The organism is Thermotoga sp., from assembly GCF_021162145.1.
Classification (GTDB): Bacteria; Thermotogota; Thermotogae; order Thermotogales; family Thermotogaceae; genus Thermotoga.
The window spans coordinates 1-40458 of record NZ_JAGGZH010000044.1; the positions used below are offsets into that span (position 1 = coordinate 1).

The 40458-nt window shown below is 46.3% G+C and carries 41 protein-coding genes, 1 tRNA gene and 1 pseudogene; 21 read left to right on the plus strand and 22 right to left on the minus strand.

Translation table 11 applies throughout. The annotated features are described in order from the left end of the window. Positions 1–95 precede the first annotated feature (95 nt). Entirely contained in the window at positions 96–1259 is a 1164-nt protein-coding gene (locus J7K79_RS03525) for an HD domain-containing phosphohydrolase (protein WP_296905234.1), read from the plus strand. Further along, positions 1213–2412, plus strand: coding sequence for an NADP-dependent isocitrate dehydrogenase (locus J7K79_RS03530; protein ID WP_296905236.1), 1200 nt, complete (start codon positions 1213–1215; stop codon positions 2410–2412). Before J7K79_RS03525 ends, J7K79_RS03530 begins: the two co-directional genes overlap by 47 nt. A 21-nt stretch (positions 2413–2433) precedes the next feature. Here J7K79_RS03530 and J7K79_RS03535 read toward each other — a convergent pair whose 3' ends face one another. From J7K79_RS03535 to J7K79_RS03555, 5 genes are read right to left on the minus strand one after another with little or no spacing between them, the layout of a single operon-like run. Next, positions 2434–3441, minus strand: a complete 1008-nt coding sequence (locus J7K79_RS03535) for an ABC transporter permease (protein WP_296905238.1) — start codon at positions 3439–3441, stop codon at positions 2434–2436. Between the two features lie 42 nt (positions 3442–3483). Continuing rightward, a complete protein-coding gene (locus J7K79_RS03540; RefSeq protein ID WP_296905241.1) occupies positions 3484–4989 on the minus strand; it encodes an ABC transporter substrate-binding protein in 1506 nt (501 codons plus the stop codon). A gap of 15 nt (positions 4990–5004) precedes the next feature. Next, the gene (locus J7K79_RS03545) at positions 5005–5982 is read right to left on the minus strand and encodes an ABC transporter ATP-binding protein (protein ID WP_296905242.1); all 978 of its coding nucleotides are present in this window, start codon (positions 5980–5982) and stop codon (positions 5005–5007) included. Beyond that, complete coding sequence (locus tag J7K79_RS03550; protein ID WP_296905245.1) at positions 5969–6940, minus strand: ABC transporter ATP-binding protein; 972 nt, start codon at positions 6938–6940, stop codon at positions 5969–5971. Before J7K79_RS03550 ends, J7K79_RS03545 begins: the two co-directional genes overlap by 14 nt. Next, a complete protein-coding gene (locus J7K79_RS03555; protein ID WP_366932583.1) occupies positions 6937–7842 on the minus strand; it encodes an ABC transporter permease in 906 nt (301 codons plus the stop codon). Before J7K79_RS03555 ends, J7K79_RS03550 begins: the two co-directional genes overlap by 4 nt. A 250-nt stretch (positions 7843–8092) precedes the next feature. Between J7K79_RS03555 and J7K79_RS03560 the strand changes: the two genes are divergently transcribed. From J7K79_RS03560 to J7K79_RS03575, 4 genes are all read left to right on the plus strand, one after another. Continuing rightward, positions 8093–8476, plus strand: a complete 384-nt coding sequence (locus tag J7K79_RS03560; RefSeq protein WP_296905249.1) for a PspC domain-containing protein — start codon at positions 8093–8095, stop codon at positions 8474–8476. After that, entirely contained in the window at positions 8473–9270 is a 798-nt protein-coding gene (locus tag J7K79_RS03565) for a hypothetical protein (RefSeq protein ID WP_296905250.1), read from the plus strand. The genes J7K79_RS03560 and J7K79_RS03565 overlap by 4 nt, the downstream gene beginning before the upstream one ends. 201 nt (positions 9271–9471) lie before the next feature. Then, the gene (locus J7K79_RS03570; RefSeq protein WP_296905252.1) at positions 9472–9615 is read left to right on the plus strand and encodes a hypothetical protein; all 144 of its coding nucleotides are present in this window, start codon (positions 9472–9474) and stop codon (positions 9613–9615) included. 12 nt (positions 9616–9627) lie between these two features. Continuing rightward, the gene (locus tag J7K79_RS03575) at positions 9628–10350 is read left to right on the plus strand and encodes a hypothetical protein (RefSeq protein WP_296905254.1); all 723 of its coding nucleotides are present in this window, start codon (positions 9628–9630) and stop codon (positions 10348–10350) included. On the opposite strand, the gene J7K79_RS03580 is transcribed toward J7K79_RS03575, so the two are convergent. Genes J7K79_RS03580 through mgtE form a run of 3 tightly spaced genes read right to left on the minus strand, consistent with a single transcriptional unit; the run spans position 10264 to position 13494 of the window. Then, the gene (locus J7K79_RS03580) at positions 10264–11214 is read right to left on the minus strand and encodes an alpha/beta hydrolase (protein ID WP_296905256.1); all 951 of its coding nucleotides are present in this window, start codon (positions 11212–11214) and stop codon (positions 10264–10266) included. The genes J7K79_RS03575 and J7K79_RS03580 overlap by 87 nt on opposite strands. 6 nt (positions 11215–11220) lie before the next feature. Beyond that, on the minus strand, positions 11221–12141 hold the full coding sequence (locus J7K79_RS03585; RefSeq protein WP_296905259.1) for an alpha/beta hydrolase: 921 nt from the start codon (positions 12139–12141) through the stop codon (positions 11221–11223). A gap of 12 nt (positions 12142–12153) precedes the next feature. Further along, positions 12154–13494: a magnesium transporter gene (gene mgtE / locus J7K79_RS03590; protein ID WP_296905261.1), complete on the minus strand. Its 1341-nt coding sequence runs from the start codon at positions 13492–13494 to the stop codon at positions 12154–12156. A gap of 198 nt (positions 13495–13692) precedes the next feature. Between mgtE and J7K79_RS03595 the strand changes: the two genes are divergently transcribed. The 8 genes and pseudogenes from J7K79_RS03595 (at position 13693) to malP (ending at position 21669) form a co-directional block, all read left to right on the plus strand. Next, the gene (locus tag J7K79_RS03595) at positions 13693–14373 is read left to right on the plus strand and encodes a metal-dependent hydrolase (protein ID WP_296905263.1); all 681 of its coding nucleotides are present in this window, start codon (positions 13693–13695) and stop codon (positions 14371–14373) included. Positions 14374–14385: 12 nt separating this feature from the next. Beyond that, complete coding sequence (locus tag J7K79_RS03600; RefSeq protein WP_296905265.1) at positions 14386–15840, plus strand: GGDEF domain-containing protein; 1455 nt, start codon at positions 14386–14388, stop codon at positions 15838–15840. Beyond that, the gene (locus J7K79_RS03605; protein ID WP_296905267.1) at positions 15837–16166 is read left to right on the plus strand and encodes a 2-oxoacid:acceptor oxidoreductase family protein; all 330 of its coding nucleotides are present in this window, start codon (positions 15837–15839) and stop codon (positions 16164–16166) included. The genes J7K79_RS03600 and J7K79_RS03605 overlap by 4 nt, the downstream gene beginning before the upstream one ends. 339 nt (positions 16167–16505) lie before the next feature. After that, entirely contained in the window at positions 16506–16835 is a 330-nt protein-coding gene (locus tag J7K79_RS03610) for a hypothetical protein (protein ID WP_366932581.1), read from the plus strand. Between the two features lie 259 nt (positions 16836–17094). After that, a pseudogene (locus tag J7K79_RS09455) lies at positions 17095–17243 on the plus strand (2-oxoacid ferredoxin oxidoreductase); the annotation flags it as partial. Between the two features lie 132 nt (positions 17244–17375). Then, positions 17376–18500, plus strand: a complete 1125-nt coding sequence (gene hemW / locus J7K79_RS03615) for a radical SAM family heme chaperone HemW (protein WP_296905271.1) — start codon at positions 17376–17378, stop codon at positions 18498–18500. Continuing rightward, on the plus strand, positions 18497–19063 hold the full coding sequence (locus tag J7K79_RS03620; protein WP_296905272.1) for a hypothetical protein: 567 nt from the start codon (positions 18497–18499) through the stop codon (positions 19061–19063). Before hemW ends, J7K79_RS03620 begins: the two co-directional genes overlap by 4 nt. Positions 19064–19197: 134 nt before the next feature. Beyond that, positions 19198–21669, plus strand: coding sequence for a maltodextrin phosphorylase (malP, locus tag J7K79_RS03625; RefSeq protein WP_296905274.1), 2472 nt, complete (start codon positions 19198–19200; stop codon positions 21667–21669). Here malP and J7K79_RS03630 read toward each other — a convergent pair. From J7K79_RS03630 to J7K79_RS03645, 4 genes are all read right to left on the minus strand, one after another. Then, the gene (locus J7K79_RS03630) at positions 21620–21784 is read right to left on the minus strand and encodes a hypothetical protein (protein WP_366932582.1); all 165 of its coding nucleotides are present in this window, start codon (positions 21782–21784) and stop codon (positions 21620–21622) included. The two genes, malP and J7K79_RS03630, sit on opposite strands and share 50 nt — an antisense overlap. Before the next feature lie 70 nt (positions 21785–21854). Further along, positions 21855–22292, minus strand: a complete 438-nt coding sequence (locus J7K79_RS03635) for an SDR family NAD(P)-dependent oxidoreductase (RefSeq protein WP_296905276.1) — start codon at positions 22290–22292, stop codon at positions 21855–21857. Further along, positions 22270–24078, minus strand: a complete 1809-nt coding sequence (locus J7K79_RS03640) for an HD domain-containing phosphohydrolase (protein ID WP_296905278.1) — start codon at positions 24076–24078, stop codon at positions 22270–22272. The genes J7K79_RS03635 and J7K79_RS03640 overlap by 23 nt, the downstream gene beginning before the upstream one ends. Positions 24079–24140: 62 nt before the next feature. Then, the gene (locus J7K79_RS03645) at positions 24141–24749 is read right to left on the minus strand and encodes a Crp/Fnr family transcriptional regulator (protein WP_296905280.1); all 609 of its coding nucleotides are present in this window, start codon (positions 24747–24749) and stop codon (positions 24141–24143) included. Positions 24750–24839: 90 nt separating this feature from the next. Here J7K79_RS03645 and hcp point away from each other — a divergent pair, with 90 nt between their 5' ends. Beyond that, on the plus strand, positions 24840–26135 hold the full coding sequence (gene hcp / locus J7K79_RS03650) for a hydroxylamine reductase (protein WP_296905283.1): 1296 nt from the start codon (positions 24840–24842) through the stop codon (positions 26133–26135). A 75-nt stretch (positions 26136–26210) separates the two neighbouring features. Here the strand turns inward: hcp and J7K79_RS03655 are convergent, their stop codons facing one another. From J7K79_RS03655 to smc, 8 genes are all read right to left on the minus strand, one after another. Next, positions 26211–26351, minus strand: coding sequence for a 4Fe-4S dicluster domain-containing protein (locus tag J7K79_RS03655; RefSeq protein WP_296905285.1), 141 nt, complete (start codon positions 26349–26351; stop codon positions 26211–26213). 3 nt (positions 26352–26354) lie between these two features. Further along, entirely contained in the window at positions 26355–26624 is a 270-nt protein-coding gene (locus J7K79_RS03660; protein ID WP_296905287.1) for an ArsR family transcriptional regulator, read from the minus strand. Between the two features lie 79 nt (positions 26625–26703). Continuing rightward, complete coding sequence (locus J7K79_RS03665; RefSeq protein ID WP_296905289.1) at positions 26704–27381, minus strand: YjjG family noncanonical pyrimidine nucleotidase; 678 nt, start codon at positions 27379–27381, stop codon at positions 26704–26706. Then, on the minus strand, positions 27378–28217 hold the full coding sequence (locus J7K79_RS03670; protein ID WP_296905291.1) for an N-acetyltransferase: 840 nt from the start codon (positions 28215–28217) through the stop codon (positions 27378–27380). Before J7K79_RS03670 ends, J7K79_RS03665 begins: the two co-directional genes overlap by 4 nt. Continuing rightward, complete coding sequence (fliS, locus tag J7K79_RS03675) at positions 28214–28627, minus strand: flagellar export chaperone FliS (RefSeq protein WP_296905293.1); 414 nt, start codon at positions 28625–28627, stop codon at positions 28214–28216. The genes J7K79_RS03670 and fliS overlap by 4 nt, the downstream gene beginning before the upstream one ends. Positions 28628–28643: 16 nt before the next feature. Beyond that, positions 28644–29243 carry a hypothetical protein gene (locus J7K79_RS03680; RefSeq protein WP_296905295.1) on the minus strand — a complete coding sequence of 200 codons (600 nt, stop codon included), beginning with the start codon at positions 29241–29243 and terminating at the stop codon, positions 28644–28646. Next, a complete protein-coding gene (locus J7K79_RS03685) occupies positions 29240–29779 on the minus strand; it encodes an NUDIX hydrolase (RefSeq protein ID WP_296905297.1) in 540 nt (179 codons plus the stop codon). The genes J7K79_RS03680 and J7K79_RS03685 overlap by 4 nt, the downstream gene beginning before the upstream one ends. Before the next feature lie 2 nt (positions 29780–29781). Beyond that, the gene (gene smc / locus J7K79_RS03690) at positions 29782–33294 is read right to left on the minus strand and encodes a chromosome segregation protein SMC (protein WP_296905300.1); all 3513 of its coding nucleotides are present in this window, start codon (positions 33292–33294) and stop codon (positions 29782–29784) included. Positions 33295–33365: 71 nt separating this feature from the next. Here smc and J7K79_RS03695 point away from each other — a divergent pair, with 71 nt between their 5' ends. From J7K79_RS03695 to J7K79_RS03705, 3 genes are read left to right on the plus strand one after another with little or no spacing between them, the layout of a single operon-like run. Continuing rightward, a complete protein-coding gene (locus J7K79_RS03695) occupies positions 33366–34505 on the plus strand; it encodes an aldo/keto reductase (RefSeq protein ID WP_296905302.1) in 1140 nt (379 codons plus the stop codon). Beyond that, the gene (locus J7K79_RS03700; protein WP_296905304.1) at positions 34502–36463 is read left to right on the plus strand and encodes a diguanylate cyclase; all 1962 of its coding nucleotides are present in this window, start codon (positions 34502–34504) and stop codon (positions 36461–36463) included. Before J7K79_RS03695 ends, J7K79_RS03700 begins: the two co-directional genes overlap by 4 nt. After that, positions 36453–36947: a methylglyoxal synthase gene (locus J7K79_RS03705; protein WP_296905306.1), complete on the plus strand. Its 495-nt coding sequence runs from the start codon at positions 36453–36455 to the stop codon at positions 36945–36947. Before J7K79_RS03700 ends, J7K79_RS03705 begins: the two co-directional genes overlap by 11 nt. On the opposite strand, the gene J7K79_RS03710 is transcribed toward J7K79_RS03705, so the two are convergent. Both J7K79_RS03710 and J7K79_RS03715 read right to left on the minus strand, forming a co-directional pair. After that, a complete protein-coding gene (locus tag J7K79_RS03710; RefSeq protein ID WP_296905308.1) occupies positions 36944–37144 on the minus strand; it encodes an FmdB family zinc ribbon protein in 201 nt (66 codons plus the stop codon). The genes J7K79_RS03705 and J7K79_RS03710 overlap by 4 nt on opposite strands. 4 nt (positions 37145–37148) lie before the next feature. Further along, positions 37149–38114 (minus strand): AI-2E family transporter, encoded by a 966-nt coding sequence (locus J7K79_RS03715; protein WP_296905310.1) that lies wholly within the window; start codon positions 38112–38114, stop codon positions 37149–37151. Between the two features lie 42 nt (positions 38115–38156). Between J7K79_RS03715 and J7K79_RS03720 the strand changes: the two genes are divergently transcribed. From J7K79_RS03720 to cas6, 3 genes are all read left to right on the plus strand, one after another. Beyond that, on the plus strand, positions 38157–39167 hold the full coding sequence (locus tag J7K79_RS03720) for an acyltransferase family protein (protein WP_296905312.1): 1011 nt from the start codon (positions 38157–38159) through the stop codon (positions 39165–39167). A gap of 48 nt (positions 39168–39215) precedes the next feature. Further along, positions 39216–39291, plus strand: a tRNA-Asn gene (locus J7K79_RS03725). A gap of 731 nt (positions 39292–40022) precedes the next feature. Continuing rightward, on the plus strand, positions 40023–40458 hold a 436-nt coding region (gene cas6 / locus J7K79_RS03730), incomplete at its 3' end, for a CRISPR-associated endoribonuclease Cas6 (protein WP_296905313.1).

The window sequence follows — 40458 nt, forward strand, 5'->3', positions numbered from 1 at the left end:
CTCGAAGAGCTCTCTGCCTCTGCCCAGAATCTCGCTGAACTTGCACAGGATCTCCAGAGGAGGATCGAGTTCTTCAGAATATGAGAGGTGGTGTGATGCGGTTGCTTTTTTATACAGAAGATAGCAGTGTGGCATGGCTGGAAGATATGCTATCAAAGATCGGCGTAGAAATCGTGCAGTGCAACGAAAGAAACATAAACAAGAGATTGAACGAAGTGGAGGGAATCTTTCTTGAGCTGAACGGACTAACGGACAGGCTGACAAAGGAGATAAAAGAGATGAGATCGAATACAAACAGATTCATTCTTGTGGCAATTCCATACAACGAAGAGTGGTTGGAGATACTGGCAGATCTCGGTGTTGACGATGTGATATTCAAACCCATCAATCCCTGTGAACTCATCGGTGTGATAGAGCACATGATCCTCGTAAGAAGATTTCATGAAGCAAAAATGTGTAGAATGATGAAGCAGATCAGCATTGTGAGACTTCAACAAAGAGAAATAGCAAGGTACATGAAAGAGGAAGAAAATCTTGTTTGTGAATTGGAGACACTCAGAAAAGAAAAAGAAGTACTCGCTCAGGAGCTACTCGCTGTGGTGTCGAAGGTTATAGAACTCAAAGATTACGAAATCCACACACACACTCAGAGGGTTGGAAGAATAAGTGCTCTGATAGCGGAAAAAATGGGATCGTCCCAAGTGTTTGTGGAATTGCTGGAGAAGGCGGCTCCGCTCCACGATATGGGGAAAGTGTTCGTACCGGAAGCAATTCTGCTGAAAAGAGGAAAACTCACAGATGAGGAATTCGAGATCATGAAACTGCACACGATATTTGGATACGAATTACTTAAAGGTTCGAGATCCCCTGTTCTATCACTTGCTGCTGAAGTATCCCTCTACCACCATGAAAGATGGAACGGGAAAGGATACCCACACGGGCTGAAGGGTGATGAAATACCTCTTTCTGCCCAGATAGTCGCAGTGGCGGACAGTCTCGATGCTATGGTCTCCCACAGACCTTACAAAGCTAAAAAAAGCTTCGATGAAGCTGCCGAAGAGATAAGAAATCTTTCAGGAATATCCTATTCTCCTGATGTTGTCGAGGCTTTCACAGGGGTGATAGACGAGATAAGAGAACTTTATGACTGGGAACTAAAAAGGGATGGTATCATTAGTAATAGCAACCATCACAGAAAGGGAGGTACGAGGCGTGGAGAAAATAAAGGTCATGAATCCCATCGTCGAACTCGATGGTGATGAGATGGCGCGTGTGATGTGGAAGATGATCAAGGAAGAGATCATCCTTCCCTATCTTGACATTCCTCTGGTCTACTTTGATCTTGGGATAAAAAAGCGAGACGAGACGGACGATCAGATAACGATCGAGGCAGCAAAAGCGATAAAACGGTACCGTGTCGGTGTAAAGTGCGCAACAATCACGCCTGATGCAGAGAGGGTGAAGGAGTACAACCTGAAAAAAGCCTGGAAGAGTCCAAACGCCACAATCAGAGCCTATCTCGATGGCACTGTCTTCAGAAAGCCTATCATGGTGAAGAACGTGCCACCCCTCGTGAAGCGTTGGAAAAAGCCTATCATCATCGGAAGGCACGCCTACGGAGATATATACAATGCAGTGGAGGCAAGGGTAAAAGGTCCAGCAGAAGTTGAACTCGTGGTGAGGAGCAGAGAAAATAAAGCCCTGCTGGTCCACAGGTTTGAAGGAAACGGTGTTGTGATGGCAATGCACAACCTTGAAAGATCCATCAGGAGTTTTGCACAGTCGTGTATCAACTATGCGATCTCAGAGAAAGTAGACATCTGGTTTGCAACGAAAGACACGATCTCAAAGGTGTACCATGCGTATTTCAAGGATATCTTTCAGGAAGAGGTGGACAAAAGGAAGGAAGACCTTGAAAAGGCCGGAGTGAACTACAGGTACCTGCTCATCGACGATGCAGCTGCCCAGATTCTGAGAAGCGAGGGAGGAATGCTCTGGGCCTGTATGAATTATGAAGGGGACATCATGTCCGATATGATCGCCGCTGGTTTTGGGAGCCTCGGTCTTATGACATCGGTCCTCGTCTCGCCCGATGGTGTTTACGAGTTCGAAGCCGCTCATGGCACGGTGAGAAGACACTACTACAGATACCTGAAAGGTGAGAAAACTTCGACGAATCCAACCGCCTCTATTTTTGCCTGGACCGGGGCGATCAAAAAAAGAGGAGAATTCGACAACACACCTGAGGTATGTGAGTTTGCCGACAAGCTGGAGAAAGCAGTTATAAAAACCATAGAGTCGGGTGTAATCACGAAGGACCTTCAGCCCTTCACAGACCCACCGATCGACAGGTATGTGACGCTCGAGGAGTTCATAAAAGAGGTGAAAAGAAACCTAGAAGAGCTTCTGTGAGCGGGATTCCCCCGCTCTTTTTCAATACCTCACTCTCGGGTCTATCAGGGCGTTGATCACATCCACAAGGATGCTTATCATCACGACGATCAGTGCAAAGAAGACCACCGTTCCCTGAATGGCAGGGAAATCCCTGTACCTGATCTTCATCACAAGATAGCTTCCGAGTCCTGGCCATGAGAAAGTGGTCTCAGTGAGGACCGCCCCTCCCAGAAGGAGAGCAAACTGAAGTCCCATCATAGTGAATATGGGAACCAGAGCGTTCTTGAGAGCGTACCTGAACAGGACCACCTTTTCCTTCAATCCGCGGGCACGAGCAGCTTTCACAAAGTCTTGGCCGAGCGTCAGAATGGTGTTGTTTCTCACCATACGAACGAAGATGCTGGAGATCACGAGACCGAGCGTGAGTCCTGGAAGAAAGAGATGTTCGAAGACGTCTTTCAATGCATCCCAATTTCCCGTCAGAAGAGCATCTATTGAATAGATACCTGTTATCACTTTCAGATCTACGGTGGGGGAAATCCTTCCTCCCACGGGAAGCAATCTCAGAACAACTCCGAAGATGTACTGCATCATCAAACCGAACCAGAACACTGGAACGGCGTACATCACCATTGAGAACATCCTGGCACCTATATCGACACCACTGTCCCTCTTATACGCGGCAAAGCTTCCCCAGAAAATACCTACAAGAACGGCTATAACGAAGGAGAAGAGCGTGAGCTCCAGTGTTGCCGGAAATCTCTCTTTGATTTCATCCCAGATGGGTCTTCCGGTCAAGGTGGATTTTCCAAGGTCACCTTTGAGAAGCCCTCCGATATAATCAAAGAACTGAACAACGATGGGTTTGTCCAGGCCAAGTTCGTGCCTTTTTTGTTCTATCACTTCCTTTGGAGCCTTTCCCCCGAGAATGGCGATCACAGGATCACCCGGTACGATTCTGAGGATCAGGAATATGAGGGCAAGCAAAATGAGAACCATCGGAACGGCAAGAATCACCCTTGTTATCACATAGTTCTTGAGAGACATCGTGGCACCTCCAAAAGCCGCCCCGGAAGGGGCGGCAAGGGTTCACTCCTCCCAGTAGAGTATGTAGTATCTAAATATCTGCGTGGGTTCAAGCAGAATTCCCTTCACCTGCTTTTTCGCTGCACAGGTTGCAACACCCTGCCAGAGGGGTATGTAGGGGACGTCTCTGGCGAGGATTTCCTGCACCTTGTAGTAGATCTCAGCTCTCTTCTCCTGATCGGTGAGTTTTCTAGCTTCTATCATGAGGTTTTCCACTTCTGAGTTCGAATAGAAGCTTCCCAGAGACTTCGCACCACTTTCGCTCAGGAAGGGCCACACGTAATCGTCTGGATCGAGGTAGTCTGGATACCATCCAAGCAGGAACAATCCCATGGTGCCGTTCAGGAAGTATTCCACGTAGGTGGACCACTCGGCGTACTTTAGATTCACCTTTATGACCCCTGTTTCCTCGAGGGATTCCTTCAGCACCTGAGCAACGTCCGCTTCCGTCGTTCCGTAATGCGTGGGTGTGTACCAGAGGTCAATCGTGAGCGGATTGTTTTTGTCGTAACCAGCTTCTTTGAGGAGTGCTCTGGCTTTCTCCAGATCCCTTTCAGGCAAGACATTTTTGTGTCCCCATATACCCTCCGGGATCATCGAGTACAGTGGTTTTGCGAGTTCCGCGAACACATCTTCAACGATGACAGATCTGTCGACTGCATAAGCGAGTGCTTGCCTTACCTTCACGTTGTCGAACGGAGGCTGCGTCACGTTTATCACGAGATATCTGATTTGTGGGCTGTTCCCTTTGTAGACAACAATATCCTCTCTTCCTTCAAGATCGATGATATCCCTCGGATCGAGATGCCTGTAAGCGACATCGATCTCTCCTGTTTCGAGTGCCAGTCTGAGGGTGGAGGCGCTCTCGTAGAAGTTGATCACGATGGTCTTCGTCTTGGGTTTTTCACCGAAGTAGTTCGGATTGGCCTCAAGAACAATCCTTACGTCTCTGATCCACTCTTTAACCCTGTAAGGGCCGGAGGCTGAGGGCACTCCTTCGTAGAAAGAATCGGCAGGATAAACTTTCGGGTTCACCGGATAGGCCACGGTGTAACCGAGAACGGAGACGAACGCAGAGAATGGGTACTTCAGTGTCACGCGGAACGTGTAATCGTCAACCACCTCTGTTTTCTCAATTATGTCCGAAAGCAGAAACGCAGGATCCCCGTTGAGCTTCATAACTCTGTCAAAAGAGTACTTGAACACGTGTGCGTCGATCGGTGTTCCATCCTCGAACTGTGCGTCCTTCCTCAGATAGAATGTGTAGACGGTTCCCGTTTCATCGACATCCCATCTTTCTGCGAGCATCGGTTTCAGGTTGCTGGTTCCTATCTCATAGTCAACCAGCCCAACCATGACGTTTTGGAGTATGTTCGAGGAAAAGTAATCGTAACAGTTGGCAGGATCGAGAGTTCTGATCTTGTCCGTGGTACCCACCACGATGATGTCTTTCGCCGCAAACGAGAGTGTCACCGCCAAGACCAGAAACAACCAGACAAGCTTCCTCATACCCACTACCTCCCTTCAGATGTAGAGATGACACGCCACCCTGTGATTTCTCTCCAGTACCTTGAGTTGAGGTTCTTTCTTCAAACATACATCCATTCTGTAGGGACACCTGGGATGGAATCTGCATCCAGATGGCACGTCTATTGGATTTGGGGTCTCTCCTTCGGGTATGAACTTCCTCTTTTTTTCGAGAGTGGGTTCAGGGACAGCGGAGATGAGAGCCTGGGTGTACGGATGCTTTGGATTCACATAGATGTCCTCGAAGCTACCTATCTCCACTATCTTTCCAAGGTACATAACAGCTATCTCGTCGCACACGTACTTTGTTGTGGCAAGGTCATGCGTAATGAAAAGCATGGTGAGGTTGAATTCTTTTCGGAGGTCCTGGAGTAGTTTGAGAAGCTGCGATCTTACAGACACATCGAGCATGGCCACTGCTTCATCGGCGACCACGAAGCGGGGCTTCAGGATCAGGGCGCGCGCTATGACCACCCTCTGTCTCTGCCCTCCCGAGAGTTCCTTCGGATACCTCCTGTAGAACTCTTCCGCAGGTTCCAAATTCACTCTCCGAAGCATCTCGAGAACCATTTCTTTCCTCGATGATCTGTCACCGATCCCGTGTATCTCAAGGGCGTGTTCTATAGCTTTTCCCACCTTCATGTACGGATTCAAAGAGGCCATCGGATCCTGGAAGATGATCTGCATATCCTTCCTCAGCTTTCTCATCTCTTCTTTTGAAAGCTTCGTGATGTCCTTTCCATCGAACAGAATCGTGCCGGCCGTCGGTTCTTCCAGCCTCAGAATTACCCTACCGGTTGTGGTCTTTCCGGAACCGGACTCCCCTACCAATCCCAGACTTTTTCCTTTCTCGATCTGGAAACTCACACCATCGACTGCTTTCACAAACTTCTTTGGTTTTCTCAGTATCACGTCGATCGGTCCCCGCCTCACGGGAAAGTACTTCTTCAGTTTTTTCACCTCAACGAGCACCATTCTGATCTCCTCCGTAGAGCCAGCATTTCACCCGCGTTCCTTCGATTTCGAGCTCGGGTGGAACCTTTTCACGGCAGATCTCCATTGCTTTTTCACATCTTGGTGCAAACCTGCAACCCTTCGGTGGATCCGACAGATCGGGGGGAGAACCGGGTATGTACTTTAACTCCCTGTCACTCACGTTAGTGTTTGGTATGGATTTCAGAAGACCGACGGTGTAAGGGTGAAGGGGATTGGTGAAGATTCTCTCCTTCGAGGCGAGTTCCACCAGATGGCCCGCGTACATCACACCAACTCTATCTGCGGCCTCTGCAACCAGACCCATGTCGTGGGTTATCAATATCATAGACATGTTGTGCTCCTTGGAGAGTTTCTCAAGTAGTTCCATTATCTGCGCCTGAACTATCACGTCCAGAGACGTGGTAGGCTCGTCTGCGATCAACACGTCGGGATTCAAAACGATGGAGAGAGCGATCATCACCCTCTGTCTCATTCCACCGCTGAACTGGAAAGGATAATCCCCTAGCCTGTTTCTGTTTATACCGACGTCCTCCAGGGCCTTTGCCGCAAGCTCCCTGGCATCTTCCCTGCTGAGCTCAGGTCTATGTGTGAGGATCATTTCCACGAAGTGATCTTCTATCTTGAGGATCGGATTGAGTGACGTCATCGGATCCTGGAATATCATGGAAACCTTTGGACCTCTGATTTGCCTCATCTCCTCATCCGAGAGTGAAGAAACATCTGTTCCATCTACCTTTATACTTCCTTCCACGATGGTTCCCTTTGGAAGAAGTTTCATGATGGCAAAGCCGAGGGTCGATTTTCCACAGCCGGACTCACCAACAAGACCCAGCGTCTCCCCCTTTTCCAGATCAAAAGAGACGCCTTCAACAGCCCTCACAAAACCTTTTTCTGTCCGATACCTTACACTCACGTTCTTCAGCTCGAGTACTTTCATTTGCTTCTCTCCCCGACATTTGGGTTTATGATCTCGCTCATGCCCTCACTGAACATGGAAAAACCAAGAACGGAGGTGATGATGGCAAGTCCCGGGAACAGAACACCCCACCAGGCCCTGCTCAGAATAAACCGCTGTCCGTTGCTGAGATCGAATCCCCAATCCGGAGTTGGAGGTGCTATTCCGAGTCCTAGGAAACTCAATCCAGCTTCTGTCATGATCGCGTCCGCAAGATTCATGGAGAGAACCACCACAACCGAAGGAAGTATGTTAGGAAGTACGTATCTTACAAGAATTTCCCAGTCTTTTGCACCAAGTGCCCTCGCCGCCTCCACATAAAGTTCGTTCTTCACACTCGCAACCTGATTTCTAACCACTCTGAAATAGGTAGGCGCGTAGACAACAGCGATCGATATCGCTATGTTCATTATCCCCGGCCCCAGTACCGCTGCAACCGCTATGGCGAGAATCAACCCCGGAAAGGAGTAGATGGCATCCATCACCAGGGTCAAAACGCGATCGAAGACACCTCCAACATAACCGGAAAGGAGTCCTAGAGGAATGCCTATGGCGGATGCTATGAGAACGGCGAGGAAAGCCACCGTGAGAGCGATTCTCGAACCGTATATCACCCTGCTGAAAATATCTCGACCCAAGTTGTCTGTTCCGAATATGTGTTTCTCTGAAGGAGGTTGTAGAGATCTTCCTACTCGAACGGTAGGATCGTAAGGCGCAATGAGCGGTGCAAAGATCGCAAGAAAGATATAAAACAGAAGAATGATCATTCCGGTGAAAGCCAGTATGCCTGTTCTTCGTTTGAACAATTTGAAGACTGGTTTAAAGATTCTTTCGGAGACCACAGCCCTCGACCTCGCTTTTCTTTTTTCATAATAATACCACATACAGGAATAACATTCAATCAAATCGAACGGAGATCTTTTCAGAAGTTGGCCGATCTGAACTCCGAACGGTCTGTTCAGCGCAGAGATGAACTTCTCTTCTGGAACCCCAAATATCACGGTTTTGAAGGAACTTTCAACTCTCGTGAAACACTTCAGATTCCAACACTTTTTTAGGCGCTCATCCAATCCCAACCCGCGCCTCACTGTCTCATCTTCCCCTGTGTTAGAATTCCCCAAAGGGGGGATGTACATGAAACAGCTCAAAAGGTCAAAAAAGAACAGGATCATAGCGGGTGTTTGTGGTGGAATCGCCGAGTACTTCGGGATTGATCCGACGCTTGTGAGGCTCATCTGGGTGCTCATCACACTTGCCTGGGGTGCTGGCCTTCTACTCTACATCGTCGCGTGGCTTATCATGCCTGAGGAGGGAGAAGAGAGAGAGGAAGAATCTAAACAGTTTCAAAACACGGAAGGGTTGAAGATCCTTCTTGGTGGTTTACTCATTTTTCTGGGAATTGTCCTCCTTGTTTCAGCCTTTCTTCCGTTTCTCTTCAACGTATCCTGGAAGGTGGTACTGGCCGTTCTGCTCGTGATATTCGGCGTTCTTCTACTTTTGAGGAGGAATGAAAAATGAGGGTGATATTTGGTATCTTTCTTGTCTTCATCGGTGTGTTACTTCTCATGTCCATTTTTCTTGATGCTTTCACCTTTTCGTTTTTTGCAAGAATACTTCACAACCTTAGTTTGTTCTGGCCTCTGATTTTGATAACTCTTGGGGTGTACTTTCTCTACCTTGGTTTGAAGAAGAAATGGGTGTACTTTCTGAGTGTCGGGGTGTTCGTTGTCTTTCTGGTGCTGCTTCTTGCATGGCCTTATGAATCGGCTTCGACGCTCGAGAAGTCTCAGGTTTTCACAGGTGTGAAGAGAATCCTGTTCAAAAAAGGTGGCTTCACCGTGCATCTTTCCGAAGGTGAAGAGTTCAGGATATCCACGTCCGACGGGATAGAAGTATTAAAAATCGGTTCAGATCTGATCGTGAGGGGCTCTCTCTGGAGAAAATTGAGTCCGAAGATGGTGGAAATCGAGATACCAAAAGGCACGTTCGAGCTTTCTTTCGAAAACGGTGCTTTCACGATGAAGGGTGAGTTCAGAGAAAACAGGTTCACACGCATCGAAGCAAGGGACTGTGTTCTGAACGCAAAATTCAGTTTTCAGAAAGCAAATGTCCCTCTTTACTTCGAGGCGGAAGACAGTGTTCTGGAAGCCCTGTTCAAAGTGCCAGGTGGAACCTCCTATTTTGTTGAGAAGAAAGATGGTCTTCTTTCAAAAACCATCGAGGGGAATCTTTTCGAGACGGATGTCAACCCCAAGCTCTTCTTCAACTTCAAAGATGGAATCTTCCACATTCACCTTGAAGGAAGCTTGTAGCACGAAAGTGCTTGCCTTCGACACGTCGAGATAGAGGACCTCGGGATGAAGATATCCTCAAAGAAAAGGGCCGGGGTTTCGAATACCTGGACACCTCCAAAGGAGCAAGGCTCGAAAAACTCAGATGCTTGCCAGAGTTAGGGATTTGTCTTCGACGAGGCTGTAGGGCTTCAGTTCCACACAGAGGTGGGAGTCAGAACCATGAGATGCTGGATAGAGGCTTACAGGGACGGGCTCGAGGAGAAAAAGCTAGATCCCAGAAGTCTTCTTGAAATGGCAGAAAAAGAAAAACCTATTTCGGAAGGCATTCTGAAGTCTCCTGTAGAAAGGATGGGGGAAGGTTGAGGAGGTGTTTTCATGGCATCTCCTCGTATCTACATCTTGGATTTCGATGGAGTGTACGAGGAGCAGAGCACTTTGAAAAGTCTGGCCAGTTACGTTTTCTCTGGAAATATGACCGGCGTCAGGTACATGATCTTGCCGGAGAAGGTGATCGAGGTGGAGAAGATACTCCCTGAAAGACCGGGCATCACCTTTCTTGGCGATGGGGAGTTCCATCATCTCACCTATCTTTTGCTCAGACGAATAAGGAGGCCATTTGTTCTCATCGTTTTCGATCGACATCTCGATGCAAAAAGTAGTGAGGTGCTTAGCTGTGACAGCTGGCTTAAAAAGGCTTTGAAGCTGAAAAATTTGATCAGAGCAGTTGTGGTAGGAGCCCAAAAACAGGAAAAGATACACAGAATCTTCTTTTCAGATCCCGATCCAGAAAAGATATTGAAACTTTCGGGAAGGTACCGGATTTACCTGAGTGTCGACAAGGACGTGCTGAACGTGGGTGCAACGAAATGGGACTCGGGAAAGATTTGCCTGAACGAGCTTCTCAACGTGATTCGAAGCATACCAAAAAGAAAGATCCTGGGAGTTGACATCTGTGGAGAGCCTGAGCCTACCAATGTGTGGCGTGTGAAGATGAGTGAGAGGGTGAATCTTTCAATTCTCCATGCTTTGCTTTTTGACGAGCTTCATCACGTACCGGGCAATAAGTATCTGAAAGGGAAGCCAGCTCACATGACTTGAGGGAATTTTTATCCTCTTAGGCTTTCCCAGATGTTCCCAGAGAATGTCCCGTGTGCTTTTCGGGAGGGCTCTGTCGAACATAGCTTCCATCATGACTATCCTGGAGGTGTCCACGAACTTCGCGTAGGCAAGGGGATCGATCTTCAAAAGAGGATGAATATCGGAAGAAAGCATTTCCTGAACGGATGAAAATTCATCCAGTTTCTTCACATCCCTCTGGTAAATGCTATGGAATTCCTCTTCACTCGCCATTCTGTGTTTTGTTTCTTTTCCGCTCTTCAGTTCTCGTCTCACAAAAGACAGAGTGGGAGATTTCCAGAACAGAGTGGCAAAGTCTCCTCCTGCCATCATGATCACCGTCTTTTTAAAATCACTGCTCAGAGCGTTGAGCAGAACAGCGATCATTCCCCCAAGGCAGTATCCAAAGAGACAGTTTCTCCCGTGCCACATTTTTCTTGCCTTCAAAAATTCCATGAGACTCAGCAGGTCCACAACCGCATGCTCCCAGAATCTGGTCATCTTGTCTAGGTCGGAGGAAAAGTAGTCTTTCCCACTCACAGAGCTACTGGCGACGCGTGTGAAATTCCCTGGAAGGACCGGAAGTATCGCCTCTATTCCTCTTTTGGAAAGATAGTGTGCCATCCAGATGAGATACAGTACGTTTTGACTTCCAAGCCCCTGAAGTATCATCACCGAACCTTGTTTTCTTCTTTTCGGGGAAAAAATGTACACCTCTACGGGATCCGTGCCCTTCGTTGCTCTGGAATAGGTTGAATCGAACTTCAGGATGGAAACGCGTATTTTCTTTCCCCTGTGAACGTATCCCACGGAATACTCGGAGGGCATTTTCACATCGTCGAACACTCCTACTCACCTCTTCAGGAAGGAAACAGTTTCGTAGATAAACCTCACAGTTAGAGGATCCTTCAGGACGAATTCGAAACCGTGTCTTCCCTTTGGATGAAGTTTCAGCTTCGCCACAGCGCCGTTCTCTCTGAGCTTTTTGTACATTTTAACAGAAGAAATGTAGGGAACGACATCGTCCTTCATACCATGAACCAGCATGGTGGGAGGTGCTTCCGGAGTTACCCAGCGCACAGGTGAATAGAACTCATAGTCTTCTCGCTTTCTTAAGGGAGAACCCTTTAGCGTGGTTGCAACAGAAAACCTTGCAAAAAGAGAGGTTGTTTCCATGCTCCACAGGTCGAGTAGATCGCCCGGGGCGTACCATACAACCACATGACCATCGAAATCCCTCTTTCCTTCCTTCGAAGCTCTCATGGCGTGGTACAGAACCAGATGTCCACCAGCGGAAAGTCCCATAAGGTTAAGGGTTTTCATCTTCAACTTCTCTCTGTTGTTGTTCAGGAAGATGATGGCACTTTTTAAATCTTCCAGAATATCCTCAACGAAGTGAAGATAACCGTACCTGTAATCAAAGGTTGCCACAGCAAAGCCGCTGGCGTTCAAAAACCTGTACCACGAAACGTTGTTGGGCTGCCTTCTGTAACCGGAGATCCATCCACCTCCGTGTGCAAAGAGAACGAACGGATACTTTTCCCTCTTCATAGACGGATAGTAGATGTCCATTTTCAGGCCTTCTCTGTACTCGTAAGTGAAGATCCTGCCGGTGACGTTCCTTTTCAGTTTCACTGGCAATCTTCCAAGAACGGCGTTCCTCACCAGAGGCAGTGAGAGGAGGAAAAAGAAAAATAGCCCGAGGAGGGCGTTGGAAAAGAACACTACGAAAGAAACTACTAACAAACCGATTTTGATCAAAAATTTGACCATTCTCTTCCCTCTTCACGTTAAGAAACTGTGAACCACGTAGAAGTATATCATGATCCCGGTCACGTCGACGATCGTGGTGAGAAGAGGTCCTGCCATGAAGGCCGGGTCTATCCTGAAAACCCGGGCAATGAACGGCAGGAGAGCTCCCATCACGTTCGCATACAGTATCAGCACAAGAAGGGCTGTTGCAACAGCGAAGTTCAAAGTGGGATCGGTGGAGATTAGGAAAGCTCTCAGGTACAATACACCTGCGAGAATCAGACCCAGAGTGGAACCAATCATCGATTCCCTCAACAGAACTTTCCACCAGTCTTTCATAGCTATTTCATTCAGAGTAAAACTCCTTATCATGAGCGCCGACACCTGGGTACCCGTGTTTCCAGCAGAATCAATCATAGTGGGAATGAAGGCCGCTATCACCGGTATCGAAGCGAGAAACTCTTTGTAACTCGAGATAACGCTAGCGTTTACACTCTCAAGGAGAAGCAACACAACGAGCCATGGGGACCTTTTGAGGATCAACTTCCATGTAGGAGTGTGGAAATAAGACGTGTAGGTGGCGCTCATAGAGGCCATCTTCTGGATATCTTCTGTTGCCTCTTCTTCGATGACGTCCACGATGTCGTCGAAGGTGATCACGCCTATCAGCCTCTCTTCGCTGTCGACCACCGGTAGTATGATCAGGTCGTACTTCTTCATGATCTCTGCTGCGATTTCCTGGTCGTCGGTGGCATGGACAAACACGGGATCTTTCTTCATGATCTCAGATACCTTCTGACCTGGTTCGGCGACAATCAGGTCTCTGAGTTCAACGGTTCCCTTAAGCTTCCTTGTCCTGTCTATCACCATGAGGGAGTAGATGTTCTCTTTTTTCTTTCCCTCTTTTCTCACCTTGTCCAGTGCTTCCTGAACTGTTATGTCTTCGAAGAGCTCCACATATTCGGTGGTAGCAAGTCTTGCCGCGGAGTCCTCCGGATAGTTGAGAATGTAGAGTAACTCTTCACGCTCCTGAGGCGAGAGATAAGAGAGAAGCTTTTTCACCACGTTCGCTGGCATCTCTTCGAGTAACTCCACTCTGTCGTCTGGGTCCATGGACTCGAAAATCTCTTTCAAACGCTCCTCTCTGAAGAGCTTTATGAGTTCCATCTGATCATCAGGTTCAAGCTCACTGAAAACTTCGGCCGCCTTGTCTTTGGGAAGGAGCCTGAAGACTATCACCTTCAAGTCAGGTGGGAGTTTTTCGATCATCTCCTCCACATCGGCGGGATCCTGTTGTTCTAGGACTCTCTTCAACGTTTTGAAGTCACCCTTTTCGATCAGTTCCCGAAGATCGATCTCTACTCTGACCTTCATCTTCACACCTCCCTGCCTTTATTACTACGGGGGAAGACTGGTACCTTCCACTCGATGCTCACCTCCCAGAAAGGATTTGCGCAAAACAATTCTAACATCATAGAAGAAAAAACTCCAGTTAATAAAAGGAAAAACTTTCTTGTTTTCCCTCAATCGTTAATTTCAAAAAAGAGTATAATTTGAGAAGGGGGTGGTAGAATGAAGATTACATTTCTCGGGCACGCAACTGTACTGATAGAAGGAGAAAAGAACATCATCATCGATCCCTTCATAACGGGAAATCCAGTGTGTCCTGTAAAGCTGAAAGACCTTCCGAAGATAGACTACATTCTAGTGACCCACGGGCATGGTGACCATCTCGGAGACGCTTTGGAGATAGCGAAGGAAAGCGACGCCACGGTGATCTCCAACTACGAGATCTGCCAGTATCTCGGCAAGAAAGGTGCGAAGACTCATGCCATGCACATTGGAGGGAGTTATCTATTCGACTTTGGGAAGGTGAAAATGACACCCGCTCTTCACGGATCTGGAATACTGGATGGAGAAAGTATGATCTACGGAGGAAATCCCGGTGGCTTTCTCGTCACGACGGAAGGAAAGAAGGTGTACCACGCAGGGGACACCGGTCTGACGAAAGATATGGAACTCCTGAGGGAGGAAAACGTGGACGTTGCGTTCCTTCCCATCGGTGGAAACTTTGTCATGGACGTAGAGGATGCCGTCAGGGCAGTTTCGATGATAAAACCCAGGAAGGTAGTACCCATACACTACGGGACCTGGGAAATCATATTCGCCGACGTGAAGCTTTTCAAGAAAAAAGCGGAAGAAGAAGGTGTCAAGTGCGTGATACTGGAGCCCGGTGAGTCGTTGGAGCTGTGAGGAGATGAAACGGTGCACGTGTTGTTCTTCTTTTCTATGGCGGCGCTCGGGTTTGCCGCTTTTCTTTTCTTTTTCATAACAAAGCGAACGAAAAACTATTCACAGCTCGAAAAGAGATTCAACACTATCGTGGAAAGCCTGTCCAGACTCGATCCGAACATGTTAGAAGAAGATTTTTTTCAAACGATCCTGGACATTGCCATGTCCGTGGTACCCGAAGCGAAAAAGGGAAGCGTGTCACGCATCACGAGTGAAGGGGACTGGATCTTCGTTGCGTTGAAGGGACACACGATGGATCTCCACGGAAGAAGATTTCCCGCAAGATACTTGTTTCGTGCAGGAAGGGAACCCGTCGAAATAAATTTTCTGGAATACGTCAGAAGCCTTTTTCCAGAGGACATGGAGAGGTTTTTCCTGAAGATCCTCCAGGGTACGAAAAAGAGTCTCGTTGTTGGCCTATTTGCGGGGGATGAGTTCCTTGGAAGCATCGCACTCGATTCTCCACATAGTCAGTTTTCGGAGCTCTCGAAAAAGACTCTCAAGCTTCTTGGAAGCCTAGCGAACACCTACTTTCTTTTGAAAAAATCTCTGGAAAGTGAACATCATTTTCAAAAGATTATAAGCACGATTCTCACACTCTTGCTTCTTTTCAGAAAGCAGGTGTCTATTGAAGATTTCTTGAAAGAATCACTCCAAAAAATGATAGAGGCAAGCGAGATCTTCTCAGGAGGGGCTGTTTTCAAAGGAAATATCGCTGTCTTTTCTATTGGTCTGAAGAAAACACCCGCGTTCGATTTCAAAGAGACGGCGGAAAAGATAGAGGAGATCCAAAGAGAAGGCACCCACTATGTAGCCATTCAACTAAGAGGAGAAGACTCCCCACTCTACCGTTTGGTATTTGCCTCAAAGACAAAGATCCCACCTTCCATCTTCGGTGTCCTCAATACTTTTGGCGAGGTAGTATACCTGTACCTCAGAGAATATCAGTTACACAAGAAGTACCGGGAAATGGCGATGAGGGATCCCTTAACCGGTGCTTACACAAGACACTACTTCAACGAGTGGATCTTCTCCCACATGGCATGGCTGAGAAGGTATCAGAGAAAGTCTGTTCTAGTGATACTGGATGTGGATGGTCTCAAGACGATAAACGACACCTACGGCCACCTCATGGGAGACAAGGCTCTCAAGAGATTTGTAAAGGCCTTGAGGGAAACGGTTCGAGAATCAGACCTTGTTTTCAGATACGGTGGGGATGAGTTTCTCCTGGTTCTCACAGAGAGCGATAAAGAAAGTGTCCACGATGTTCTGAAAAGATTGAAAGAGAATCTGAAAAAACTGGATCTTCCCTTCGAGCTGAACTTTTCTTTCGGATACGAAGAGATAGACGGTTTTGTACCCATAGAAAAAGTTCTTGGAAAAGCCGATGATCTTCTTTATAAGAACAAATTCAAAAAGAAAGAATGAAAGACGCGAGCGTTGGTTTGGGTGGAGAAGCAGGGCAAGGTATTCAAACAGTTGAGCATGTTCTCGCGCGCATTCTAAAGAACTATGGATTCCACGTGTTTGCCACTAAGGAGTGCATGCCCCACGTGAGAGGCGGAAACAGCACCACTGAGATCAGGGTCTCCTCGAGGAGAGAGCGTGCGTTCATTGACAGAATAGACATTCTCGTTCCTCTTGGAAAAGGTACAACGAAAAGATTGAAAAATCACATTACAGGAAAGACACCTGTGGTTGGGGAAAAGCTGTGGAGGGATACAAAAGAGGTCTTAAGCTGTCAGGTAAGATAGATTTCGTCGCTGAAAAAAATCACCCTCCATAAGGGAGGAAATTCTTTTGAATGAGGCTGATGCGGTGGGACTGGGTGCAATCGCCGGTGGTTGCAATTTTGTTTCTTCTTACCTCATGTCTCCCTCAACATCTGTTTTGGTGTTTCTTGCTCAACACAAAAACAAGCAGAAGACGAGATCGCCGCGATGAACATAGTAATTAGGTGCCTGGTATGCGGGAACGTGTGGTCTCGCTCTCACCTCCGGTGGAAACTTTGCCCTCATGGAAGAGGGCTTGAGCTTTGCTGGAATGATCAAGGCACCGTGACGGGCCTTCTCACAAGAGCAGAGCAGGGAGATTTGAATCTTGTACTCTACGCTGGGAACGGAGAGTTTCTCAAGGTCATCTACACACCGGAAAATATAGAAGAGGTCTTCTATTTGACCCAGAGAGCCTTCAACGTGGCACCCGTTTTCGTCCTGACAGATCAGTACCTGGTTGATCTGTTCTACAACCTTCCCGAGTTCGATCTGAGTAAGCTGACCATCAAAAAACATTTCATAAAGGCAGCAAAAGGTTACATCAGGTACGCCATAACCGAGGATGATATCTCTCCACGGGGAGTACGGGATACGGCGAAGGACTGGCGCGAGTGGACAGCGATGAGCACGATGAATTTGGCCACATGATCGAAGATTTCGACATAAGTGTGAGAGTGGTGGGGAAAGACTCAGATTGCACTTTTCACAGGTCTGGCCACTCGACGATTCTGTGGTAGAGTACCTCGAAAAGGCAGAAAAGACCGTGATAGAGGAAAATGCGACCGAACAGTTTGGAATCTGATTTGCCAGGTGACCGGTTTCCACATAAAAGACAGAATACTGAAGTACAGTGGACTTCAGTTTTCTGTAGAGGAACTGAGAAAGAGCATCTCGGAGGTGATGTGAAATGAGACTCGGCGAATACATCAGCAAAGACATCGTGTGGTGCCCGAGTGTGGAAACTCTGGAATAAGAACGGCCCTGATGAAGGGTCTAGAGGAGTTGAACGTTGATCCGAGAGAAGTGGTCATAGTATCTGGAACCGGCCAGGCGGCATAGATGCCACAGTACTCTATGTGAGCTCAGAAAAAGAAACCAGGAATCCACAAGAAAAGCTGACAGAACATCCCTTTACAGGTACAGGGTGAACTTCGACAAACTCAAAGAGGTGATCGAAAGCAAAAAATTATGAAACTGGCAGTCTACGTTCACATCCCTTTTTGCAAGAATAAGTGCATCTACTGTGACTTCTACTCCGTTGTTTCCGAAGACTTTGAAGAATACTTTTCCTGTCTGTTCAAGGAAATAGAACTTTACGAACGTGTACTTCAAGAAAGCGAGATAGAAACAGTCTACTTCGGAGGAGGAACTCCTTCCATTGTTTCTCCCTTTTTTCCTGAAAAAGTGATCGATTTCTTGGAAAAAAAGTCCCACAGATTTTCGCCCTCCGAAATAACGGTCGAGGTCAACCCGGAGTCCATTGATCGAGAGAAACTGAGATCCTACAAAGCAATGGGAGTGAACAGAATAAGCCTGGGTGTTCAGGCCTGTGATGATGTCGTTTTGAAGAAAATAGGAAGGCTTTACAATGAAAAGACTCTCAGGGAAAAAGCACGTTTGATATTGAAAGAGTTCGAGAACGTCAACTTCGACTTCATACTCGGCCTTCCGTGTGAGACGAACGAGACGCTGAAGAAAAATCTGAGATTCATCGAAGAGTTCACCCCACAGCATGTGTCTCTCTACTTCCTTGAAGTGGACGAAAACACGCTCCTTCACAATCTTCTCAAAAAAGGTCTTGTAACCCTCCCAGAGGCCGAAGAAGTAGAAAGAAGGCACGATATGTTCGTTGAATTTTTGAAATTCAAAAGTTTTGTGAGGTACGAGATCTCGAACTTCGCCAAACCGGGAAATGAGTCGAAGCACAACCTCTTTTACTGGAGAAACCGGGACTACCTGGGACTGGGCCCTTCCGCGGGTGGCCACCTTGGAAGATTTCGCTACACCAACGTTTCCGATCTTTTCGCATACACAAGAATGGTGAAAGAAGGAACTTTTCCGTACGATTACAAACACGAAAACACGGAGAAGGAAGAGGCACTGGAAACACTTTTCATGGGGCTGAGACTAAAAGAAGGAGTGGAATTGAGGCGCGTGGAAAAACTGATGTCTCTGGTGAAGAAGTTACGAAAAAGGTATTCTTGTTATGTGAAGATGAAAGATGGTAGAATTTTTTTGAGCGAAGCAGGTATGGATCTGTCGAAAAAGATCTTTGAAGATCTGATCGAGTGGTACAGGGAGGCTGGAAAATGACGCACATAATCCACAAGGGACTCGACTTTTTTGTCAGGCCAAAGAAGATCTCGCTCAACCTTAACATGAAGATCGGAAGCGCCAGAGTTCACCCGGAAGATCTGAGAGTACTGATGAAGAAAGTACCCGTTTTCATGATGAGTTACTACGACAACAAGGCCTTCATGGAAAGGGAACTCGAGATCTCTTCAGCGGATTTTCCAAATGGAACAATTTTCTTCTCATATTACGAACCCGTTCCAGCTGAATTGAACTGGGACGTGGACAAAAAGCTTATCTCACAGCTTGCCAGGTACTTTCACCTCTATGACCTCATCTCTTCCATAAACTCTCTCATAGACGAATCGAAAGGCCTTTCAATTGGAATATACGAGGAGTGGCTTGAGGCCACCATGGTGAAAGTGCCGGGCGAAAACACGGAAGAGCTCAGGAACATGCTCTCAAAGTTCTCACTTGTGTACACCACGAAGATCCTCTGGAAGATGTTCCACGGGAATCTCGAGGAACTGAAAAAGAGAACACACGAGATAGCCTACAAGTTCTACGAAGTGGCAGGTTTCTGAATTCCCTCCATTTTGTCCCACCTAGTTTAAAATTTCTATTAAGAATGTTGACGGGAATATTTTTTAATTGACACCATCTTATAATCAACGTAGAATACTTCTGAAAGAAACCTCTTCGAGAGGAGGAGAAAATTGTGCTGAAAAATCTCCCGGAGAATCTGAAAAATCTGGAAGAACTCGCTTACAACCTCTGGTGGAGCTGGTCCAGACCTGCTCAGAGACTCTGGAGAAAGATCGATCCCGGCAAATGGGAAGAACACAGAAATCCCGTTAAAATACTGAAGGAAGTGCCAGAAGAACGTCTGGAAGAACTTTCCAAAGATGATGATTTCGTATCACTCTACGAACTCACGTTGGAGAGATTCAAAGATTACATGGAAAAGGAAGACACCTGGTTCAATGTGAACTATCCTGAATGGAACGAGAAGATCGTTTACATGTGTATGGAGTACGGTTTGACAAAAGCCCTTCCGATCTATTCTGGTGGACTCGGGATCCTCGCGGGAGACCATCTCAAATCCGCAAGCGATCTGGGACTCCCGCTGATCGCTATAGGCCTTCTCTACAAACATGGGTACTTCTCCCAGCAGATCGACAAGAATGGGAAGCAGGTAGAGATCTTCCCCGATTACAATCCCGAAGATCTGCCTATGAAACCCCTAAAAGATGAGAGGGGGAATCAGGTAATTATAGAGGTTCCTCTTGGCGACGCTACGGTGAAGGCTCGTGCTTTTGAAGTAAGGGTGGGAAGAGTGAGTCTGTACCTGCTTGACACGGACTTCGAGGAGAACGAAGAGCAACACAGAAAGATATGTGACTATCTCTACAATCCAGAACCTGATGTGAGGCTTTCACAGGAGATACTCCTTGGAATCGGTGGCATGAAACTTCTCAAAGCATTGAACGTAAGACCGGGAGTTATCCATTTGAACGAAGGCCATCCGGCGTTCTCCTCGCTCGAGAGGATAAAAAGTTATATGGAAGAGGGATTTTCTTTCACGGAGGCCCTCGAGATCGTAAGACAGACGACCGTGTTTACAACGCACACACCCGTTCCAGCCGGTCACGACAGATTCCCCTTCGATTTCTTGGAGAGAAAGCTCTCGAAATTCTTTGAAGGATTCGGGGAGAGCAACACCCTCATGAATCTTGGAAAAGATGAAACAGGCAGTTTCAACATGACCTACCTGGCACTGAGAACGTCTTCTTTCACAAACGGTGTCAGCAAACTGCATGCAGATGTTTCCAGAAGGATGTTCAAAAACGTATGGCAGGGTGTTCCTGTAGAGGAGATACCGATCGAGGGAATAACGAACGGCGTTCACATGAGAACCTGGGTTCACCATGAGATGAGGAAGCTGTACGACAGGTATCTCGGAAAGGTCTGGAGAGAGCACACCGATCTTGAAGGCATATGGTACGGTATCGATAGGATTCCTGACGAGGAGGTTTGGGAAGCTCATTTGAAAGCAAAGAAGAGGTTCATCGACTATATAAGAGAATCGATCGAAAGAAGAAACAAAAGACTGGGCATCGATGAGAGTGCTCCAGACATCGACGAGAACTCGCTCATCATAGGTTTTGCAAGAAGATTTGCCACCTACAAACGGGCAGTTCTTCTCCTCAGCGATCTGGAAAGGCTCAAAAAGATCCTTAACAACCCGGAAAGACCCGTATACATAGTCTACGCAGGAAAGGCTCATCCAGAGGATGATGCAGGGAAAGAATTTTTGAGGCGCGTCTACGAGGTTTCACAGATGCCAGAGTTCAAAAACAAAATTATCGTGCTGGAAAACTATGACATAGGAATGGCGCGCTTCATGGTGGCAGGAGTTGATGTGTGGCTAAACAACCCAAGAAGGCCCATGGAGGCGAGTGGAACAAGCGGTATGAAAGCAGCGGCCAACGGTGTCCTGAACGCGAGTGTCTACGATGGATGGTGGGTCGAGGGGTACAACGGCAGAAACGGTTGGGTGATAGGAGACGAGAGCGTACTCCCAGAAACAGAAGCGGACGATCCCAAAGACGCAGAAGCACTTTATGATCTTCTCGAAAATGAAATCATTCCAACCTACTATGGAAACAGGGAAAAATGGATTTTCATGATGAAAGAGAGCATAAAGAGTGTTGCACCCAGGTTCAGCACTACCAGAATGCTTAAAGAATACACGGAGAAGTTTTACATAAGGGGTCTTGTGAACGGAGAATGGCTCGGCAAGAAAGAGAACGCGAAGAAACTGGGTGCGTGGAAGGAAAAAATTCTCCACAACTGGAGCAGAGTATCGATAGAGCGTATTGTTCTCGAGGATACAAAGAGTGTGGAAATAACTGTGAGGCTCGGTGAACTCACCCCAGAAGAAGTGATCGTGGAGCTTCTCATTGGAAGAGGAGAAAGCATGGAAGACCTCGAAGTATGGAAAGCCATCCAGATCAGAAAATACAGGAAAGAAGAAGACACCTACGTATACACTTACGTGAACGGTGTACTCGGTCATCTCGGATCTCCAGGATGGTTCTACGCCGTCAGGGTTGTACCGTACCATCCGAGGATCCCTATCAAGTTCCTGCCTGAGATACCCGTTGTCTGGAGAAAAGTACTTGGATGAGGGGCGCCTGCTCCTCTTTATTTTTACAGCGGAAATTAGTTACATAGGATGCCTTTTCAGAACAGAGAAGAACCACTACGTTCGCTATTTCCTCTGCTTTTGTCATTCTCCTCATAGGAATTTGTGATTCCACTCCGTTTCTGTCCAGCCCGGTGCGACACAATTCACTGTGATGTTATACGGCGTCACTTCGAAAGAAAGTGTTTCCAAAAGCTGGTGAGGGCCATTCTTGTAGAATTCGAGGTGTGGAGGGTTTCCAGAGGAGAAATCACAGAAAAGGACGTGATGGCAACAATCCTGCTCCAACGTTTTTCTTTCATTTTGGGAAGATAGTTCCTCATGATGGCATCTCTGAAATCCTCATCATCAAAATATCCTGGTTTAGGACCTTCCATGTTCAGAACCAGTATGTCCACCTCTTTTACATCTTCGAAAAGCTTGTCCGGTTCTCTTTTCAGGTCACAGACCACGTAGTTGTGTCCCGCCCTCTTCAGTAGATTTTCGTTCCTCGCACGGATCATGACAATAGCACCCTCTTCTTTCAGAACGTCCACGATTGCCCTTCCTATTCCTCTGCTTCCTGCAAGAATAAGCGATTTCTTACCCCTGATGCCCAGTTCCAAGATCTCCCCCTTCTCTCAGGAATTCAACGAACTTCTCAACAATCATAGGATCGAACTGTTTCCCAGCGTTTCTGAGAAGCTCCTGGATAGCCTCTTCGACGGTTTTTCCTTTCCTGTAAGGTCTGTCACTCCTCATCGCCTGATAGGAGTCCGCCACGCACAGCATACGTGCTTCAAGTTCGATCTCTTCCCCTTTTAAGCCGTCGGGGTATCCCCTTCCATCCCATCTTTCGTGGTGGTGTCTTATCCAGAGCGCCACATCTTCGAAGCCTTCTATCTCCTTGACCAGCTCATACCCTTTCACAGGATGTATCTTTATCACATCGAATTCGCGCTCGTTGAGCTTGCCTGTTTTGTTCAGAATAACTTGAGGTACGTATATCTTCCCGATGTCGTGGAGAAGGCCAGCCCAGTAGAGTTTTTTTAGTTTTTCACCATCCATCTTGAACATTCTTCCGATCTTCACTACGTAGTATGCTACCTCTTCGGAGTGGCCTTTTGTATAGTAATCGTAGTACTCGAGAACCCTCACCCACGTTTTCACGATGTCTCTGTAGAGCTTCTTTTCCTTTCTCACCAGATCTCTGTAAGTGTGAATGGCGGAGACGATATTCAAAAACGCCCGAAGAACTTCCTTTTCAGTCTCATCGAGATCACCCTCTACCACGACAAGACCGTGCTTTTCATTCGAGTGAGAGATCTCGAAAACTTCTCCGGTTGCCTCTCCAGCCTCCTCTCTGTCGAGAATCACTTTCACACTTTTTACCTCGAGCAGATCTTTTATGATCTCCACCAGCTCGGAGGCAAACCTTGGAGTATCTTCGATGAAAACCAATTTCGAAAACTCCTCGATCGAGTTTCTGAACCTATCGTTGAGCTCTCTGATTTCATTGTAGAGCCTTTCTATCTCTTCCTGACTTGCGGACACCTCCTGATAAAGTGCCTCTATCTCCTCGTTCTGGACTCTCAATTCCTCGTTGGCCGATCTCAGTTGAAAGGTCTTCTCTTCCACCTTTTTGCGAAGAAGGTAGATGAAAGAAATGGCCATCCCAAGGGCGATCACAAAGAAAGAGAGGCTGTAAAAGGCCACTCTGAAAAGCCACGGTGGTGTTACCGTGATAAGTGGCACGTAGTTCCTTATGATTCTCCGTTTTTCGTCATCGGATATGAGCGAAAGGCCAGAATTTATGAGATTCAGTACACTCTCGTTCCCCTTCAAAACAGCCACGTGGAGATAGTTTTTCCCAAGATGAAGCGTTGTAAAGTTGGAGAGAATCCCTTCCTTTGCGAGATAGTACCTTACCACCAGATCATCTCCGAGAAACACGGTGAGTTTTCCGTCCTTTATCGCCTTCATCATCGAGGAATAATTCTCGAAGAGCTCAAGCTTCACATCCGGATTCTTTTCTTTCAGAGAATCTATCATACCTTCTCCCATGAGGGCGCCAACAACGTAGGAAGAAAGGTCGGAGAAGTTCTTTATAGGAAGATCTTTCCTGAAAAACACGCAAGATCTCATTTCGAAAACGGGCTTGGAAAAAGAAAGTAACTTTCCTCTTTCTGGGGTTTTGAAGATCTGGTCGATGGCATCCACCTGTCCTTCAAGGACCATTTGCTGAGCCAGATGCCACTTTTCAGGGATGAGCTCTACCTCTATCCCTGTTTTTTCTGAGAAGAGCTTCCAGAGATCAACAGAGATACCAACAAGGTTTCCTCTCTCGTCGTGGAAAGAGAAAGGAGCGTAGTCTTCGTCGAGAGCTATTTTCAGGGGATGAGAAAAAATCAAAACAGAAGAGAATAATAGAAAAAGAACGATCCCCCTGATCCTATCACCCTCTTCTTACGATCCTACTGAATTTTACCATCTTCAAGCGGATTCCTCAGAATCCTGATTCTTCTTCCTCTTTTCTCTATGTACCCCTCTCTTGTGAGCTCCTGGAACACTCTTGACAGGGCAGGACGAGCACATCCGAAAATTCTAGAGAGCTCTTCAACACTAACGGGAAGCACCACCTCTCCATTTTCGTTCATGTGATGAACGAGGTAGTGAACTACTTTCTCCTTCAGAGTCTTCGTGATGAGAAAGAAGAGCTTTTCTGAGAGAATCCTGAAGTGTTCCGAGATATCTTCCAGAAAAAAGATCAAAAACTCTCTATCCTCCATAAGGAGCTCTAGGAATCTGTCTTTTGGCACTGTCAAAATTTTCGCTTCGCTACCCGCTGTTACATTCACAGGAAACCGAGGATCTCCAGAAAACACCAAACCCGATGCTACAATCTGAACGGGTTTTATCGTATCTACCTCAAGAACCTTTCCATTTTCAGAGACGTACTCTGTTCTGAGGACTCCCTCTAGAAGTATCAAAACCTCATCCATTGGATCTCCCTGATATCTGACGATTTCTCCTTCTCTGTAAGTGAGCACCTGTCCACATCGCAAGAGTTTTTCTAGTTCCATCTTTCCACCCCCGTAACAATTGTTACAGACAGAATTATCATAACCTAATTATAATCTACGTGAAAGCTTTAACAAAAGGAGGTGGAAAACATGCAGATGTTCTGCTATCAGTGTTCACAAACGGCAAAGGGTGTGGGTTGTACTGAGTACGGAGTCTGTGGAAAAAGTCCCACACTTGCAAGACTTCAGGACAACCTCATATTCACCATAAAGGGGATATCCGCCTACTACTACCATGCGAGGGAACTCGGTTACGACGATCCCGAGATCGCAGGCTTCTTGGATGAAGCACTCTACAGCACCCTAACCAACGTGAACTTCGATGTGGAGTCCTTCGTTGAATACGCCCTCGAAGCGGGGAGAATGAATCTCAAAGCGATGAAACTCCTCAAGAAAGCCCACATTGAAACCTACGGAGAACCCACACCTGTTGAAGTGGAAACGGGAACAAAGAGAGGAAAGGGTATCATCGTAACAGGACACAACCTGAAAGCCCTAGAAGAACTTTTGAAGCAGGTGGAAGGGACCAACGTCTACGTGTACACACATTCTGAAATGCTTCCAGCGCACGGGTATCCCGGCCTGAGAAAGTACAGGAACCTTGTGGGAAACCTCGGAAAGGCTTGGTACGATCAGAGGAAACTCTTTGCAGAGTATCCAGTCGCCATCCTTGGAACATCGAACTGCGTGTTGATTCCGAGTGACTCTTACAGGGACAGGATGTTCACAACGAGCATAGCAAGACTCCCCGGAGTGAAACACATAGAAGGGTATGATTACTCCGAGGTGATAGAAAAGGCAAAGAGTCTTCCCGATCTAGAGGAAAAACCGGGTGCCTACAGGTTCAGAACGGGATACTCCACGTCCGTTGTGGTTTCTCTTGCCGACAGGATAAAGACTCTTGTCGAGGAAGGAAAAATAAAGCACTTTCTGGTCGTCGGTGGTTGTGACGTTCCATTCAAGAGGAACGAATACTACAGAGAGTTCGTACAGAAGCTCCCAAAGGAAACGGTTGTGATTACCCTTGCTTGTGGAAAATTCAGGATAAACGATCTCGATCTCGGAGACATAGAGGGGATCCCAAGGCTCATCGATGTGGGACAGTGCAACGATACAATCGTAGCCATAGAGATCGCCGAGGCACTCGCAAAAACCTTCGGTGTTCCGGTCACAGAACTTCCGCTCACACTCGTACTCACCTGGATGGAGCAAAAGGCGATTGCGATTCTGTGGACGCTTCTTGCGCTCGGTCTGAAGAACATCTACGTCGGACCCGTTCTACCTGCTTGGGTGAACGAAGACATCCTGAAAGTGCTCACCACGGAGTTCGGACTGAAGACGATTTCAGAACCCGAAAAGGACATAAAGGAAATTTTGAAGGTATAATACCCTGCCGCCCGGCGGGGGTCTTTTTACTCCGTGACAGACACACATGAGAAGCGCCCTCTTACCCATCAACGTTCAACTCACACACGCGTCCGGATTTGAAACCCGTGGTTTTCCATTTTCGGTCGTGTAAACACCGTGCGGACAGAAGTTCACACAGGTCAGACATCCGGTGCACTTACCGCAATCGATCACTGGATACCAGTTCTTTGCCACGTTTTATTCCCTCCCTTCGGCTATCTTCTCCGCAAATCCTATGAGTTCCAGAATTCGGGGATCTTTCAGAACCAGCTTCTTTCTCTTTCCTTCACAGATCACGTCCATCAATCTCGCTCTTTTTAGGATGGAGATATGCCTGGAAAGTGTTGATAGATCAAGATGTTCTGTCGCTTCCAGCTCACGCATACAGAGATCTTTCTGTGCGATCTCTTTGAGTATCTTCACCCTCCACTTGCACGATAGTGCCTTGAAGATTTCCACGATTTCCATTCTCTCACCTTCCTTGTATATTTGTACAATAATGCAAGTATCATTTCAATGATCAAGTACATTACTTCTGCGTAAAATTTCACAAAAGTTCCTCCATGATTCTTTCTAGCTCTTCGAAGCTTTTCGCAACAGGGAATTTCGTCGAGACATCACCCCGGGGTGAGAAGAAAATGAAATCGATACCGGCATTTTTTGCACCCTCGAGATCACTCTTGAGATCATCTCCCACATAGAGGGCATCTTCTTTTTTCAATCTCATCCTTTCGAGCGCCACCTGAAAGATCCTGGGATCGGGTTTTTCAAAGCCTGCCTCTTCAGAGGTGAGAACGAACTCGAAGAATCTTTCGAGTTTGAGCTTCCTGCTCCTCTTTTTTTGAACAAAGTACACACCGTTCGTTATAGATGCCATTCTGATGTTTTTTCTTTTCATCTTTTCAAGAAACTCCTCCGCCCCTGGGAGAAAGTATGCCTCTTCTGAGAGGAACTCCAGATACTCTTTTGCCACAATCTTCGGATCGAGAGAAACTTCGAGTTCCCTTAGAAACTCTTCGAATCTCGCAACGACGACATATTCTTTCGATGCCCTTCCCTCCGCGAGCATCCCCCACCATTTTCTGTTTATGTGCCTGTACAATAAAACCTGTTCCTCGGTGAGAGGAATTCCATGGCTCAGGAATGTCTTTTTCAACGCCATTTCTTCACTCTTCTCGAAGTCGAGGATAGTGCCATCCAGATCGAACAGTATCGCTTTCTTCAAACCAGCCTCAGCTCCATCTCGTACTGTGTGAGCACCCTCTGAAAGCCATTCGCCTCGAGAGCGTGGGAGAGTGGATCATCTTCAGGAACGGCCGTACAGGTCACCAGGTTTTTTTTACTCTCTTTCTGGACGTGATCAACACACTCTCTGATGAACTCGTCCATGTTACCGCGAAGGGCAAAGGCATCGACGATGAAGGAACTTTGAGGAGTTTTTCCCCAAACGAGGTACCCCTCTCCGTCCTTCCAGCTTGCCCTTTCCATTCTGTAGCGTCCGTCTGCAAGAAGAAGAGTTGTACACTCCCTTTGCCAGTTTGGGTTCCTGTTGAAATCCGTTCTTGCCCTCAGAGAGTACATGTGGATCCTTTTTTCATCTGTTTCGAAGAATCTCACATCACCCGTTCCATCGACGATTCTATCTAAAACGAAGCTGTAAAGATGTCTTTTTCTTTTGAAGCCGTTCTTCTCGTAGAATCGGACTGCCCTTTGATCCGTTGACACCACCTCGAGAACGACGCTTTTTACACCCTTCCACACGAGGTGTTCCAGCGCGTGCTTCAAGATCATATCGGCAAGACCCGTTCCCCTCTTTGGCTTTATCACTCCCATGGAATCTATCCTTCCACGGTCCTTTCTTATACACAGCAGAACAAAACCCACCGGTTTTTCTTCTTCGAAGAACACAAAAGAATCTTCCAGAGAAATGGAATTTTCTCTCACGTCGAGGTTGAAGTTGTACACATCCCAGTTCACAGGAACCGCGTAGTCCTTGAACACCTCGTTCACCAGATTCACAAGATCGATAGCGGAAACTTCACTTGCCTTCTTTATAGTCACCCCATGAGGTTCAATCCCCCCCGCTTGTTGTCGGAAGATGGTACATTTCCTGCCTTCTTCATGGCCTCTTTCCAGACCTCTAGAAGCTCCGAGAGCATTCCCTCGACTTCTCTGATCTTCTCCAGGTCTTTTTTAACGTTTCCTTCAATCAGTCTCTGGAACATGTAGTTGTAAAGCGCCCTCAGGTTCTGGGCGATGGTTCCCCCTTTTTCCATGTTCAGAGAAAGGTTGAGTTCTGTGATTATGTCCTGTGCACGTGTGACCTTCTTGCTGAACTCAACGAATTTCTTCTCTTCCAGCAGTTTTTCCGATTCTTTCAAAACCTCTATCGCTTTCTCGTAGAGCATCTGAACGAGTTTCGCCGGACTTGCAGTCGTGATCATCTTCTCAAGATACGCGTTCTCTTTCATCCTTTTTTTTCACCTCTCAGGATGCCTCTTTTTTGAGAAGATCCTCAACCTTTTTGAAGAACTCCTCGTAGTAAGCGAAAACGTCTTTCAGCTCTCCATCTATGAGATCGGATATCTTCACAAGATCTTTACTCTGAAGGGCGTTCACAAAGTCCGTCAGGATGCGTACAAGATGTTCTTCGTTCACACTCAAACCCAGCTCTTTCGGACTGATGCCAGTGATTCTGATGGTGTTCATCCGAACGTTCTCCATGGCGTTAAGCCCTTCCGCAAGATCGTTTATGCTTCTGTATCCCTCGCTGGTTCCTGCAATAACGGCGTCTGCTACTCCCCCAAGTAAGGGTTTCACCCTCTCTATGTACCTGAGCACTTCCTCTATCGTTTCGAGTAGAAATTCCTTCAGAGGAGCAAGTTCGAGCTCTATTTCCATATCGTCACTGATCTCCAGGCGTTTTACCTCTTCCAATCTTGTGAGGGAGTACTCCTCATCGTTTATCACAATTTTCTTCACCACCAGATTTCCTTTTTCTTCTCTGACACGGTCCAGAAGTTCTCCAAAGGTTCTTACATTCTCCGTATCGACGGTGATTTCTTCTCCATTCACGATGATCTTCATTTTATCACTCCCTTTACAAAGAAATATCGGGTCAAAGCACAGATCGTCTTTGAATCTTCTATCTCCGCGTTCTTGAGCAAAGACAGCACCTTCTCCACAGGAATTTTCTTTACCTCGATGAACTCATCTGGATCGGTGTTCTGGGAAGTTTCTTCCAGTTCTTCTGCCACGAATATGTGTATCACTTCCGTGGTGAAGCCGGGCGTCGTGAAGATCTTTCCCAGATAGGAAAATTTCTTCGCCTGATAACCTGTTTCTTCCTCAAGCTCCCTTTTTGCACACTCTTCCGGTGATTCTCTAGGATCCATCTTCCCGGCCGGAAGTTCAAGAAGCTCTTGCTCAATGGGGTATCTGTACTGCTCAACAAAGATGATTTCCTCTCCCAAAACCGGGACGATGACGACCGCACCGGGATGATCCACTACCTCACGGGTCGACTCCTCACCGTTTGGAAGTCTTACACGATCGACCCTCACACTTATCATCTTTCCTTCGAAAACTCTTTTGCTTTCGATCTTCTGTTCGTAAAATTTCACCATCACACCTCCAGTATTTTCTCTACCTCCACAGGCACGATGGCGGACACGCCATTCACCATGGTTACACCGTGCAGAAGATCCGCTGCCTCCATGACGATCTTATTGTGAGTGATCACGATGAACTGTGTTTGCCTGGCATTCTTCTTTAGCAACATCTTGAATCTCTCAGCGTTGTAGTCATCGAGGGGAGCATCCACTTCATCGAGCACGTAGAAGGGACTTGGCTTTATCTCCATCAACGCAAAAAGTAGAGCGATTCCCACAAGTGCCTTTTCTCCGCCAGAGAGAAGGTTCAGCTTTTGATCTCTTCGACCGGGTTTTCTTATGGATATCTCAAACCCTGCGTCGAGAATGCTCTTTGCTTCGGAAACTATGTTGATCCTGCCTTCTCCCCCGAAGAATAGAAGTGAGATCAACCTGTTGAAACTCTCGTTCACCTTCTGATAAACATCGAAGAGAAGGCTTTCGGCTTCACGGTCTGTCTTCTCTATGATCCCCTCGAGTTTTCTCTTCGCTTCTTCAAGGTCCTCTTTTTGTTTCAGGATCTCTTCGTACTCTTCCCGAAGCTTTTCGTACTCTTCTATCGCTGTGAGGTCCACCGGGCCAAGGTACTTCATCTTGTTCTCAAGATCTTTCATGGATCTGTGGATCTCCTCCAGCTTTTCGTCGGGGAGCTCTTCCACCTCTTCTTCATTCCCCGAGAACTCTCCCAGGATGTTTGCCACTTTCATTCTACTTTCCTGAAGCGCCAGTTCAACTTGATGGAGGTGATTTCTCAGTTTTTCCTTCTCTTCTTTCAGATCGTTCATTCTTCTTTCTGTCTCTTGAAGTTCCTTCATCTTCTCCTCTTTTCCCGTTCTGTGAAGTCTCATGGTCTCGAATATGCTATCCATTTCTTTTTTGAGGTGCTCTATCTCCCGTTCGTGCTCTCTTATGGCCTGTCTGTACTTCTCCATCTCTTCCTCGAGTACTCCCATCTGGGATTTCAGGTGTTCCATCTCTTCATCAGAACGTTTTATCATTCTCCTTGCGTCTTGCATCTCTTTTTCGTAACGTTCTTTGGTTTCAAGAAGGCTTCCCACTTCCGCTTTGAGGGTGAAGAGCTTTTCGTTTATTTCATCGATGATCTTTCTTTCTTTTTCCAGTTCCTCGGAATACTCAGAAAGTGCCTCCTGGAGCGATTTTCTGCGCTCTTTCAGCTTGTCCATTTCCTTGAAGATCCTCTCTCTTCTTGCTTTCAGACCTTCCTCCTTTGCTCTGTATTCTGCGAGGAGATTTTCGAGATTCTGTATTTCGCCCTGCAGCTGGCTTATGGATCTCAGTATTTCAGAGAGAACCGTCTTCGTTGAAGAAGATTTCTTGGAGAGATCAAAGAGTTCCCTCTGGACGATCGTTTCCTGTTTTTTCAGGTCTTCCTGTTCTGTCATCAAAGAAGCGAGTTCTTCCTTCTTTTCAAGGATCGCTTTTTCTGTCTTTTCCATCTCCTGCTCCACGTGTTTCAATCTTATTCGCCTCTCGAAAACGTTGCTCGATCTTTCTTCTCTTCCACCCGTGATGGCACCCCTTCCACTTATCAGCTCCCCGCCCAGTGTTGCAATTCTCGTGTTGAGATGGTACTTCTTTTTCATCCTTATCGCATCGTCAAGTGTCTCCACAACGAAGGAATTTCCAAACAAAAATCCTGAGAGCACTTCCAGATCAGAAGGAAGTTTCACCAGATCGACGGCGTAACCGATGAACCCTCTTTCTTTTTCCAGCCCGGACACTCCGCTGAAAGACCCATCTATCAGGTCGAGTGGGAGTATGGTAACTCTTCCCAATGCGTTTTGTTTCATGAACTCAACGATCATCTTCGCCGTGTCCACGTCCTTCACAACGATGTTTTGTGACATCCCACCGAGAAGGACACTGATGGCGAGTGAATACTCCTCTTCCACTTCGAGAAGGTTCGCTACCACGTCGATGAGTCCTGGGAATCTTTCTTTCTCGTCGAAAACGGCCCTCACCGCTCTGGAAAAACCTCTGTATTCCTTCATTTCCCTTTCCAGCATTTCTTTTTCGAACTGAAGTTCTCTCATTCTCTTTTCCAGGTTTTCTATTTCATGAGAGAGTTCTCTGATCTTTCTCTCTGTTTCTTCAATACCCTCTCGAACGACCTTTAGTTCTTCGGTGAGTTTCCTTTCTTCTTCATCGAACTCTTCCGCACGCCTGGATATCTCCCTGAATTCTCCTTTCTTTTCCTCGAGCTCTCTTCTTCTTGCAGAGATTTGATTCTCGGTGATCTTCCTTCTCTTTTCCAGGTCTTCGAGGTTTTCACCGATCCTGAGGAGCTCGTTTTCCATCTTGAGGATCTGTTTTTCCATGCTTGAAGCTTCTTCTCTGAGTCTCATGAATTCTTTTTCTTTCTCATCGAACCTTGAAAGGATGGATTCTTTCTCCTTTTCCAGAGAATCGAGTTCGTTCGACTTTTGCTCATACTCACCTGCTACCCCCTTGAATATGTATTCCATCTCTTCCAGTCTTTTTGTGTACTCTTTCTTTCTCCTTTCCAGCTCATCGAGTCTTGTAGAGATCTCCACGTACCTGTTTTCACTATTCGCAAGCTTTGAAGAGTAAAGATTCTTCATCTCCTGTAGATCACTCTGCCTTTTTTTGTAGTCCTCGAGTAGTTTTGTGTACCTCTCTATTTCCTGATCCATCTCCCCGAATTCACTCCTCAGAGTGCTCCATCTTGTCTCGAGCTCTACAAGTTCCTTCTGGATCTCCTTTATCTTCCTGTTAGTCCTTTCTTCTTCCTCTCGATAGAATTCAAGCTTTTTCTTTTCTCTCTTCAGGACGTTTCCATAGTAGAGCTTCTGGAGCTTTTCCAGCTGAGAAGAGTACTCTTTGTACCTCTCTGCCCTCTTCGCCCTGAGATATAGTGACTTCATTTGACGCTCTCTTTCATACAGGACATCCTTTACCCTGTCGAGATTGACCTTTGTTTTCTCCAGGTTTGCTTCTGTTTCCTTCTTTTTCTCCCTGTAGATGGAAATACCTGCGGCTTCTTCTAGAAGAAGTCTCAGTTCTTCCGGAGAAGCGTTGACCACCCTATCTATTTGCCCCTGGCCGACAATGGAGTAGAAGTCTACCCCGAGGCCGGTACCCACAAAGCGATCTTTTATATCCTTGAGCCTGACAGGACTACCGTTCAGATAGTAGGTATTTTCCCCTGTTCTTTTCAATTCGCGGGCAACTGTGATCTCTTCACCATCCTCTTCAAAGACGAGTTCCACATATGCGGCACCAGCGGGTGGTAGGTTCTCCGATCCGGAGAAAATCATGTCGAATTTCTCACTTGCGCGCAGCTCTTTCTTTGATTGCTCTCCAAAGACCCATTTTATGGCATCTATGATGTTGGATTTCCCACTACCGTTCGGCCCGACAATGGCGGTGATCTGATCGGAGAAGGTGATCAGGGAAGGCCTGCCGAACGATTTGAAACCCTTCAAAAAGAGTTTTTTCAACCTCAAACCGATCCCCTCCTACACGTTAGATTTTATCATCCTTTGATGCTAAAATTGACCTAGAAGGAGGTGTAAACATGCAGTACAGGAGGTTCGGAAAAACAGGGGTGAAGACTTCCCTTCTGGGTTTTGGAGCGATGAGACTTCCCGTGATAGGAGAAGACCACTCCAGAATCGACGAAGAAAAGGCAATAGAGATGATCAGATACGCCATCGATCACGGTGTCAACTACGTTGACACGGCCTATCCATATCACGGTGGGAACAGTGAGAAAGTTGTGGGGAAAGCCCTGAAAGACGGTTATCGAGAGAAAGTCTTCCTTGCCACAAAATCTCCCGTCTGGCAGGTGGAAAAGCACGAAGACTTCTACAAATATCTAGACGAACAACTCGAAAGACTCCAAACGGATCACGTGGATATGTACCTGATGCACGCCCTGAACAAGGACAGATGGGAAAAGATAAAAGAACTCAGGTTCTTCGAATTTTTCGAGAAGATGAAGACGGAAGGAAGGATCAAATTTGCCGGTTTTTCTTTTCACGACAGGTATCCTGTTTTTAAAGAGATTGTGGACGGGTACGACTGGGATTTCTGCCAGATACAGCTCAACTACATGGACGAGAACTACCAGGCTGGTGTGAAAGGCCTCAAGTACGCCGCTTCAAAAGGCCTTGCCGTTGTGATCATGGAACCTTTGAAAGGAGGAAAACTCGCAAGACTCCCAAAGAGAGTGATGGAAATTCTTGAAAGATCCAGAAGGAACTGGTCTCCCGTTGAATTGAGTTTCAGATGGCTCGGAAACTTTCCCGAGGTATCAACAGTTCTGAGTGGAATGAGCACACTGGATCAGGTGAAACAGAACGTGGAGATCATGAGCAGAATCACCCCGAACAATCTAACAGAGGAAGACCTGAAAATGATAGAAGAGATAAAGAGAACACTCGAATCTTTCGCAGTTATAAATTGCACAGAATGCGGATACTGCATGCCCTGTCCGAACGGAGTAGACATCCCCGGAAACTTCAGATTGTACAACGAAACCGTGATGTTCGAAGATTGGGAAGGTGGCAGAAGAACGTACAGATGGTTAGAAAGCCAAAAGTCTGCCGCCTCCTCTTGTGTTGAGTGTGGCGAGTGTCTCAGCAAGTGTCCACAGAAGCTCGATATACCAGGTCTTTTGAAAAAAGTCCACAAGGAGCTGGCAGAAGTTAGATGAAGAAAAAACATCTCTGGCTGGTGCTTTCGCTTAGTGCCGCCTTTTTCTTTCTGTATTCCTATCTTCAAGAAACACCCTCGCGGGTGAATCTAGAAGCTCACTGGGAAGACACTCTCTTCAAAGCCCTGTTTCTCCTTGCCAGCATTCTTTTGAACGTTTTGTTTTCGACGTCGAACATGCACTTGGCTCTCGCCGGTGCCTTCATTCTTTTTCTGGGTGCATGGATGAACTTCCTCGATACTTTCTTCATGATCTCAGGCTTGTTCTATCTGGTGAGGTTTTTTCTCTACACGGCTGGTTCTGTGCTGATATTCGTCGAGACATTCAAAGTACTCTCAAAAACGAAAAGGCAGATTTTGATGCTCAGGGGACTCTTTTATGAGAACAACGATATGGTGATCTTCTACACACCGGACGGAAGAATAGTAGAGATGAATCCTGCGGTTGAGAAGTTTCTTCACTACGAAAGAGTAGAACTTTTAGGAAAGAGCGTTGAAGACATCGCTTCTTCAAACGATGTGAACTTCGTGGTTCAGATGATGAACCCACTTCAGGGAGATTCCAGAAAAATCGTCCCGGTGCCAGAAAGGGCATTTCTGAGTAAAGACGGGGAGATTGTCCTGTGTGAGAGCAAGCTGATCCCCCTGTATGAAGGAAACCGGCTGGCCTTGATACAGGAAATAGCAAGGCCCATCAACGAGAAGATAGAAACAGAAAATCTGTTGAGAAAGGAAAGAAGAAGGTTTCTAACCTATTTCAACAACCTGCCTGTTCTGAGCGTCATTTTGAAAAAAGATGGGACGGTGGAGGACGTGAACAATGCAGGGTGTAACTTGCTTGGCGTCAATCGGGCCAATCTTTTGAACAAAAACTGGTTTGGGATGTTCCCCGAGAGTTTTCCGGAAAAAATCTTCGAGAAGGCATTTCGTGAGAAACTGATTCACGAAGGAATTATCAAAACCTCACAGGGTGAAAGGATCATAAGATGGGTGTTCATACCCCTGGGAACTGACAGACTCCTGGTAGCAGGAATGGACGTCACAGAAGAAAGAAAAAACCTGGAGAGACTGAGGAGAGACAGGAAATTCTACGATCTTCTCCTGAACCTCTCCGGGAACTTTCTTTCTTTGGGATGGAACGACTTTGTGTTCAAAAAGTATGTATCATCGATGGTAGAGATCTTTGGAGCAGAGGATTTAGCCCTGTACGAAAAAGAAAACAGCGAGTTCTTCATGAGGGTCTCTTTCAAGAATTCTTTTGATGAAAAGCTGACGAACGCATCGGGTGACATTGTGACAGAAGGAAACATTCTGAAGATACCCCTTGAATACGAAGGAAGAGTGTTCTCACTGATTGTTGTCCAGTGTAAATCCCTGGATGAAAGTCTTCTTGAGATGGCAAAGTTACTGAAAAACCAGCTGGAACTCATATACTGGAAACTGAAAAGTGAAGAAAGGATCCTCTGGCTTGCCGAACATGATTCTTTGACGGGAGTCTACAACAGAGAAGCATTCGAAAGCCGACTGGCCTATCTGATAAACCTATCGAGGAGATATGAAAAAAAATTGTCTTTCGTGTTCATAGACCTTGACAATTTCAAGCGAATAAACGATACCAAAGGGCATCTAGTGGGGGATCACGTTTTGAAAGAGTTTGCTAAAATTCTCTCCTCGATCTTGAGAAAATCTGATATCGTCGGAAGACTCGGCGGGGACGAATTTGGAATCGCTCTTCCAGAGACGGGATTTGATGGAGCAGAGACCATGGTCAGGAGAATAAAAGATCGTTTCAGGGAGCCTGTTGTCATGGGAGAGGATCATTTCGCACTGGAATTCAGCTATGGGATCAGTGTCTTTCCCGACGATGGTGAGAGTATAGAGGAACTTATGAAAATCGCCGATGAGAGAATGTACGTGGATAAATTCAAGAAGAAGAGGGGGAAAGAAGATGACCGATAAACCAAAAAGGTACAAGATATTCATGGAAAGAAAAAAGAGGATTGCCCTCATAGCTCATGATAGAAGGAAGAAAGATCTTCTCGAGTGGGTGAGTTTCAATCTGGGAACACTCTCTCAGCATGAATTGTACGCCACCGGAACAACCGGTGCCCTCCTTCAGGAGAAACTCGGTCTCAAGGTGCACCGGCTGAAGAGTGGTCCACTCGGTGGTGATCAACAGATCGGCGCGATGATAGCAGAGGGAAAAATAGATGTGCTCATCTTCTTCTGGGATCCTCTGGAACCTCAGGCACACGATGTCGATGTGAAAGCACTCATCAGAATAGCGACAGTCTACAACATACCTGTTGCCATCACAAGATCAACAGCGGACTTTCTGATCTCCTCCCCCCTCATGAACGAGATGTACGAGAAGATCCAGATAGATTACGAGGAGGAGCTGGAGAGAAGGATCAGAAAGGTAGTTGAAGGTGAGGAGGATTAACCACACCCGGAGCAACCACTGCAATTTCCGCCACACGAGGAAGAACCACCTTGAACGGAAAAGGAGACTTTTCTATACACCCTCTCCTTTTCTTTTGAACTACATCGAGGACACCTCACCTCTTCCACTTTGCTGTAAGATGTAAACACCGTGTATTCTTCTCCACACTCCTTGCACCTGAAAGTGTAAGTGGGCATCGCCTCAGCCTCCCATTACGTAGTGTTTCCAGTAGTTTCTCAGGAATATCAGGAAAGGAAGGGCTATGAGTACACCACCAAAGCTGAAAAGATCACCGAATATGAGTATGGTGATCAGGATTATGAACCAGTGAATATTCAGAGCGTTGCTCTGTATCCTAGGTGCCAGCACCCACATCTCCAGCTGGTTTGCCACCACAAGGATGATCGTTCCTATCAAGATCCCGTTCAATCCGTGCACAGAAAAGGAAAGCATCAAAAGAGGAATAGCTGAGATCACAACTCCCAGGTATGGAACAAAATCGGTTATGAACGCAAGCATTCCGAGGAAAAAGGCGCTTGGTATCCTGCACAAAAAGGCACCAACTCCCACAAAAACTCCCACGAAAATCGCAACGAGCACTTGACCACCCACGAATCGTTCAAACTCCCTGTAGACTTCTCTCATGAAACGCTTCCCATCCTCTGGATCTCTTGGGAAGAGATAATGTACATTGTCTCCGATGAGTCTCTTGAGTGATGAGACAATGAGCGAGGTGATGACAACAATAATGGCGGCCGTCACGAGAGATGGTACGTACCCGATGAGTCTGTTCACAAGTGAAAGTGCTCCCTCAGAGAACGAGGCACTGAGGTTGTTGAGAATGGAAGATATCCAGCTTGGTATCTTGAGCTCTTCGAGGCTCGATCTTATCGTGTTGATTTCAGAGAGAACCCTCTGAGCCTCTTTTATGACAACAGGAAAGAAGTTGACAGCAGAGTAAGTTATCATCAGAAAGATCACAACGTTCGAGATCAACCTTGGAAGGAAAGATGGCCTCTTCACTAGTAGGCCAAGGAATCTTGTCACGTAGTCGACGATGATCGATAGGTACAGCCCCATTACCAGGGCGGTTATAATGAAAGGAGAGAGCTTTGCAAGGATCAAGAACAACACCAGGTAGGCGAGAGCAGAATGCTCGTTTTTCATTTTTTCACTCCTTTCGATACCATTCTATCAGAGGTGGGGTCTATGGAAGCTATGAAGGGACTTCTCATACTGTTTGTTCTGATTAGTCACGCAGTGGTGAGTGTCTACAGGGATCTGACGTTCCTTCTTCCAGTTCTTCGGTTTGTGAGTCCGTGTGTTTTTGTTTTTGTGTACCTCTTTGGCTATTCTCAGGGGCGAATGAGAAAATCACCTTTGAAGATCATCAGGAAGTCTTTCTTTTTCTTTTTGTTTTACCTTTTCTGGTCGTCCGTTTCTTTTTTTCTTTACTCACTTCTGGACGGAAGATATTCCAAAGTGTGGGTAACAAAACAGGTGTTCAGTGTGGATGGCACTCTGCTTTCGAAGTATCTGATCACAATATTTTCCTTCACCGGATCATGGCAGTATTATTTTGTCTTTGTTTTCATCATGCTGATGGTGATCTCTGTTTTCATAAAGGATCCAAGAAAAATTTTTCCTTTCTCACTGGTGGGAGCCATCCTTAGCTCTTCCTTTGTGAGTGTCTGGTTTTTGACAAAAGACGAGCTTTTACCACCTGTCGAGGGAGCGTTCATCACTTATTTCAATCCAGTCCACTGGCTCTTTCCTTTCCTCCTGGGTCACAAGGATGTTCTTGAGAGAAGAGAGCGCTCTTTGAAAAAGCACTCCCTAGCTGTTTACCTGGCTCTTTTTGGTCTCGGCTCACTGGAGTACTGGAACGCGTATCGAAAATTCCGCAGTCTCATTGGCATCGATCAGTTCTCCCTCCCCGGTGTGCTGCTTGGTGTGTACAGCGTGGAGGTGTTTTCGTCTGTTTCAAAGAAACTGAGTTTCCCTCTCTTGAAGAGGATGGGAAGGTATTCTTTTCTTCTTTTCATGATACACATGCCCTTTCAGTGGATGTTTTACGTATTTCTGGACACACTCATTGACCTTCCAGAATGGTGCTGGGTTTTGATCATGATAGCTTTTTCGGTAGCGTTCATGGAGTGTCTTTTGAGATTTGCAAAACATCTTCCAAAACCGTTGAGGAAAGTGGTGATCGGTTTGTGATACCCCTTGAAATCTTCCCTATCATGTAGTACAATTATCCATGGAGGTTCCGGCGTAGCTCAATCGGTAGAGCGCCTGGCTGTTAACCAGGTGGTTGCAGGTTCGAGTCCTGCCGCCGGAGCCAGTGAGAGAAATCACTTAGGGGTTACGGTACAATGTAAAAGGTGGAGCCAGAAGGCTCCGCTTTTTTGTTTTAACTTTTTGTGACTCGACAAAATACTTAATGCGAAAACGAAATTTCAACAATCCATGAACCTGTTATATACTTCAAAAGCAAATTTTGATCGCCCTTCCTCACTCCTTTCCAGCTACTCCGATCTCTTCTAACATATTTATTGCATTGAATATTACTAAAATGCTATAATTGAATCGTAGTCACTTGTTTAATCAGTGAGAAGAAGAAATATTGTTGGAATTGCACTTTTTCTTGGTGGTGTTAACGAGATCCCCAAGACTACAGGTGAAAGCAAAATATTCAACCATTTCTTAATCTCACCTATTTTGAATGTAATTTCAGTTTTTTGATCTGCAAGTAATAATCACCCTGATTTGTTTTGGTTGACATTTGATATATTTGATATATAGGCATTTTTATTCGTTAAAACCTGTCATTTGCTTGTTGTTGCGATCAAAATAAAAACTTTCAATACAGCAGTGAATCTTTGCAAACGGGCGTTATTCCTGTAATAGTTCATTGCGCAGATTGTTGTTATTGTTGCTTTCTTTACGTTAAAAGAGCGAGCGATTAATGATTAGCACTGTGGGACAATAATATGTAGGCTGTAAAATTTTGTATCCCGTAAGTAACCGTAGTGGAATGAAAATGATGTGAATCTTCAAAAGGGGCGAGTTGAAATGAGATTTCTTTGTGAGTTTGAAACTAAAGATCTGCCTGTATCATACCGTATGATTTTTGTCAGCATGATAAAAGATGTTTTGAAGAGGGAAGATGGAAGTCTCTACGAAGAATTATTCACTTATGGAGATGGTAAAAAAAACAAAGCAACGAAGAGTTATACATTCGCTGTATTGCTGAGAAATCCAAAAATAGATGGTGAAAGGATACGGTTTGAAGGTAACGTAAGATGGTTTTTTAGCTCTCCTGATCCAAAAATTCTGATCAATGTATACAATGGTTTGAAAAGGTTAAATACCTTCAGCTACAGAGAAGAAAAACTAGACTTGAAGAAAATCACCCTCCTTCCTCAAAAAGTTATAGGTGATGAAATAGTGGTTTTTAAGACATTATCCCCAATACACATAAAGGATAAATTCAGGAAAACCTTTAAGC

What these genes read in the sequence shown, in the direction of transcription:
- J7K79_RS03525 (WP_296905234.1), top strand. Translation starts at nt 96, where the DNA reads ATGCGGTTGCTTTTTTATACAGAAGATAGCAGTGTGGCATGGCTGGAA.
- J7K79_RS03535 (WP_296905238.1), bottom strand. Translation starts at nt 3,441, where the DNA reads ATGTCTCTCAAGAACTATGTGATAACAAGGGTGATTCTTGCCGTTCCG.
- J7K79_RS03540 (WP_296905241.1), bottom strand. Translation starts at nt 4,989, where the DNA reads ATGAGGAAGCTTGTCTGGTTGTTTCTGGTCTTGGCGGTGACACTCTCG.
- J7K79_RS03545 (WP_296905242.1), bottom strand. Translation starts at nt 5,982, where the DNA reads ATGGTGCTCGTTGAGGTGAAAAAACTGAAGAAGTACTTTCCCGTGAGG.
- J7K79_RS03550 (WP_296905245.1), bottom strand. Translation starts at nt 6,940, where the DNA reads ATGAAAGTACTCGAGCTGAAGAACGTGAGTGTAAGGTATCGGACAGAA.
- J7K79_RS03555 (WP_366932583.1), bottom strand. Translation starts at nt 7,842, where the DNA reads ATGTGGTATTATTATGAAAAAAGAAAAGCGAGGTCGAGGGCTGTGGTC.
- J7K79_RS03560 (WP_296905249.1), top strand. Translation starts at nt 8,093, where the DNA reads ATGAAACAGCTCAAAAGGTCAAAAAAGAACAGGATCATAGCGGGTGTT.
- J7K79_RS03565 (WP_296905250.1), top strand. Translation starts at nt 8,473, where the DNA reads ATGAGGGTGATATTTGGTATCTTTCTTGTCTTCATCGGTGTGTTACTT.
- J7K79_RS03570 (WP_296905252.1), top strand. Translation starts at nt 9,472, where the DNA reads ATGAGATGCTGGATAGAGGCTTACAGGGACGGGCTCGAGGAGAAAAAG.
- J7K79_RS03575 (WP_296905254.1), top strand. Translation starts at nt 9,628, where the DNA reads ATGGCATCTCCTCGTATCTACATCTTGGATTTCGATGGAGTGTACGAG.
- J7K79_RS03585 (WP_296905259.1), bottom strand. Translation starts at nt 12,141, where the DNA reads ATGGTCAAATTTTTGATCAAAATCGGTTTGTTAGTAGTTTCTTTCGTA.
- mgtE (WP_296905261.1), bottom strand. Translation starts at nt 13,494, where the DNA reads ATGAAGGTCAGAGTAGAGATCGATCTTCGGGAACTGATCGAAAAGGGT.
- J7K79_RS03595 (WP_296905263.1), top strand. Translation starts at nt 13,693, where the DNA reads ATGAAGATTACATTTCTCGGGCACGCAACTGTACTGATAGAAGGAGAA.
- J7K79_RS03605 (WP_296905267.1), top strand. Translation starts at nt 15,837, where the DNA reads ATGAAAGACGCGAGCGTTGGTTTGGGTGGAGAAGCAGGGCAAGGTATT.
- hemW (WP_296905271.1), top strand. Translation starts at nt 17,376, where the DNA reads ATGAAACTGGCAGTCTACGTTCACATCCCTTTTTGCAAGAATAAGTGC.
- J7K79_RS03620 (WP_296905272.1), top strand. Translation starts at nt 18,497, where the DNA reads ATGACGCACATAATCCACAAGGGACTCGACTTTTTTGTCAGGCCAAAG.
- J7K79_RS03630 (WP_366932582.1), bottom strand. Translation starts at nt 21,784, where the DNA reads ATGAGGAGAATGACAAAAGCAGAGGAAATAGCGAACGTAGTGGTTCTT.
- J7K79_RS03645 (WP_296905280.1), bottom strand. Translation starts at nt 24,749, where the DNA reads ATGGAACTAGAAAAACTCTTGCGATGTGGACAGGTGCTCACTTACAGA.
- hcp (WP_296905283.1), top strand. Translation starts at nt 24,840, where the DNA reads ATGCAGATGTTCTGCTATCAGTGTTCACAAACGGCAAAGGGTGTGGGT.
- J7K79_RS03660 (WP_296905287.1), bottom strand. Translation starts at nt 26,624, where the DNA reads ATGGAAATCGTGGAAATCTTCAAGGCACTATCGTGCAAGTGGAGGGTG.
- fliS (WP_296905293.1), bottom strand. Translation starts at nt 28,627, where the DNA reads ATGAAAGAGAACGCGTATCTTGAGAAGATGATCACGACTGCAAGTCCG.
- J7K79_RS03680 (WP_296905295.1), bottom strand. Translation starts at nt 29,243, where the DNA reads ATGAAGATCATCGTGAATGGAGAAGAAATCACCGTCGATACGGAGAAT.
- J7K79_RS03695 (WP_296905302.1), top strand. Translation starts at nt 33,366, where the DNA reads ATGCAGTACAGGAGGTTCGGAAAAACAGGGGTGAAGACTTCCCTTCTG.
- J7K79_RS03700 (WP_296905304.1), top strand. Translation starts at nt 34,502, where the DNA reads ATGAAGAAAAAACATCTCTGGCTGGTGCTTTCGCTTAGTGCCGCCTTT.
- J7K79_RS03705 (WP_296905306.1), top strand. Translation starts at nt 36,453, where the DNA reads ATGACCGATAAACCAAAAAGGTACAAGATATTCATGGAAAGAAAAAAG.
- J7K79_RS03710 (WP_296905308.1), bottom strand. Translation starts at nt 37,144, where the DNA reads ATGCCCACTTACACTTTCAGGTGCAAGGAGTGTGGAGAAGAATACACG.
- J7K79_RS03715 (WP_296905310.1), bottom strand. Translation starts at nt 38,114, where the DNA reads ATGAAAAACGAGCATTCTGCTCTCGCCTACCTGGTGTTGTTCTTGATC.
- J7K79_RS03720 (WP_296905312.1), top strand. Translation starts at nt 38,157, where the DNA reads ATGGAAGCTATGAAGGGACTTCTCATACTGTTTGTTCTGATTAGTCAC.